Origin of the sequence: Paraburkholderia sp. SIMBA_054 (assembly GCF_046534875.1) — a bacterium.
In the GTDB taxonomy this organism is placed as follows: Bacteria; Pseudomonadota; Gammaproteobacteria; order Burkholderiales; family Burkholderiaceae; genus Paraburkholderia; species Paraburkholderia hospita.
In genome coordinates this window covers 1-55149 of sequence record NZ_JAWRXV010000033.1, presented here as the reverse complement: position 1 = coordinate 55149, position 55149 = coordinate 1, and the positions used below count along the sequence as shown (strand labels likewise).

The 55149-nt window shown below is 63.3% G+C and carries 61 protein-coding genes (1 of these 61 only partly in view); 31 read left to right on the top strand and 30 right to left on the bottom strand.

All coding sequences use genetic code 11. From position 1 onward, the window contains the following. The 3 genes from SB822_RS33080 to SB822_RS33070 all read right to left on the bottom strand — a co-directional run. On the bottom strand, window positions 1–840 hold the 5' portion of the coding sequence (locus tag SB822_RS33080; RefSeq protein WP_410856521.1) for a S1C family serine protease. The gene continues 186 nt to the left of window position 1, outside the view; the window shows 840 of its 1026 coding nt (coding positions 1–840); it begins with the start codon at window positions 838–840; the stop codon falls past the left edge of the window. A gap of 106 nt (window positions 841–946) precedes the next feature. Further along, the gene (locus tag SB822_RS33075; RefSeq protein ID WP_007586026.1) at window positions 947–1138 is read right to left on the bottom strand and encodes a hypothetical protein; all 192 of its coding nucleotides are present in this window, start codon (window positions 1136–1138) and stop codon (window positions 947–949) included. Window positions 1139–1455: 317 nt separating this feature from the next. Continuing rightward, a complete protein-coding gene (locus SB822_RS33070; protein WP_007586027.1) occupies window positions 1456–1653 on the bottom strand; it encodes a hypothetical protein in 198 nt (65 codons plus the stop codon). Between the two features lie 343 nt (window positions 1654–1996). Here SB822_RS33070 and SB822_RS33065 point away from each other — a divergent pair, with 343 nt between their 5' ends. Then, the gene (locus tag SB822_RS33065; protein WP_007744782.1) at window positions 1997–2281 is read left to right on the top strand and encodes a hypothetical protein; all 285 of its coding nucleotides are present in this window, start codon (window positions 1997–1999) and stop codon (window positions 2279–2281) included. Window positions 2282–2371: 90 nt separating this feature from the next. After that, complete coding sequence (locus SB822_RS33060) at window positions 2372–2515, top strand: hypothetical protein (protein ID WP_007744780.1); 144 nt, start codon at window positions 2372–2374, stop codon at window positions 2513–2515. A gap of 131 nt (window positions 2516–2646) precedes the next feature. Here SB822_RS33060 and SB822_RS33055 read toward each other — a convergent pair whose 3' ends face one another. The 3 genes from SB822_RS33055 to SB822_RS33045 all read right to left on the bottom strand — a co-directional run bounded on the left by SB822_RS33055 (window position 2647) and on the right by SB822_RS33045 (window position 5837). Then, window positions 2647–4209, bottom strand: coding sequence for a SulP family inorganic anion transporter (locus tag SB822_RS33055; protein WP_410856520.1), 1563 nt, complete (start codon window positions 4207–4209; stop codon window positions 2647–2649). A 115-nt stretch (window positions 4210–4324) separates the two neighbouring features. Further along, entirely contained in the window at window positions 4325–4990 is a 666-nt protein-coding gene (locus tag SB822_RS33050) for a carbonic anhydrase (RefSeq protein ID WP_410856519.1), read from the bottom strand. A gap of 469 nt (window positions 4991–5459) precedes the next feature. Next, entirely contained in the window at window positions 5460–5837 is a 378-nt protein-coding gene (locus SB822_RS33045) for a DUF427 domain-containing protein (protein ID WP_007586033.1), read from the bottom strand. Window positions 5838–6352: 515 nt separating this feature from the next. Between SB822_RS33045 and SB822_RS33040 the strand changes: the two genes are divergently transcribed. From SB822_RS33040 to SB822_RS33030, 3 genes are all read left to right on the top strand, one after another. After that, the gene (locus tag SB822_RS33040) at window positions 6353–6934 is read left to right on the top strand and encodes a DUF3331 domain-containing protein (RefSeq protein WP_410856518.1); all 582 of its coding nucleotides are present in this window, start codon (window positions 6353–6355) and stop codon (window positions 6932–6934) included. A 104-nt stretch (window positions 6935–7038) separates the two neighbouring features. Then, entirely contained in the window at window positions 7039–8055 is a 1017-nt protein-coding gene (locus SB822_RS33035; protein ID WP_114221745.1) for a LysR family transcriptional regulator, read from the top strand. 85 nt (window positions 8056–8140) lie between these two features. Next, window positions 8141–8695: a YbaK/EbsC family protein gene (locus SB822_RS33030; RefSeq protein WP_410856517.1), complete on the top strand. Its 555-nt coding sequence runs from the start codon at window positions 8141–8143 to the stop codon at window positions 8693–8695. A 78-nt stretch (window positions 8696–8773) separates the two neighbouring features. Here SB822_RS33030 and wrbA read toward each other — a convergent pair whose 3' ends face one another. Continuing rightward, window positions 8774–9373, bottom strand: a complete 600-nt coding sequence (wrbA, locus tag SB822_RS33025; protein WP_007586040.1) for an NAD(P)H:quinone oxidoreductase — start codon at window positions 9371–9373, stop codon at window positions 8774–8776. Window positions 9374–9610: 237 nt separating this feature from the next. Here wrbA and SB822_RS33020 point away from each other — a divergent pair, with 237 nt between their 5' ends. Next, on the top strand, window positions 9611–10174 hold the full coding sequence (locus SB822_RS33020) for a DUF4142 domain-containing protein (RefSeq protein ID WP_007586042.1): 564 nt from the start codon (window positions 9611–9613) through the stop codon (window positions 10172–10174). A 70-nt stretch (window positions 10175–10244) separates the two neighbouring features. Here the strand turns inward: SB822_RS33020 and SB822_RS33015 are convergent, their stop codons facing one another. After that, complete coding sequence (locus SB822_RS33015; RefSeq protein WP_007586044.1) at window positions 10245–10952, bottom strand: MgtC/SapB family protein; 708 nt, start codon at window positions 10950–10952, stop codon at window positions 10245–10247. Window positions 10953–11368: 416 nt separating this feature from the next. On the opposite strand from SB822_RS33015, the gene SB822_RS33010 reads away from it, so the two are divergent. The 3 genes from SB822_RS33010 (at window position 11369) to SB822_RS33000 (ending at window position 12657) form a co-directional block, all read left to right on the top strand. Next, window positions 11369–11725 carry a hypothetical protein gene (locus SB822_RS33010; protein WP_007586048.1) on the top strand — a complete coding sequence of 119 codons (357 nt, stop codon included), beginning with the start codon at window positions 11369–11371 and terminating at the stop codon, window positions 11723–11725. A 14-nt stretch (window positions 11726–11739) separates the two neighbouring features. After that, window positions 11740–12129 (top strand): hypothetical protein, encoded by a 390-nt coding sequence (locus SB822_RS33005; RefSeq protein ID WP_007586049.1) that lies wholly within the window; start codon window positions 11740–11742, stop codon window positions 12127–12129. Window positions 12130–12219: 90 nt separating this feature from the next. Continuing rightward, a complete protein-coding gene (locus SB822_RS33000; protein WP_236674246.1) occupies window positions 12220–12657 on the top strand; it encodes a lytic transglycosylase domain-containing protein in 438 nt (145 codons plus the stop codon). Between the two features lie 28 nt (window positions 12658–12685). Here SB822_RS33000 and SB822_RS32995 read toward each other — a convergent pair whose 3' ends face one another. Next, window positions 12686–13090 (bottom strand): helix-turn-helix domain-containing protein, encoded by a 405-nt coding sequence (locus tag SB822_RS32995; RefSeq protein ID WP_039901081.1) that lies wholly within the window; start codon window positions 13088–13090, stop codon window positions 12686–12688. A 626-nt stretch (window positions 13091–13716) separates the two neighbouring features. Here SB822_RS32995 and SB822_RS32990 point away from each other — a divergent pair. The 3 genes from SB822_RS32990 to SB822_RS32980 all read left to right on the top strand — a co-directional run bounded on the left by SB822_RS32990 (window position 13717) and on the right by SB822_RS32980 (window position 15120). Further along, window positions 13717–14109 (top strand): hypothetical protein, encoded by a 393-nt coding sequence (locus tag SB822_RS32990; protein ID WP_007586052.1) that lies wholly within the window; start codon window positions 13717–13719, stop codon window positions 14107–14109. Window positions 14110–14202: 93 nt separating this feature from the next. Continuing rightward, on the top strand, window positions 14203–14862 hold the full coding sequence (locus tag SB822_RS32985; protein WP_410856516.1) for a hypothetical protein: 660 nt from the start codon (window positions 14203–14205) through the stop codon (window positions 14860–14862). Between the two features lie 30 nt (window positions 14863–14892). Then, entirely contained in the window at window positions 14893–15120 is a 228-nt protein-coding gene (locus SB822_RS32980; RefSeq protein ID WP_007586054.1) for a DUF2964 family protein, read from the top strand. An 11-nt stretch (window positions 15121–15131) separates the two neighbouring features. Here the strand turns inward: SB822_RS32980 and SB822_RS32975 are convergent, their stop codons facing one another. From SB822_RS32975 to SB822_RS32960, 4 genes are all read right to left on the bottom strand, one after another. Next, window positions 15132–16259: a sensor domain-containing diguanylate cyclase gene (locus tag SB822_RS32975; protein WP_007586055.1), complete on the bottom strand. Its 1128-nt coding sequence runs from the start codon at window positions 16257–16259 to the stop codon at window positions 15132–15134. A gap of 121 nt (window positions 16260–16380) precedes the next feature. Further along, window positions 16381–16575 (bottom strand): YqaE/Pmp3 family membrane protein, encoded by a 195-nt coding sequence (locus SB822_RS32970; protein ID WP_007586056.1) that lies wholly within the window; start codon window positions 16573–16575, stop codon window positions 16381–16383. A 30-nt stretch (window positions 16576–16605) separates the two neighbouring features. Further along, window positions 16606–16941: a YbjQ family protein gene (locus tag SB822_RS32965; protein ID WP_007586057.1), complete on the bottom strand. Its 336-nt coding sequence runs from the start codon at window positions 16939–16941 to the stop codon at window positions 16606–16608. 31 nt (window positions 16942–16972) lie between these two features. Continuing rightward, window positions 16973–17695: a sulfite exporter TauE/SafE family protein gene (locus SB822_RS32960; RefSeq protein ID WP_007586059.1), complete on the bottom strand. Its 723-nt coding sequence runs from the start codon at window positions 17693–17695 to the stop codon at window positions 16973–16975. A 230-nt stretch (window positions 17696–17925) separates the two neighbouring features. Between SB822_RS32960 and SB822_RS32955 the strand changes: the two genes are divergently transcribed. From SB822_RS32955 to SB822_RS32920, 8 genes are all read left to right on the top strand, one after another. After that, a complete protein-coding gene (locus SB822_RS32955; protein ID WP_410856515.1) occupies window positions 17926–18807 on the top strand; it encodes a DUF4148 domain-containing protein in 882 nt (293 codons plus the stop codon). 259 nt (window positions 18808–19066) lie between these two features. Then, the gene (locus tag SB822_RS32950) at window positions 19067–19933 is read left to right on the top strand and encodes an IclR family transcriptional regulator (protein ID WP_079488108.1); all 867 of its coding nucleotides are present in this window, start codon (window positions 19067–19069) and stop codon (window positions 19931–19933) included. Between the two features lie 78 nt (window positions 19934–20011). Then, window positions 20012–21166: an acyl-CoA dehydrogenase family protein gene (locus SB822_RS32945; protein WP_079501094.1), complete on the top strand. Its 1155-nt coding sequence runs from the start codon at window positions 20012–20014 to the stop codon at window positions 21164–21166. A gap of 397 nt (window positions 21167–21563) precedes the next feature. Next, window positions 21564–23849 (top strand): DUF3141 domain-containing protein, encoded by a 2286-nt coding sequence (locus SB822_RS32940; RefSeq protein WP_410856514.1) that lies wholly within the window; start codon window positions 21564–21566, stop codon window positions 23847–23849. Window positions 23850–23937: 88 nt separating this feature from the next. Further along, window positions 23938–24879, top strand: coding sequence for a phosphate acetyltransferase (locus SB822_RS32935; RefSeq protein ID WP_007586067.1), 942 nt, complete (start codon window positions 23938–23940; stop codon window positions 24877–24879). 19 nt (window positions 24880–24898) lie between these two features. After that, window positions 24899–26080, top strand: coding sequence for an acetate/propionate family kinase (locus tag SB822_RS32930; RefSeq protein WP_007744752.1), 1182 nt, complete (start codon window positions 24899–24901; stop codon window positions 26078–26080). Window positions 26081–26082: 2 nt separating this feature from the next. Then, window positions 26083–26862 (top strand): enoyl-ACP reductase FabI, encoded by a 780-nt coding sequence (gene fabI / locus SB822_RS32925; RefSeq protein WP_079501092.1) that lies wholly within the window; start codon window positions 26083–26085, stop codon window positions 26860–26862. Window positions 26863–26875: 13 nt separating this feature from the next. Beyond that, on the top strand, window positions 26876–27181 hold the full coding sequence (locus SB822_RS32920) for an RNA-binding protein (protein ID WP_410856513.1): 306 nt from the start codon (window positions 26876–26878) through the stop codon (window positions 27179–27181). 16 nt (window positions 27182–27197) lie between these two features. Here the strand turns inward: SB822_RS32920 and SB822_RS32915 are convergent, their stop codons facing one another. The 3 genes from SB822_RS32915 to SB822_RS32905 are packed head-to-tail and all read right to left on the bottom strand — an operon-like array spanning window position 27198 to window position 29375. Then, entirely contained in the window at window positions 27198–27680 is a 483-nt protein-coding gene (locus SB822_RS32915) for a YybH family protein (protein ID WP_410856512.1), read from the bottom strand. A gap of 26 nt (window positions 27681–27706) precedes the next feature. Beyond that, complete coding sequence (locus SB822_RS32910) at window positions 27707–28693, bottom strand: zinc-binding dehydrogenase (protein WP_410856545.1); 987 nt, start codon at window positions 28691–28693, stop codon at window positions 27707–27709. A gap of 55 nt (window positions 28694–28748) precedes the next feature. Then, window positions 28749–29375, bottom strand: coding sequence for a nitroreductase family protein (locus SB822_RS32905; RefSeq protein WP_410856511.1), 627 nt, complete (start codon window positions 29373–29375; stop codon window positions 28749–28751). Between the two features lie 109 nt (window positions 29376–29484). Between SB822_RS32905 and SB822_RS32900 the strand changes: the two genes are divergently transcribed. The 3 genes from SB822_RS32900 (at window position 29485) to rpoD (ending at window position 33138) form a co-directional block, all read left to right on the top strand. Then, window positions 29485–30378, top strand: coding sequence for a LysR family transcriptional regulator (locus SB822_RS32900; protein WP_410856510.1), 894 nt, complete (start codon window positions 29485–29487; stop codon window positions 30376–30378). A 201-nt stretch (window positions 30379–30579) separates the two neighbouring features. Continuing rightward, window positions 30580–30840 (top strand): hypothetical protein, encoded by a 261-nt coding sequence (locus SB822_RS32895; protein WP_236674208.1) that lies wholly within the window; start codon window positions 30580–30582, stop codon window positions 30838–30840. Window positions 30841–31140: 300 nt separating this feature from the next. Then, on the top strand, window positions 31141–33138 hold the full coding sequence (gene rpoD / locus SB822_RS32890) for an RNA polymerase sigma factor RpoD (RefSeq protein ID WP_007586088.1): 1998 nt from the start codon (window positions 31141–31143) through the stop codon (window positions 33136–33138). Window positions 33139–33261: 123 nt separating this feature from the next. Here rpoD and SB822_RS32885 read toward each other — a convergent pair whose 3' ends face one another. From SB822_RS32885 to SB822_RS32850, 8 genes are all read right to left on the bottom strand, one after another. Further along, window positions 33262–33702, bottom strand: a complete 441-nt coding sequence (locus SB822_RS32885) for a PRC-barrel domain-containing protein (protein ID WP_007586089.1) — start codon at window positions 33700–33702, stop codon at window positions 33262–33264. Between the two features lie 172 nt (window positions 33703–33874). Then, on the bottom strand, window positions 33875–34675 hold the full coding sequence (locus SB822_RS32880) for a hypothetical protein (protein WP_410856509.1): 801 nt from the start codon (window positions 34673–34675) through the stop codon (window positions 33875–33877). A 212-nt stretch (window positions 34676–34887) separates the two neighbouring features. Then, window positions 34888–35058 carry a hypothetical protein gene (locus tag SB822_RS32875; RefSeq protein ID WP_161556737.1) on the bottom strand — a complete coding sequence of 57 codons (171 nt, stop codon included), beginning with the start codon at window positions 35056–35058 and terminating at the stop codon, window positions 34888–34890. 185 nt (window positions 35059–35243) lie between these two features. Then, window positions 35244–36437 (bottom strand): fumarylacetoacetate hydrolase family protein, encoded by a 1194-nt coding sequence (locus SB822_RS32870; RefSeq protein ID WP_007586092.1) that lies wholly within the window; start codon window positions 36435–36437, stop codon window positions 35244–35246. Between the two features lie 25 nt (window positions 36438–36462). After that, window positions 36463–38250 carry an IlvD/Edd family dehydratase gene (locus SB822_RS32865; RefSeq protein WP_007586093.1) on the bottom strand — a complete coding sequence of 596 codons (1788 nt, stop codon included), beginning with the start codon at window positions 38248–38250 and terminating at the stop codon, window positions 36463–36465. 151 nt (window positions 38251–38401) lie between these two features. Then, window positions 38402–39415, bottom strand: a complete 1014-nt coding sequence (locus SB822_RS32860) for a LacI family DNA-binding transcriptional regulator (RefSeq protein WP_410856544.1) — start codon at window positions 39413–39415, stop codon at window positions 38402–38404. 162 nt (window positions 39416–39577) lie between these two features. Further along, window positions 39578–40468 (bottom strand): SMP-30/gluconolactonase/LRE family protein, encoded by an 891-nt coding sequence (locus tag SB822_RS32855; RefSeq protein ID WP_410856508.1) that lies wholly within the window; start codon window positions 40466–40468, stop codon window positions 39578–39580. A gap of 112 nt (window positions 40469–40580) precedes the next feature. After that, window positions 40581–42164 (bottom strand): methyltransferase regulatory domain-containing protein, encoded by a 1584-nt coding sequence (locus tag SB822_RS32850; RefSeq protein WP_410856507.1) that lies wholly within the window; start codon window positions 42162–42164, stop codon window positions 40581–40583. Between the two features lie 880 nt (window positions 42165–43044). On the opposite strand from SB822_RS32850, the gene cobA reads away from it, so the two are divergent. Next, window positions 43045–43806 carry a uroporphyrinogen-III C-methyltransferase gene (gene cobA / locus SB822_RS32845; RefSeq protein ID WP_007586101.1) on the top strand — a complete coding sequence of 254 codons (762 nt, stop codon included), beginning with the start codon at window positions 43045–43047 and terminating at the stop codon, window positions 43804–43806. A gap of 19 nt (window positions 43807–43825) precedes the next feature. Here the strand turns inward: cobA and SB822_RS32840 are convergent, their stop codons facing one another. Continuing rightward, a complete protein-coding gene (locus SB822_RS32840; RefSeq protein ID WP_410856506.1) occupies window positions 43826–44428 on the bottom strand; it encodes an HPP family protein in 603 nt (200 codons plus the stop codon). Between the two features lie 172 nt (window positions 44429–44600). On the opposite strand from SB822_RS32840, the gene mnmH reads away from it, so the two are divergent. After that, complete coding sequence (gene mnmH, locus SB822_RS32835; RefSeq protein ID WP_410856505.1) at window positions 44601–45674, top strand: tRNA 2-selenouridine(34) synthase MnmH; 1074 nt, start codon at window positions 44601–44603, stop codon at window positions 45672–45674. 8 nt (window positions 45675–45682) lie between these two features. Here the strand turns inward: mnmH and SB822_RS32830 are convergent, their stop codons facing one another. From SB822_RS32830 to SB822_RS32820, 3 genes are all read right to left on the bottom strand, one after another. Continuing rightward, window positions 45683–48025 carry an EAL domain-containing protein gene (locus tag SB822_RS32830; RefSeq protein WP_024163252.1) on the bottom strand — a complete coding sequence of 781 codons (2343 nt, stop codon included), beginning with the start codon at window positions 48023–48025 and terminating at the stop codon, window positions 45683–45685. Window positions 48026–48248: 223 nt separating this feature from the next. After that, window positions 48249–48884 carry a glutathione transferase gene (gene yfcF / locus SB822_RS32825; protein ID WP_410856504.1) on the bottom strand — a complete coding sequence of 212 codons (636 nt, stop codon included), beginning with the start codon at window positions 48882–48884 and terminating at the stop codon, window positions 48249–48251. 54 nt (window positions 48885–48938) lie between these two features. Next, a complete protein-coding gene (locus tag SB822_RS32820) occupies window positions 48939–49448 on the bottom strand; it encodes a GNAT family N-acetyltransferase (protein ID WP_410856503.1) in 510 nt (169 codons plus the stop codon). A gap of 238 nt (window positions 49449–49686) precedes the next feature. Between SB822_RS32820 and SB822_RS32815 the strand changes: the two genes are divergently transcribed. The 4 genes from SB822_RS32815 to SB822_RS32800 all read left to right on the top strand — a co-directional run bounded on the left by SB822_RS32815 (window position 49687) and on the right by SB822_RS32800 (window position 51758). Then, entirely contained in the window at window positions 49687–49833 is a 147-nt protein-coding gene (locus tag SB822_RS32815; RefSeq protein ID WP_410856502.1) for a hypothetical protein, read from the top strand. Further along, window positions 49824–50441, top strand: coding sequence for a lysozyme inhibitor LprI family protein (locus SB822_RS32810; protein WP_236674210.1), 618 nt, complete (start codon window positions 49824–49826; stop codon window positions 50439–50441). The genes SB822_RS32815 and SB822_RS32810 overlap by 10 nt, the downstream gene beginning before the upstream one ends. Before the next feature lie 329 nt (window positions 50442–50770). Continuing rightward, complete coding sequence (locus SB822_RS32805) at window positions 50771–51118, top strand: gamma-glutamylcyclotransferase family protein (RefSeq protein WP_007745193.1); 348 nt, start codon at window positions 50771–50773, stop codon at window positions 51116–51118. Window positions 51119–51227: 109 nt separating this feature from the next. After that, complete coding sequence (locus tag SB822_RS32800) at window positions 51228–51758, top strand: hypothetical protein (RefSeq protein ID WP_410856501.1); 531 nt, start codon at window positions 51228–51230, stop codon at window positions 51756–51758. A gap of 32 nt (window positions 51759–51790) precedes the next feature. Here the strand turns inward: SB822_RS32800 and SB822_RS32795 are convergent, their stop codons facing one another. Further along, entirely contained in the window at window positions 51791–52192 is a 402-nt protein-coding gene (locus SB822_RS32795; RefSeq protein ID WP_039900347.1) for a hypothetical protein, read from the bottom strand. Between the two features lie 274 nt (window positions 52193–52466). Then, a complete protein-coding gene (locus SB822_RS32790) occupies window positions 52467–53888 on the bottom strand; it encodes an aldehyde dehydrogenase family protein (protein ID WP_410856500.1) in 1422 nt (473 codons plus the stop codon). Window positions 53889–53990: 102 nt separating this feature from the next. On the opposite strand from SB822_RS32790, the gene SB822_RS32785 reads away from it, so the two are divergent. Next, window positions 53991–54896, top strand: coding sequence for a LysR family transcriptional regulator (locus SB822_RS32785; protein WP_079488086.1), 906 nt, complete (start codon window positions 53991–53993; stop codon window positions 54894–54896). 4 nt (window positions 54897–54900) lie between these two features. Beyond that, on the top strand, window positions 54901–55149 hold a 249-nt coding region (locus SB822_RS32780; RefSeq protein WP_410856499.1), incomplete at its 3' end, for a hypothetical protein.

Here is a 55149-nt window from a genome sequence, read left to right as displayed (position 1 = left end):
AGGACTCCCCTTAACGATCTCCATCACCCGCACACCACTTTCCGACTCAAGCGCGAAATACCGCTGCACACGCCGCGGCAGCGCGAAAGTCGTACCCGCCACGCCGATATAAGCCCGCCGCACGCGCCCGTGCGCAAAAATCTGCATGATGACCCACTTCGCAGTATCGATCGCCGTCGCAAAGCTGATCGACTGCGCGCCCGGAATGATCGCCGTATTCACACCGATCACCTGGCCCGCGGAGTTGATCAACGGCCCGCCCGAATTGCCAGGATTGAGCGCGGCATCCGTCTGGATCACGTCATAGATCATGCGTCCCGAGTTCGACCTCAGCGAGCGGCCGAGCGCGGAAACCACGCCCGCCGTCACCGTCTGCTCGAGCCCAAGCGGATTGCCAACCGCGATCGCGATCTGCCCGACGCGCAGCTTGCCCGATTCGCCGAGCGCAACATGCGGCAGCGGCTCCGGCGAGCCGACACGCAACACAGCCAGGTCGCTGTGCGGATCGTCGCCGACCAGATCGGCGTCGAACTTCGTGCCGTCGGCGAGCTGCACGCGGATATGCGTGGCGCCGTGCACGACATGGCTGTTGGTCAGAAGATAACCATCGGGTGTGAAAATAAAGCCCGAGCCGGTGCCCGCACGCGCATGGCGCTCCGGCGCACCCGGCACGCGGCGCTCGACAGTGATGAAGACGACGGCCGCCCGCACCCGTTCGAGCGCATCGATGACGGTGCGCGAATAGGCGTCGAGGAGTGCGTCGTCTTCGGACGACCCGGCGGCAGCGGCGCCTGGCAGCGCACCCGACAGATCGTCGACAAAACGGGGACGGCTTCCCATGACAAGGCTCCGTATAAACGAGAGCCGCACATGCAGGGCAAGCAAGCCGTTTTCAAGCGCGGCGGCCGGCGAGGGAAAAACGACGAGGCCAGCCCGGGGAGAAAAGTCAGATAAGCCTGAGGTTACGGATGCGGCCGATGCGCGGAGAACGTTCGAGTATCAGCTTCTCGATTGCTTCGGGCAGCAGCGCCTTGGGAATGTTCGACGGTACATCCGTCACCAGTTGCGACGGCACATTCACGATGAAGTCGTCGGGAGCGGTGACGAGGCTGTGCTCGTAGGTAACGCGGTAGTCCATGCTGGGTGCGAAAACGTAGATGATGTTGCGAAATCGTGGCGTCGGAAGGCGCGCCGCTATCGCGCGGGCGCATTCTTTCCGAGATCGTACCGCAGACCCGCAGCGCGCGCGGCACAGCATGCGCCGGCAATGTGCGCCGCCTAACGCCTAACGCCTAACGCCGAACACCAGCCACCGGGCTGCCCTCGTGCCGCGCCACGCAAAAGCCGGACGGACGCTCACGCATCCACATCCGGCTTCTTTGGGTCTCGATCATGTAATCGTTCTGGATGATTCGCCGCCGTGCGGCCTGAGTTCACCCTGCCGCGGCCACGCGCTTACCGATGCCACCCGCCACGGCCCCAGCAACAGCTATAGCCGATGCCGACGTTCACAGACGGCCCCGCGTAATACCCCGGCCCGTAGCCATACCCGTAGGCCGGCGCGTACCCATAACCATACGGCGGCGCGACGACGCAGCCTCCCAAACCGATCGTCGCCACAGCGACGGCTGCTAGCGTCAGAAGCTTTTTCATGGTCGTTCTCCCTTCTCTTCTGTCATTTGAGCAGACGCTACAGAAGACGTGCGTGACCACTTGTGACGGTGCATTACGGCTCAATACGAACGCACAGCCGCCGCGCCTCACACCCGACCCGCGCAAGAAAGGCGCCCGCGCAACCCAGGGCCTCTACGTGCAGACCGCGCAATAACAGTTGCTTACCATTCGCCGGGACGTGGACAGGAAGCGGGCAGTCTGGTCGTTCGCAGGCACATTTCGATGACGGCGGTATGAATCCGAAATCGGCCTCTGTTCGACCGATTGAGCGCAGGCCTCACAGCGCACACTGCAGTCATGCCAGTGCACTGAGGAGCCTGAAATGTCTTCCCGTCATGACAGCAGCAACCCGTTTGAGCCCGACGCGCTCAACGCGCCGGAACGGAACAACCCGCGGGAATGCCCGGAGTCCGAGCTGATGCGCGGCTTGCAGCTCGCGTCCGACACGGTGCTGCGCCTCGCCACCCAGACACACGCCGCCGTCGCACGTGGCGATGCGGTGAGCGCGGAACTGGCGCGCGTGTCGCTGGAGAAGCAGCTTGCACTGACCACGCAGCTGATCGACGAGCTTCTGTTCGACGGCGAGACGCAGCACACCACGCATTGACCGGCCGCCCCGCGCGACCGTGAGAACTGAACTTGACGGTAGCAACCCGGCAACAACCGCAGCGCCGACCGACTGAGACTGGAACTGGAAATGAACGTCTTGACCGTACTTCTTTGCATCTGGGCCATGGTGGCGTTGTGTGCAGTGTTGTTCATCCGCGGCGCGAGCCCGCGTGTCGAGCGTCCCAGCAAGGCGAAGCAGACGCGGTCGTCGCGCTTTTCGATCGCCGAGTAATTCTTCCGCCGATATGGCGAGGATGCGCTGGCCATCAGCGCCCTCGCCTTCCGGCCAGCACTTTCCGAAACTGCTGTACCAATAGACCGATAACGCGCGCCGCCGCGCGCTATCGCGCCCTTTTTTAAGGGTCAGCCCGCCGTCGCCCCTAGCGACGGCAGCGCCGCCCGCCCTTCCTGGGCCGCCGGCTCCGGCCAGCGCAAACGCTCGACAGTGATCTGCCGCTGCGCCGCGCCGCCTACGAACGCATCGAGCGTGTCGCGGATATCCCGGTCGATAAAATCAGCACGCTCCGCGTCGATCAGCACCGTCGCGCGGTCCGGAATCTGCGCGAGACAGCGCGTGAGCATCGGCTTCGACAGGAACGTCGCGTCCTTGCGCAACACCAGCAGATAGTGATCGTCGTGACATGTCAGCGTGAACGTGCGCGACAGGTTCGCGCGCAGCGCGAGCACCGCGCTCGTCGCAATGCCGATGCCAATGCCGATCAGCAGATCCGTCGCGAGCACGCCGGCAATCGTCGCCGCGAACGGCACGAAGCGGTCGACGCCTTCGCGCGCCATCGCCGTGAACAGCGCTGGCTTCGCAAGCTTGTAGCCCGTGTGAATCAGGATCGCCGCGAGACACGCGAGCGGAATCAGGTTCAGCACGGCCGTCAGCGCGAACACGCTCGCCAGCAGCAGCACGCCGTGAATCACGGCCGACATGCGCGTCTGCGCGCCCGCATTCACGTTCGCCGAGCTGCGCACGATCACGGCCGTCAGCGGCAGACCGCCAAGCACGGCCGCCACCATATTGCCCACGCCCTGCGCCTTCAACTCACGGTCCGGCGACGCGCGGCGGCGCTTCGGATCGATCTGTTCGACGGCCTCGAGGCTCAGCAGCGTTTCCAGACTTGCGACGATAGCGAGCGTCAAGCCGACGCGCCAGACGTGGCCGTCCACGAGCTGCCTGAAGTCGGGCATCGAAATCGCGCCCGTCAACGCGGCGAACGAATCCAGCGACACCAGCGACACCCGATGCTCAGCCGGCACCGCAAGCGCGGGCGCGAGCACATCGAGCGCGAGCGTCACGCCGATGCCGAGCGCGACGACCGCGAGCGGCCCCGGCAGCATGCGCACGAGCGCGTAGCGCTTCGCGCGCGGCGTCTCCCATGCGAACAGCATCGCCACCGAGATGAGCGCGAGCGCAGTCGTCACCATCGACAGGTCGCCGAACGGCGTCGCCAGCATGGCCGCGTGCGCGACGTTGGCATCCGCGCCGCTCACGAGCCCCACGCTGAGCGGAATCTGCTTGATGATCAGGATGATGCCGATCGAAGCCAGCATGCCCTTGATGACGGCGACGGGCACGAAGCTGGCGAGCTGTCCCGCGCGCAGCAGGCCGAAGCCGATCTGTAACGCGCCCGCGATCAGGACGGCGGCGAGAAACGCGGAGAAACTGCCGAGCGACGCGATCGCCGATACGACGATCACGACGAGGCCCGCCGCCGGCCCGCTCACGCTCAGATGCGAGCCGCTCAACAGCGCGACGACCAGTCCGCCGACGATGCCGGACACCAGCCCGGCAAACGGATCGACGCCGGACGCAGTGGCGATGCCGAGACACAGCGGCAGCGCGACGAGAAACACGACGATCCCCGCGAAGACATCGCTGCGCAGGTTCGATAAACGGGAAACAGGTGGAGTGTGCATGGTATCCGCAAGGTCGAGTTGAGCCACGCCGCCCGGCGACGCGCGCCGGCGGCTCGATGAACATGAACGTGAAAAGGCGTGAGTAAGTCTGAAAAGGGGCGTTGCCCGAACGTCGCTACGCGGCGTCGCGCACGGCAACGGACGGGTGCGCGTCGGCGTGCATGCCGGCGTGCATGCCGGCAATGTCGCGGGCCTGGTCCATATCGGTGAGTTGCGTGATAAGCCCTGCGCGCAGCCCGAAAATCCAGCCGTGCACCTGCGGCGGACGCGGCGCGCGGCGCACGATGGGCGACTCGCGCAACAACCGCACCTGCTCGATCACGTTCAACTCCGCAAAGCGGTCTACGCGCTCGTCGAAATCCCCGATCGCATGCAGTTCGTCGCGATGACGTCCGGCGAGCTCGCGCAAACCGGCAATGCGCCGGTTCACGATGGGCAGCGCATCCGAAGGCGGCGACAGCGCGGCGCGCACGCCGCCGCAATGATGATGTCCGCAGATGATCACGTGCTCGACCTTCAGCGCATGCACCGCGTACTCGATCACGCTCGATGTGTTGCCGTCGTCGGAGGTGTAGAGGTTCGCGATGTTGCGATGGACGAACAGCTCGCCCGGCTGCGCGTTGGTGATGCGCTCGGCGGGCACGCGGCTATCGGAGCAACCGATCCACAGGAAGCGCGGCTGCTGGCCGCGCGCGAGGTCCGTGAAGAACTCGGGCTCGCGCGCCGAGACCTCTTGCGACCACGCCAGATTGGAAAGCAATAAGCGTTTTGGATGATTCATCGATCGGGCTCCTGCCGGGTTCTGTATTGAACGGAGTCAGTCCATCACGGACAAACGTGATGGTGTTTACGAAAAGCTTACGGCAAGAAGGTTCCGAAAAAAAATCAACAAAAATCATTTGATGCCGCCTGCATCGGATGCCCTGAAAGCGTGCATACATGCGGCTTTCGGGCTTTTCCCCGGTTTTGATCGGGCGGTTGTACTGTGAGCTAGCGGAGCATTTCGGATCGGAATTTTTTCGTCATTGATTTCCATCAAGCGTGCGACGTCAGATCGCGTTTTCACACGTTCTGGTCACTTTTGACAGCGGTGTCAACGACGGAAATACGACGGAGAACCGGCGACGACGCGTCGCGATTCGATGGAAGAAGTGAAAGTTTTGAAGCCCTCGAACGAGGGCTTCGATGTCACCGCAACGGGCCAGAAACCAGCCGCCCGCTTGCGTCCTCATTACGTCCTCATTGCGTACTTATTGTGCGCTGACCTCGATGGCGTCCACGCGGTCGCGATAGAACGCGACATGTTCCCGGATCGACTCGACCGCTTCGTACGGGCTTTCATAGCTCCACACCGCATTGACGGAACGCTCGCCGCCAGCGGGAATGCTGTAGTAGCTGCACTCGCCCTTGTACGGGCAATACGTCGAATGACCGGTGCGTTCGAGCAGCGACATGTCGACGTCCTTGCGCGGAATGTAGAGCACTTCCGGGTACGAGGCTTCATGGAAGGACAGCGCGTCGGTGCTGTCGGCGATCTTGTGTCCTGCCACGGACACGACCACGCGCGATCCGCTTTTTGCAATCGTGATGGGATGATCGGGTCCGGGAATCTTCACTGTCTTGTGCATGTCGACGTGTCCTTCCGATGGGAACAGGTTGTGGCCGGGCGGCGAAGTACCGTCCGAGTATGGTCGCCCGTCTTGCGATGTCAAGACAAGACCTTGCGCCGCGTGGCGGCTATCGGGCGTTTCCGCGCACGATCGGTGTGCATATGCATCGCCGGACAGCCTGATGCGGCAAGCGATTGGCGTCGTTTGCCGTATCCGTGCCGTCCCATTGTTTGAATTAGATAAATTGAGTGTTCATTTAGCTGGCATTTATCTGCCAATGGCAAGCCGTTAGGATGCACGCCATGCGACCGGTCATCCGTGCCGGCCGCGAAAGCTGATTGAAACGCTGTGATGCAGCGTGAAGCCGCTCCCATCGTTCGCCGTCAGGGCGCGGCGACGTGCGGCGCATGCGTTTTCGCCCGCGCGCAAGTGGCCGCAAGTGCGGCTGCCGGGTGGCCATCAAAAGCAGAACGTAAGGTTCTGCGTGATCGAATGAGCCGGCTCGAAGGGGCACGCTTTAACGAGGAGTCGACGTGAGCAGGATTGGAACTGCAACAGGCACTACGCCTGAACCCAGGCCTCGCGCCCACGCAAACCGGCGCGCGAACGGTGAGCCGGAACTGCGTCGCAAGGAAACGCTGTACGCCGACCTTCGGTCCGAGTCTGCAGGAGGCGGTGTTACGCCCGCCGCGCCCGCGCTGCACGACCCATGGACCGCGACGATTTCGCGGCTCGGCAAGTCGCCCGCGCAGGACAGCAAGCTCGCATCATCCGACAAATGCGACAAGGGCGCTTGCGCCGCGCGTCCCGCGCGCCGCAGCCCCACGGCCGAACGCGTGCAAGCGGCTGCGAGCCAGCATAGCGACGCGGTGATCACGTTCGTCGAACGCTTCGGCGCGAAGTCGATTTCGATTACGTGGCGCGATTCGACGGCCGGCCGCTATACCGAGCAGTTGTGGGTGCGCCGCATTGCGCGCTCGCGCGGCGTGTGCGCGCTGACGGGCGCCAGCATCGTGCGCGGCGATGCCGTCTATGGACCGTTCAGCCGTCCGTCGAGCCGCCCGCGCAACATGTCGCAGATGATCCTCGCGGAACAGCTCGACGACCTCGAATGATCGACACGGCGCGTACGCGCTACACTTCGGACGCGCACGGCTAGCGTGCGACGCGCCGCCCGCGCTGACACGCCGGGCGGCGCTTTCAGTTCCGGAGACCTGCCATGGCTACACAAGCCGATGTGGCGCGCACGGCGCCCGTCAAGCTGCACTCCTCCGCGTCGTCGGCGACGATCGACGGCACGACGAGTACGGGCGCAATGGACCGCTTCGGCTCGCTCAACATCTTCGTGCGCGCAGCCGAAACCCGCAGTTTCACGGAAGCAGGCCGCCAGCTCGGGATCTCGGCTTCCGCAGTCGGCAAGGCCATTTCACGGCTGGAAACACGGCTCGGCGCGCGGCTCTTTCATCGCAGCACACGCAGCATCACGCTCACGCCCGAAGGCGCGCTGTTTCTCACGCGCTGCCAACGCATCTTCGAGGAGATCGAGGCCGCGGAGAGCGAACTCGCGCTCGCGCATGCAGCGCCGCGCGGCAAGCTGCGCGTGAGCATGCCGATGGTCACGAAGCTGCTGATGCCCGTGATCGGCGAGTTCATGAAGGCGTATCCCGAGATCATGCTGGACATCGACTTCAGCGACCGCATGGTCGACGTGATCGAAGAAGGTTTCGACGTCGTGATGCGCACGGGCGACGTCAACGACTCGCAACTGATCACGCGAACCATGGGCACGTATGTGCATCTGATCGTCGCGTCACCCGCGTACCTGGCGAAGCATCCGCCCCTCACGACGCCCGAGGCGCTCGTCCATCATGCGTGTCTTCAGCATCGTTTTCCGACGACGGGGAAGCTGCGCCGCTGGCCGCTCGAACGCGATGGCGAGTCGATCGATATCGAGTTGCCCACGACCGCCGTCGCAACGGCCGTCGAGCCGCTGATCGCGATGGCCGAGCAGGATCTCGGCCTTGCATGCGTGCCGGATTTCACGGTGCGCGCGCAGGTGGAGAGCGGCACGCTCGTCCCGGTTCTGCGCGAATACTCCGGCGCGCTCAGCGTGTTTCGCGCGCTGTGGCCTTCGGGTGGGCAATTGACGCCGAAAATGCGGGCCTTCGTCGACTTCATGAGCGTGCATCTTTTTCCCGTGGAAGCCACTACCAAAGCACACTCGCGCAGCGACTGACTCCATACCCGCGATGCCGTAAACAGGCCGCAAATCGTACAATGTGTGCGCATTGTTTTCGTCCGCCCACTGCTCACAGGTCACCATGCTTTCGCACGAACCGCTTCAGAAGCTCGACATCATCGCGCCCGACAGCATCGGCGCGCATCTTCCCTCGCATGTCGCCGCGTCCATCGAAGGCCGCGACATCGTCGTGTTCTCCGTCACCGACGACGCATCGGACACCGCCGACTTCAGCGCACGCTACGGTTTTCCGATGGAAGACTGCGCGAACACGATCGTCGTCAAGTACAAGAAGGATGGCGGCGAGCATCTGGCCGCGATCGTGACGCTCGGCTCGCTGCGACTCGATGTCAACGGCGCAGTGAAAGCCGCGCTGGGCGCAAAGCGCATTTCGTTCGCGCAGCGTGAGCTCGCAACGGAACAGAGCGCGATGGAGTTCGGCGGCATCACGGCGTTCGGCTTGCCCACGAACTGGCGCGTTCTCGTCGATGCCGGCGTGATGGAACGCGGGCAGGTGGTGATGGGCGCAGGCATTCGCAAGGCGAAGCTGTTGCTCGCACCGTCCGTGCTCGAACAGCTCGACAACGTCGAAGTCGCGCAACTGACGTTGCCGCCCGACGCGCCGGCAGCGGCCTGAACGACGACGCACTGAATCGCGCGCGAGTTCTTGTGCATTCAATCGCCCCGCCGCCGACGTCAACAAGCAAAAAACCTCTCAGCCAAACAGCTTCGCCGCCGTCTTCGCAACCAGTTCGCCCTGATGCCGCGCGCCTTCCAGATCGATTGCGCTCGGCTGACGCGAACCGTCGGCCGCTGCGATCGTCGTGGCGCCATAAGGCGCGCCGCCGACGATCTCCGTCATGTTCATCATTCCCTGATGGCTATACGGCAAGCCCACGATGATCATCCCCAGATGCATCAGGTTCGTGATGATCGAGAACAGTGTGGTCTCCTGCCCGCCATGCTGCGTACCCGTCGATGCGAACGCCGCGCCGACCTTGCCGTTCAGCGCGCCGCGCATCCATAGTCCGCCCGTCTGATCGAGAAACGCGGCCATCTGCGACGACATGCGCCCATAACGCGTGCCCGTGCCAACCACGAATGCATCGTATTGCTCGAGATCGGCGACCGTCGCAACGGGCGCCTGCTGATCGAGCTTGAAGTTCGACTTCTTCGCGATCTCTTCGGGCACGGTCTCCGGCACGCGCTTGATATCGACCTGCGCGCCCGCGGCACGCGCGCCTTCCGCGATGGCCTCCGCCATCTTTTCGATATGCCCATACGACGAGTAATAGAGAACGAGAACCTTGGCCATTGCGATCTCCTGACGAGTGTGCGAAGCCGGCACCGTTTGCCGTGGCACACACGATACTCCAGACGCGCGGCACATGTCTTCGCAGACGTTCGCAGCGCGCGAACGTATTGCATCGCAGCGCGCTGCGCGCCACAAGCTTTACGCCCCGTTACACAAGCGACATCGTCGTTTCACCTGCACGCGGGACCGGCCCCTAGAATGCCTTCGGCTGATTCATACATCACTGAAGGAGAACACATGATCCGTTTGCCCATCGCTTCCATCGTCTGTGCATCCACGACCAGTCTGTTGCTGTTCGCATCGGCGGTGAACGCGCAAACCACGCAACCGGCACAGGCCGCGTCCGCGGATTCCGTGCGGCTGCATGCAGCCGACCAGACCTTCGTCAACGACGGCACGCAAGCCGTCGCCACGCAGCGCGATGCCGCGCGCATCGCAACGTCGCGTTCGACGGACCGCGACGTGAAGGCATTCGCCGAAAAAGTCGCCGCCGACAACCTCACGATCGCCAATGCGCTGCGCGCAGCAAGCCCGCGGGGCGTCGACGTGCCGCACAACAATCCGGATACCGCGACGCTCGACAGCATCAAGAATCTGCGCGGCGCGGAATTCGACAAGGCGTATATCGAGCAGGTCGCATTGAGCGGCGAGCAGAAGACGCTGTCGGCGTTCCAGGCAGAGATCGCATCGGGACGTGACGCGCAGTTGAAGGAAGCCGCGCAGAAGGCGCTGCCCACCATCCAGGCGCAGTACGCGGCCGCGCAGGAACTCGCGAAGCGCAAGCATCTCGCGACGCAGTAAGCCCACGGCTCAAATAGAAGTAGACGTTCAGCAAAGCGCATCGCGGCATCGCCACGCGATGCGCTTTTTTTCATTCAGGCGTCGGCTCCACTTCCTTCGCGGACCAACTGACGCTCGACACGCTCTTCTCCATGCTGATCCGGCTCGCCATCAATTCGAGCTTCGCCTGATCCTTCGGGTGCATGCGCAACGTCGCCGTCACCTGGATACGCGACGGATCGCCTTCGACATCCTCGCTCGTCAGACTCTGAAACGACAGCGGTTGCGAATACATCGAGTTCGACAGCACCGTGCGAATGTGGATCTCGTCTTGTTCGCGGCACACGACCGTCAACACATATTCCCGCACGAGGTCCGCACTCGACACCGGCGTCGCGTTGATCGCGCGGCTCACTTCGCGCAGCACCGTGTTGGTCACGAGCACGACGACCGTACCCGCGAGCGCCGGTCCGTAATGCCCCGCGCCGCACAGCACGCCGACGGCCGCCGAACACCAGAGCGTCGCCGCCGTATTGATGCCCTGGATCGAGCCCTTGTCGCGCATGATCACGCCGCCGCCCAGGAAGCCCACGCCCGACACCACATACGCGGCGATCTGCGTGACGCCCGCGACGCCATTGCCCGTCAGCATGCCGAGCGTGACGAACAGACAAGCGCCGCTCGCGACGAGCGTGATCGTGCGCAGTCCCGCCGTGCGCTGCCGCATCTGACGTTCGAGACCGATTGCGACGCCGCACGCGAACGCGGCAAGCAGCCTCCAGATGAAATCCGCTGACATATCGTTTGACTAGTTGATGCAGGACCGATGTGGGATGAAGCCCGGCGTTCGAGCCAGGCATGGGGACGATATCCTGAGGCCGCTGTGTATCAGGTCTGTGTTACGCGATCATGTTGATCGCCAAATTAGTGCGACTGCCGCGACGTTCCTGGTGATCGACAAGCGGAAATGCCATTGGCATAAAACCAGTTGCGCGCTCAAACACGCCCCGTTGCGCCGCCAACCCCTGAGGCAACCTCACCGCTTTCCCAATCCTCCACGGTCAGAGTTTCCGAACGACCACCATTCTTGAGTCAAGTTTCCCGATTTCGCAAACGTTTGCGGTTTGCATATCAAGTTCGACGCGATTCTGCCGACAAATACGAAATAGCGTCAACGACTTCTGGGAGCAGCTCGTGAAGCAGCTTGCGTTTTGTATGGTTTTCGCCGCACTGGCCGGTTGCGCGCAATTGCCGGCCAATACGGCGCCGCAGGCGGACAAGCCGCCCGTGTCGAACGATGTCATCAGCTTTACGATTCCGCCCGACGCGCTCGGCGCACGCGATCCGCAACTGTCGGCCGTGCTCGCCAAGGCGGGCGCGCTGGCCGCTGCGCAGAAGCAGCCAACCACGATTCTCGTCACCGCCCTCGGCCAGGATCTGCCGTACCTGAACCAGGCGATCTGGCGTGGCGTGCCGTCGCAGCATCCGGCGAAGCTCAGCCTCGAGAACCTGACGGCGGGCGCGAATCAACCGTATAGCGTGTCGGTCCGGCCGACAGCCGCGACGCCATGAGGGAAAGCCACGTCATGTTCCGCACCGTCATCTGCGCGGCGAGCCTCGTTGCGCTCACCACGTTCATGAGCGAAGCCGCGCAAGCGGGTCAGCCGGCCGTCGCAGGCACGCTGTCGGCGAACGGCGCCGCCACGGCAAATAGCACCAATGGCGCGGCCGCCGCAGCAGCCGCAACAGCCGCCGCCGACAAGGTCTATCCGCCGCTGCCGACGCTCGCGATGCTGCCGCCTACGACCGACGACGACGAGCCGCTCGCCCCAAAACCCGCCGCGAAAAAGCGCAAGGTGCGCGCCGCCGTCGACGTGCGGCCCACCGCGCCCACCGCGCGCCTCGTCGTGTCGGACGCTTCGCGCACCTATCTGCGCTCGGTCGACAAGCAGCTCGACCTCGCGCTGGCGAAATAACCGCTGATTCGCACACTCGACGGAGCGTCACACGTGCTCAACCATCGACTCCGCGCCGCGCCCCGCTCGCTGCGCCCGCTCAGACGCGCACTGGGCGCGCTCGCACTTTCGCTTGCCTCGTTGACGTGCGGCACGGCCCACGCCGACGATTGCTTCGAGCAGGCTGCTGTCTATCAGGGCGTCAATCCGCTGATCCTGCGCGCCGTCGCGTGGCATGAATCGAAAGGCGACCCCGCTGCCGTCAACCGCAACGCGAATGGTTCGATCGACGTCGGCCAGTTGCAGATCAACTCCGTGCACTTCAGCGATCTGAAGCGCCTCGGCATTCCGCATCGCGCGCTCACCGATGCTTGCGTGAACATCTATGTCGCCGCGTGGCTCATGAAGCAGAAGATGGTGAAGTACGGCAACACATGGCGCGCGATCGGCGCATATCACTCGGAGTCGCCGAAAGAGCGCGACGCTTACGCGCGCAGCATCCAGAAGATTCTCGTCGCCTGGGGTGAACTGCTGCCTGCGTCGCACTGAGGACAACGGCGCGCGCTTATTTGTGCGCTCACTTGCGGGATTTGGTAAGCCGGTGCCCTAGGCCGAGATTGGTGGCGATCTGCCATGTGTAGACACGCGAGTAGCTGACACCGAACTGCGCGCGTATCAGCTCGCGCAGACGGTTGCTGGTCCATGCATCGGACGGAAAGCCGTGTATACCCGCGGGCCCGCTCAGCGCAGCCGCGATCCACTGCATCGCGGCCTCGTCGAGCACCGACGAACGGCCACCCACACTCATCTGCCGCAACGACTCCAGCCCGCCCTCGTTCACGAGCGCGCGATATTTGCGCACGGTGTTTTCGGAGATATGCAGCTGCGCGGCGATGTCGCTAACGGACGCACCTTCCATCAGCATCTTGCCCGCCGCGAGCCTGCGCATGACAGTCGGCAATGCTTCGTTTCGTGAAGGCATGAGCGGTCTCGCTGACGGTCGGACGACGAAAGCCCAAGGTGCCGCATAACGGGCCTGCGTGGCAGATGACATGACATAAAAAACCAATATATGTTCCAAGCCCTGTTGTGTCGGCTATCCGTAAAATTTCATGAATATCGAAAAATCATTTGCGGATTTTATTGCGTTTCATTTAACGGCAATAAACAGTCAAACCATTTCGATCAACAGTACAAAGTCCTCGTATTTTTTTCAAGAGCATTACATTGCGCCTTGAACTTACCGAAATCGTTTGCTAGCATGCTGTAACCGCTACTCGCATCGAGTGCACTCCAGCCTGACAATCCGCACTTTGGTCCGTGCGCCTGCTACGTTTTCAAGGGAACGTTGTATGGCAAGATCTGGCTACAAAATCGAACACCTCGATTGCATCGCCAATAGTATTTACTCATGCTTTGTTTGCCGCTCTAAAAAGCGGCGTGTATGTGCATGCTCAAAAAAAAATGCTTTTGCATAATTGAGTTAAATCAATATTCCAGCGACGCGAAACAATTTCATCTATAAACGGCATAGCCAATTAATCGCAATAGCCTGTCGCGCAGCATGCGTATTGCTCGCGCGACGGCGCATCACGCGAGGAGGTCAAGATGGAAGCCGAACGGGTCGAGCGCATCGTGCTGGCATTGCGACGCGCCGCGGAACATGAGCGTCTCCTCAGTTATCAGCGCTTTCACGCCATGTTCGGCGCGGGCGATCCGCTCACCGTCCGCTACGACGCACTCGAGCGCGCCATCGCGTCGCTCGGCGAAGTGTCGGCCATCGACTATGGCGTGCTGCTCGCGCTGAGCAACGGCTTGCCCGGCCCCGACTTTTTCCGCCGCTACCAGAAGCATCGCTATGCCGACTACGTCGCGGTAATGGGACCGCCCATTCATCGCCAGTCGGTCAAGCGCAAGCGCCTGCTGGTCGAGGCGGAACGACGCCGCGTCTATGAAGATGCAAGAAGAAAAGCGGCCAACCACGTTGCTGAACCCGCCTGAACCTGCCTGACCCCAGACGCCGGCTTCGCGCCCAGCTTCGTCGCGACCAATCGGCCCCACGGACCGCAGGCCCATTCTACCGAGGAGTCTCCTATGCAACTTGCAGCTCGCCGTCCGGTTCGCATCCTGGCCATCGCAGCCGCATGTGCTGCGCTCGCCGCGCCCGCCATCGATGCTCGCGCGCAGGACAATCCGGCGTCCTCGCCCACCCCGAATGCCATCGGTACGGCCGCCGTTGCTGACGTCACGGCGCACATCGTCAAGATCGACGCCGACAACAACGAAGTGACGATACGCGGGCCGCGCGGCGAGACGACGATCGTCGACGTCGATCCCGATGTCGGCGACGTGAAGAAGCTGAAAGTCGGCGACGAGGTGCATATCTCGTACAAGGGCGCGCTGCTGCTAATGGCGGACAAGGTCGACGCGAAGGGCGTGCGTTCGCGCGTCGAATCGCAAACGACCACACCCGTGCAAGGCGGCGCGTCGACGCAGACGCGCCACGTCGAGGTGGTCGCGACCGTGCAGAAGATCGACCGCAAGAAGCGCGAGGTCACGCTGCGCGGCCCTCAGCACACCGTGGTCCTGCAAGTCTCGCAGGACGTGCCACTTAAGAAAATCAAGGTTGGCGACAGCATTCGTGCGACCTACGTGTCCGCGACAGCCGTGCAGATTACCCGCAACGGTACGCCGATCAAGCAAGCGCGCGTTTGCACGACTCCGTCTCGCCATGCTGGCGAGACGGAGTCGTAGATCATCTCGCAGTCCCGCACAATCAACCCGATGCCTATTGAACCCTGGAATTCCCCGAAGCGCCGCGCGCGCCGCAAAATGATCTGGAGCAAGGCGCACGTCGTGCTGGCTGCGATCGGCACCTTGTCGGCCGTCGCCGGTATTGCCGTCGCGATCAACGGCGGGCTCGAATTCAACCGCACGAAAGTCTTCGTCGGCGTCGGCATCATCGTCGTGTCGACGATCCTCTACGTGTCGATGCTGTTCGTCGACGACTAGCGCAGCCGCGCTTACACGACGAGCGTCGCCACGCGATTGCGTCCGCCGCTCTTCGCCTTGTACATCGCGCGGTCGGCTTCGTCGACGAGCGTACGTCCGAGGCCGTCGAGATCGGCGCCTTGCTGCATCGCATGCGCGGATACGCCGATCGACACCGTCAACGGAATACGCGCGCCATCGTCCGCTCCATCGTTGTCACGCAGGTCGAGTTGCGCGACGGCTGCGCGCATGCGTTCGGCCACGACCAGCGAATCCTTCAGGTCGCCTTGCAGCAGCACGGCAAATTCTTCGCCGCCGTAGCGCGCGATCGTATCGCCGAGGCGCGTCTGCTTGCGCAGGCAGGCGCCGACCATCGCCAGCGCGCGGTCGCCGACGGCGTGACCGTGCGCGTCGTTGATCGGCTTGAAGCCGTCGATATCGATGAACAGGCAGCCAAGCGGCAGCCGGTAGCGCGACGCGCGCGTCGTTTCTTCGCGCAGGCGTTCGTCGAAATAGCGGCGGTTGGGCAGACCCGTGAGCGCGTCGGTTGCGCCAAGGCGTTCGAGCTGCTCGCGATGCGCGACGTTATCGAGGCTCGCCGCGACGATCACGGCGAAACGCTCCAGCATGTCGGTCGCCATGCCGGGCGCAAAGCGGCTTTCGTTGTCGCTCGCAAGGCATAGATAGCCGCTCGGCTGTCCGTTCGTCGCGAGCGGCAACAGCGCGATACTGGCAGGCCGCGGGTCGCTGCCGAAGCACGCATTGATCGCCGCGTCGTCCATCGCGGCGGGCGTGCCGAGCCACGGACGGCCCTGAGAACAGAGCCGCGCGGCGGCATCGCCCATCTCGCGCGAGGTCTTCAGCGACGACGCGGCGGCCATCCCATTGTTCTCGTTGCTTCGCCGGTTCGCGTTGCTCGCGTGCCGCAACGCCAGTTCGTGCAGCAGCGGCAGCGTGTCGTTGAGCCACAGCGTCACGCGCTCCAGTCCGAATTCGCGTGGCAGATAGTCGAGCAGCACACGACAAAGCGACGGGAAATCCTGCGCGCGGATCAACTGAAGCTCGACATCCTGGAAGCGGCGCAACGTGCGTTCGTTGCGCTGCACCGTATCGACGAGTGCGCGAAGGCGAATGGACTGGGGCGTGTGTGTTGTGCTCATCTGGGCCGTGGCATTGGGGCCCGATACAGAGGCCCAACGTCTGGTTATCGGCCTCGAAGCGCATTTGCTTGAGGCCGATGCATGCAACCAGCCTGTTCAGATGTGTTTGCAACGAATGCGCTTACGAGCGCCGGCCGAGCGCTTCGTCGATTTTGCGGTCAGTGTTGTACTGGCTGAGCGCATACACGGACCAGATCGCCGCCGGCAGCCAGCCGATGATCGTGAGTTGCAGCACCAGGCAGATGATCCCGGCGAACGGCCGGCCAATCGTGAAGAACTGGAACCACGGCAAAAGCAGAGCAAGCAACAGACGCATTGACATTTCCTTCTGGTTGAAAAACTTCGGTTACACGTTGCGGCGCACGTGTACGGCTGTTCCATAGCACAGCACTTCCGTCACGCCCGCGCCGATCTCCGTCGCATCGTAACGCATGCCGATTACGGCATTCGCGCCGAGCGTCACCGCTTCGGCCAGCATGCGCTCGTAGGCGTCCTGCCGCGCGCGTTCGCACAGCGACGTGTACAACGAGATATTGCCGCCAAAGATGGTCTGCAACCCCGCGCCGATCGCGCCCACCACCGAGCGCGAACGCACGATGATGCCGCGTGCGATGCCCAGCGACGTATCGACGGTATAGCCGGGCAAATCGAAGGCCGTGGAGACCATGTTTCGTTCGATCATGTCGTTCCCTTCCCTGTTGTAGCTGTTTCGATCAGCGTCCCGCCGCCCACAGCAGCGACAGACCGGACGACAGCATCAGCCCGTCGACGACCAGCCTGAACGTGCCGGGACTCATGCGCACGACGATGCGCCGCGCGAAGAACGCCCCCGCCATCAGCGCGGAACCCGTGATCAGGCCATCCAGCACGACGTGCAGCGGCAGCGCGCCAAAGTGGTTGAAGGTCGCAACCTTCGCGGCATAGACGGCGAGCGAGCCGGCCGCTTCCGTCGCGAGAAACGCGCCTTTCACGAGGCCATAGCCCATGAACACAGGCACCGTGATCGGCCCCGTCGAGACCACGATGCCCGTCAGAAAGCCGACGGGCGCGCCGATCGCCGCCAGGTGCCACGGCGAGAAGCGCACCGAACGACGCGCAAGCCAGCGGCGCACCGGCACCATCGCGACGAAGAAGAGGCCGAGCGCGATCTCGACGGCATGCGGCGGCAGCGCGAGCAGCGTGCGCACGCCGAGCGCCGCGCCCGGCACGGCGGTCGAGCAATACGCGCCGCAGGCGCGCCAGTCGATCTCACGCCACCACGCGAGCACCTTGCCGAAATTGCCCATGATCGCCGCGATCGCCATGATGGGCACCGCCTGCTGCGGACCGAACAGCATCACGAGCACGGGCATCAGCATCATCGACGAGCCCGTGCCGATCACGCCGCTCAGCGTGCCCGCCGCGAGGCCGACGGCGAGAACCAACAGATAACCCATGCGCATCCCCGAAAATCGTGTTGGCGCCATGCTACTGGAAAATGGCGGCACATCAGCCAAACCTATGACGAATCCTGCTCGCCAGATTTTTATTTGGCCGCGTTGCTGCATCCAATTGCTGCTACAACTCGTATTGCATACGAGCGCAGCTCGCGCTTTTTTTGTCTGCGGAATGCGCGTGTAGCGATGCGCGTATCGACGTGTGCGGTATCGACCCGAAGGGAAGCGCGATGTTGAGTGAATCCAACAGAATGTTCGTTGCGGGCGGCCTGCTGATCGGCGCGCTGGCGCTTGCGACGCTGGGGCTTCGGTTCGGCAATCGCGAGTCGGCTGCGAAGGATACGGACGGCCGCGTCGATAGCGCCATGTCGTCCGCCGCGCGCCCCGTGACGCCCGACGCGCCTGTCGACGATCCGCGCAACGCGGGCATCGCGCGCGTGTTGCAGGCGGTACACGACAGCCTGCAACGCGGCGACCTCGCGTCCGCGCACGTGCTGCTCAACGCGGTGCTGACGATGCGCAGTGACGAGCCGCAAGCGCTGCTGCTGCAAAAGGAACTGGCCGTGCGCGAAGCGCAGGCGCGCGAAATGCCGTCGGCAACGTTGAATGAGCAAAGCGCTGCGCAGCCGCTTGTGCGCGCTCATGCTTCCGCGAAGACGACGCATGCGCGGTCGGCAACGTCACGTCATGGGACGGACACTTCGGACCCTGACCAACCCGCAATTGAAGCAGCGCCGCTCGTCGATATCCGCTCCGACAGCGTGAAGGACAATGCAACCGTAAGCGATCACGCGGCCAACACGGCTCCGCTTCAACCTGAGGCGCGGCCGGAACCGGTGATCGCATCCGCGGTGCAAACTGCCGCGACGGTCGCCGAACCCGTCGAGCAGCCGCCGGCAGCTGCTCTGCCATCGATGGCGCAAACGCACGAGCCCACTGCTCCGCCGCCCGCCGCCGCACCCAGCGACGCACCAAAGACACGCGCCCAGGTGCGTGACGAACTCAGTCGCGCGCGCAAGAACGGAACGATGTCGCGCTTCGGCAATCCCGATCCCTATGGTCCAGGCGGTTCGCCGAGAGACAACACGCAGCCTTCGATCCGGACCTGGTAGCCTTCCACAGTCCGGTCCGCATTGCGAATCACCAACATAGGCTAACTGGCCCGCGTGCGCGCTTTTTCTCCCGCTGGTGCCTCACACAATCTTTAGTGGTTAACCCCGTAATTACCCCTTCACAATCCATCTCACAATAGATACGAACCCCGCGCCAGATCGCCTGCCAGAGCCAACTGGCGAATCCGTCAAGCTCGCTATACAATGGTCCGCTATGCGAACCATCACCCCAAAACCGATTGACTTGGAGTTGAGCGACATGACAGCATTCGCCCCAAGCACCAAAACGGGAGACAAGCGCGACATGCGTCCCAACCAGCCGCCCGAGCATCGCGACATCGCGCGTTTCGACGACGAACCGTACGAAACCGATCGCCAGTTCGTCACAGCGCTGGCGCGCGGCCTCGAACTGCTGCGCTGTTTCGGCCTGAAGGAACGGCATCTCGGCCTGACCGAACTGGCGCGCAGAACGGGCTTACCGAAAGGCACCGTCGCGCGGCTCGCCGGCACGCTCGCGAAGCTCGGCTACTTGCGCTACGACGAACCGCTCGGCAAGTACAGCCTCGGCACGGGCGTGCTGTCGCTCGGCTACGCGATGTTGTCGAACCTCGACATTCGCGACCTCGCGCGGCCACTGATGCAGGAGCTTGCCGAATACGCGGGATGCTCGGTGGCGATCGGCGTGCGCGACCGGTTGTCGATGATGTACGTCGAGTGGGTGCGCAGCAGCGCGCCGATCACCGTGATGCGCAGCATCGGCACGCGTCTGCCGATTGCAACGACATCGATGGGCCGCGCGTATCTCGCCGCCGCCACCGATGCCGAACGCAACGCGGTGCTCGACCAGGTGCGCGCGCAGGACGAACCTGCCTGGCCGCGCATTGAAAGCGGCATGGGCGAAGCAATAAAGGATTACGCCACACGCGGCTTCTGCCTGTCGTATGGCGACTGGGATGCGGACATCGCGAGCGTCGGCGTGCCGTTCATGGCACCCGATGGCACGCAGATGGCCTTCAATTGCGGCGGGCCCGCCTTCGTGCTGAGCCGCGACAAGCTGGAGAACGACATCGGCCCGCGCCTCGTGGCCCTTGTCAAACGCGTGGAGGCCGCCATCGGGCGGCGATGAAGAAGACCCGGCGCGGCGCGCTTCACGCGTTCATGCGAGCGCGATAGGCAAACCGCGTCATAGCACACAGGTAAAACGATGATCCGCGATCAGGAAACACTGTCCATTCTTCTCGACTCGCTGTCGCGCTTCGTGCGCGAGCGTCTCGTGCCCGCCGAAAACGAAGTCGCCGAAACGGATGAGATCCCCGCCGGCATCGTCGGCGAGATGCGTGAACTCGGTCTCTTTGGGCTGTCGATTCCCGAGGAATACGGCGGTCTCGGACTCACAATGGAAGAGGAAGTGCTCGCCGCGTTCGAGATCGCGAGGACCTCGCCTGCGTTCCGCTCGCTGATCGGCACGAACAACGGCATCGGCTCGCAGGGACTCATCATCGACGGCACCGATGAGCAGAAGCACTACTATCTGCCGAAGCTCGCGTCGGGTGAACTGATTGCGTCGTTCGCATTGACGGAGCCGGGCTCGGGTTCGGATGCCGCATCGCTGCGCACGACCGCTGTCCGCGACGGTGACCACTACGTGATCAACGGTACCAAGCGCTTCATTACCAACGCGCCCGAAGCGGGCATCTACACCGTGATGGCGCGCACCAACCCTGAAATCAAAGGCGCGAGCGGCATCTCGGCGTTCATCGTCGAGAAAGGCACGCCCGGATTGTCGCTCGGCAAGATCGACAAGAAGATGGGCCAGAAAGGCGCGCATACCTGCGACGTGATCTTCGAGAACTGCCGCGTGCCTGCGGCGAACATCATCGGCGGCAAGGAAGGCGTCGGCTTCAAGACGGCGATGAAAGTGCTCGACAAAGGGCGCCTGCATATCTCGGCGATCTGCGTCGGCGCCGCCGAGCGCATGCTCGACGATGCGCTGCGTTATGCGATGGAGCGCAAGCAGTTCGGCCAGCCGATCGCCGAGTTCCAGCTCGTGCAGGCCATGCTCGCCGACAGCCGCGCGGAAATCTACGCCGCGCGCTCGATGGTGCTCGATGCCGCGCGCCGCCGCGACGACAAACAGGACGTATCGACAGAAGCATCGTGCTGCAAACTGTTCGCGTCGGAGATGTGCGGCCGCGTCGCGGATCGCGCGGTGCAGATTCATGGCGGCGCGGGTTATGTGTCCGAGTATGCCGTCGAGCGCTTCTATCGCGACGTGCGCCTGTTCCGCATCTACGAAGGCACGACGCAGATCCAGCAACTGGTGATCGCGCGCAACATGATTCGCGACGCGAGCCACTAGCCTGGATAGAACATTCGATCAAGGCGGGCAATGCAATCCCCTTGATCGAAGTCAACGCTTCACTTCCACACATCCTCGCTGGCATATTTCAGATTGCCAGAAAAATCATCCCGTCCTACACTGGGTTGTTGACGCAACGCAACAAGCACCGGATCACGCAACGTGCGTGTCCGATGTTCGCATTCATCAATGCGTCACACTTCTGCCATTTTTATCGCTGATCTTGATCGAAGCCGCGCCTCGTCGAGGCGCGTTGATGTCTCGCCCTGGTTTCAGGCCGTGCGACTCATTGCGACGATGCTCGCGCGTCGGGTAAGCGCTTCATGCGCGCATCGCGTGTGCATGTGAGCCTCGCGTGAGACCGCGGCGGCGACCCATTGAGGGAGCAGATGCGACCATGAATCAGTCTCAACCGACCGCCGCTACACCTGACACATTCGCGCCTTCGATGCCCTTCGCATCGATACCGGGCAATCTGTTCGCGCAAGGCTACGCCTACGCCGTCGACACATGGCAGCGCAGCGTGCTGTTCGCCGACGTGATGCGCGAACGCGGCAATCAGTATCAGGCGCACATGCAGGAGCGCGTACCCAACGTGCTCGACTTCGGCACCGAACTCATCGTCGATGGGCGTACGCTGCCGCGCCCCGTCAATTACGGGCTCGTGCGCATCGTCGCGCCGGATGATCTGAAGCCCGACCGCGACCTTGCGGAAGGACATGATCCCGGCCGCCTGCGTCCGTTCGTGGTCGTCGATCCACGCGCGGGACACGGGCCCGGCATCGGCGGCTTCAAGCGCGACAGCGAAATCGGCGCTGCGTTGCGCGCGGGTCATCCCTGCTATTTCATCGGCTTCCTGCCCGACCCCGTGCCAGGACAAACCGTCGAAGACGTGATGCACGCGGAAGCCGCGTTCCTCGAAAAAGTCATCGAACTGCACCCAAACAGCCCCGGCAAACCCGCCGTGATCGGCAATTGCCAGGCAGGCTGGCAAGTGCTGATGACGGCCTCGATGCGCCCCGACCTGTTCGGCCCGATCGTCGTCGCGGGCGCACCCGTGTCGTACTGGGCCGGCTGGCGCGGCAAAAACCCGATGCGCTATTCAGGCGGCATGCTTGGCGGCTCGTGGCTGACGGCGCTCACCGGCGATCTCGGCGATGGCCGCTTCGACGGCGCGTGGCTTGTGCAGAACTTCGAGAACCTGAACCCGGCGAACACGCTGTGGACCAAGCAGTACAACCTGTACACGAGCATCGACACGGAAGGTCCGCGCTATCTCGGCTTCGAAAAGTATTGGGGCGGCCACGTGTTTTTGAACGCGGGCGAAATGCAGTACATCGTCGATAACCTGTTTGTCGGCAACCGCTTCGTCAGCGGCGAGATCGTGACATCGGAAGGCGTGCGGCTCGATCTGCGCAATATCCGCTCGCCCATCGTCGTGTTCTGCTCATATGGCGACAACATCACGCCGCCGCCGCAAGCGCTCGGCTGGATCACCGATCTCTATCGCGACGACGCCGATCTGCTCGGCCACGACCAGACCATCGTCTACGCGACGCACGAAAGCATCGGCCATCTCGGCATCTTCGTGTCGAGCAGCACAGGGAAGAAAGAACATCGCGAGTTCGTCAGCAATATCGATCTGATCGACCTGCTGCCGTCGGGCCTGTACGAAGCGCACATGGGCGCGAAGACGGACGCGACGCCTTACGCGGAACTCACGCAAGGCCAGTATGTGCTGTCCATTTCTCCACGCACCATCGCCGACGTGCGCGAGATCGTGCAACCCGACCCCGAAAGCGACCGGCGCTTCGCCACGGCTGCGTATCTGTCGCGCGTCAATCTCGGCCTGTATCGCAGCTTCATGCAGCCGTGGGTGCGCGCATGCACGACGCCGTGGACAACGGATCTTTCGAGCAAGCTGCATCCGCTGCGCGTCACGTACGAACTGTGGTCCGATCGCAATCCGTTTGCGTCGTCCGTCGCGCAGGCGGCCGAAAGCGTGAAGGAAGCGCGCGCGCCCGTCGCAGCCGACAACCCGTTCCTGCAGATGCAGACGGCCATGTCGAATGCCGTCATCGCGTCGTTCGATCTCTATCGCGACATGCGCGACGCCGCCGTCGAGCAGATTTTCGAAACCGTCTATGGCGCGCCCTGGCTGCAAGCCTTCGCGGGCCTTCCGCCGCGTAGCGACAGCGAAGCAAACGCCGCGTTGACGGAACCCGGCGACACCGAAGAGCGCGAAGCGTCGATCGTCGCGGAACATGAACGTCTGCGCCACGACATGACGGAAGGCGGTCTGCTCGAAGCGAGCGTGCGCGCGCTACTGTATGTGAAGCGCACGCATGGCGAAGCGGACGAGCGCCGCTTCAACCTCGCGCGCGAAATGCTGAGCAAGCTGTCGGATCAGGGCATTCTGGCGTTCAAGCATGTCGTGCGGGAACAGGCCGCGCTGCTGCGCCTCGATAGCGAGGCGGCGATCGACGCCTTGCCGGGCCTGCTCGCGAGCGCGCCGCCCGACAACATCCGCACCGCCGCGCGCGACATCGACAAGCTCAGCACGGTGCTCACGCTCGACGACCACGAGCGCGCCGATCTTGCACGCGTACTGACGATTTTCGAATCAGCGTCGAAGAAGAAAGCGTCGCGGCGCGCGGAGCCCGCGCGCCAGCAGGTCGAATGACAGATGGCATCCGCGTGCGCGAGTGGACGGTTACAGTCCGCCGCGCACGACAGGCACTCCGATCGCCTCACCTACGAGGGCACTGAAGATGGAACACAAGCGCGAGAAATACGAGCGTCTGGTCGCCTTTGCCGCCACGCTTCCGCCGACGCCTACGGCCGTCGCGCATCCTTGCGATCACGATTCGCTGTCGGCCGTCATCGAAGCCGCGCGGCTGAAACTGATCGCGCCGATACTGGTCGGCCCGCGCGCGAAAATCGAAGCGGCCGCGAAGGAAGGCAATCTCGATCTCGGCGATCTGCCCATCGTCGATGCGGCGCATAGCCATGCCGCTGCCGAATGCGCGGTGCAGCTCGTGCATGAAGGCCGTGCGCAGGCACTGATGAAAGGCTCGCTGCACACGGACGAGTTGATGGGCGCCGTGGTCGCGCGCGCCACCGGCCTGCGTACCGAGCGGCGCGTGAGCCACTGCTTCATCATGGACGTGCCGGGTCGGGCTGAAGCGCTCATCATCACCGACGCCGCCGTCAACATCACGCCCACGCTCGATGAAAAACGCGACATCGTGCAGAACGCAATCGACCTCGCGCATGCGCTGCGTTTTCCCGTTGTGCGCGTCGCGATCCTGTCGGCGATGGAAACCGTCAACTCCAAGGTCCCATCGACACTCGAAGCCGCCGCGCTGTGCAAGATGGCCGACCGCGGCCAGATCACGGGCGGCATACTCGACGGCCCGCTTGCGCTCGACAACGCGATCAACGAAGAAGCCGCGAAGATCAAGGGCATCGACTCGCCTGTCGCGGGTCATGCGAACGTGCTCGTCGTGCCCGATCTCGAGGCAGGCAACATGCTCGCGAAGAGCCTGACGTTTCTCGCGGGCGCGGATGCCGCCGGCATCGTGCTCGGCGCGAAAGTGCCCATCATTCTCACGAGCCGCGCGGATTCCGTCATCACGCGGCTTGCTTCGTGCGCCGTTGCGTCGATGGTCGCGCTCGCGCGGCGCGAGCAACCCTCTTCCGCCATCGTTTGACACGTCTTGAGGGAGTGGCATGGACGTCATCCTCGTCATCAACGCGGGTTCGTCGAGCATCAAGTTTCATGCGTTCGAAGCGCAAGGCGCGCAGCTCGAACCCATTGCAGGCGGCAAGATCGAAGAGATCTACACGAACCCGCGCTTCACCGCGAAGCGGCAAAACGGCGAAGTCATCGAAGACAAACGCTGGCCCGAAGGCGAGCGGCTCGGGCACGACAACGCGACCGCATTTCTGCTCGACTGGCTGCGCAGCCATGGCGAAGGGCGCGCGACGCTGCTCGCGGTTGGCCATCGGGTCGTGCATGGCGGCGACAAGTATTCGAAGCCCGTGCGCGTCGATGCGCAGGTGATGCAGGATCTCGAAGCGCTCGTGCCGCTCGCGCCGCTGCATCAGCCGCACAATCTCGCCGTCATCCGTTCGATCATGGCGCGCAATGCGCAGGTGCCGCAGATCGCGTGCTTCGATACGGCGTTTCATCACACGCAGCCAGCTGTCGCAACGCGCTTCGCACTGCCGCCTGACATTACAGAACGTGGCGTGCGGCGCTATGGTTTTCACGGGCTGTCGTACGAATACATCGCGAGCGTCCTGCCGCAAATCGACGAGCGCGCCGCGAAGGGCAAAACCGTCGTGTTGCATCTGGGCAACGGCGCGAGCATGACGGCCTTCGACCAGTGCAAAAGCATCGCGAGCACGATGGGCTTCACCGCCGTCGAAGGACTCGTGATGGGCACACGCTCGGGCAGCCTCGATCCCGGCGTCGTGTTGTGGATGCTCGAAGAAGCGAACATGGATGCGCGCGCGATCGAATCGCTGCTCTACAAGCGCTCCGGCCTGCTCGGCGTGTCCGGCATTTCCAGCGACATGCGCACGCTGCTCGCCAGCGACGATCCGAAAGCCGCCGAAGCCGTCGAGCTGTTCTGCTATCGCATTTCGCGCGAACTCGGCTCGCTCGCGGCGGCGCTCGGCGGACTCGACGCGATCGTGTTCACTGCGGGCATCGGCGAACGCGCGGACCCGGTGCGCAAGCGCGTGGGCGAGCTGGCGGCGTGGCTCGGCGTCTCGCTCGATGAAGCGGCGAACCAGCGACACGGTCCGCGCATCAGCAGTCCGACCAGCGCCGTCGACGTGTGGGTGATTCCGACCAACGAAGAACTGATGATCGCCCGGCACGCGCTTGGCCGGCTGGAGGGGTAAGCATGGACACGCCAACGAGCCAGGTGATGGCGCAACACAAGGTGCTGGTCGTCGGCATCGCGAACGAACATTCGATCGCGTACGGCTGCGCGCGCGCGTTCCGCGAGCTTGGCGCCGAACTCGCGATCACCTATCTGAATGAGAAGGCAAAGGCTTTCGTCGAGCCGCTCGCGCAGGAACTCGGCGCGTCACTGCTGCTGCCGCTCGACGTGTCGAAGCCCGGCGAACTCGAAGCGGTGTTCGATGAAATCCGCGCGACGTGGGGTCGGCTCGACGTCGCCGTGCATTCGATCGCGTTCGCGCCGAAGGCCGATCTGCAGGGCGGCCTGCTGAACAGTTCGGCGGAAGGCTTTTCGGTGGCGATGGACATTTCGTGCCATTCGTTCATCCGCATGGCGCGCCTCGCCGCGCCGCTGATGGACGAAGGCGGATCGCTGTTCGCAATGAGCTACCTGGGCGCGACGCGCGTCGTGCCGAACTACGATCTGATGGGGCCCGTGAAGGCCGCGCTCGAAGCGTCGTGCCGCTACCTGGCTCACGAACTCGGGCCGAAGCGCATCCGCGTGCATCCCATTTCGCCGGGGCCGCTGAAGACGCGCGCCGCGTCGGGACTGAAGGACTTCGATCTGCTGCTCGCCGAAGCGGCCGAGCGCGCGCCCATCGGCGAACTGGTCGACATCATGGACGTCGGCTACACCTGCGCGTTCCTTGCGACGCCCTACGCGCGCCGCATGACGGGCAACACGGTGTTCGTCGACGGCGGCGTGAGCATCATCGGCTGAACGGTACAAAAGCATGAAACTGTTGATCAGCGGTCTGCCGCAAAAAGCCTCGCTCGATGAAGTGAAAGCGCTGGTGTTCCGCTATTCGCACGCGGACTGCCGCGATATCGAACTGGTCGGCGAAGCTGACGAGCACCCCGCCGCACTCATCGCCATCAAGGGCGCCAACTGGACGACGCTGAACTATATACGGCGCCGCCTGCATGGCATGTACTGGCATCGCTGCCGGTTGTCGGTGCAGGTGCTGTCGTTCTGGGACGTCAGCGAAGCGGCCGAGACGCGCCGCCAGACACGGACCGCGTTGCCGGGGCCCGTCTAGATTCTAGATAGCGGATTCAGACCGCGGGCGGATTGGTCGTCGAAAAGCTATAACGCGCGACACGCCAGATGCCGTCCGGCCCGCGATGCAGGATGAACAACTCCTGGTTGGCTTCGGGCTGCGTCGAGTGCTTACCCGTCAGCGTTTCGATCGTACCTGTCGAATGCGTGCGTGCGAACGCCCAGTCGCGCGACATCGGCTTGATCTCATCGATCGAAAAGCGCACGTTCAGCCTGACCGCGCTGAAGGCGTGCGTGTACGCGTTGCGCACGCCTTCACGCCCTACTGCCGGCGGCGCGTTCTGTGCCATGACAACGGGTGCGTCGTCGTAGAGTCTCATGATCGCGTCGGTGTCCGACGCGTTCAACCCCTGCTCGTAGCGATGCAGTTGTTGCGTGATGGCGCGGTCCGTGTCGCTCAAGGGCGCGGCAAACGTAACGTCCGGTAGCGCAACGCTAGCCGCAAACAGCACGGGAACGAACAATGTCCTGAATAGCATGGTGACTGTCCTCTCGCGTGCCGCATTCATAGCCGCACCACGATCTTGCCGAGCGCGCGGTTGCTCTCGATCAGACGATGCGCGTCCTGCAGTTCGTCGAATGCAAAAGCCTGTACGAGGTGAGACGGGATACGCCGGTTTTCCACATCGAGTGCGAGCGACTTCAGCGGCGTGCTGGTGAGCGGCAAAGCCTCCGTGCCGAACAGCTGGCTCGGAAAGAAGCTCAGTCGCGCGGCAGGCGGCAGATCGGCTATCAGATTGAACTGATCGAGCACGGGCGGGCCGCCGAGCATGCCGATCACCGTGATCGCGCCGAACGGGCGCACCGTTTTCATGGTGTCGCGAAGCGTCGCGGCGCCGACGATTTCGAGCGCGGCGTCGATGCCGGCCGGTTGCGCGTCGAGAACCTGTTCTGCAATCGCCCCGTCGTCGATGATGACCGCGTCGGCGCCTGCGCGATACAGCCGCTCGACGTGCTCCGTGGAGCGGGTCGAAGCGAGCACGCGCGCGCCCGATGCCTTCGCATACGTAACGGCAGCAAGGCCGACCGACGATGTGGCGCCCCGCACCAACAGCGTTTGCCCCGCTTCGATCTTCAGGCTTTTGCGCAGTGCGCCCCAGGCGGTCAGATACGCTTGCGGCAGCGCGGCCAGTTCTTGCCACGGCAACGCGGTGCCCTGGAGCGACACGACGTTACGCGCGAGCACGGTGACTTCCTCCGCATAGCTGCCCGCCCGCGTGAACTGCAGCCCACCCATCGCGGTTGCAACCCGCTCGCCGACACGAAACGCGCCGGACGGATCTTCGAGTATTTCGCCGACTGCTTCGATGCCGGGCACACGCGGCGCGTCGATCGGTCCGAGTTTGCCGGCGCGCAGATACGCTTCAGCGCGGTTGATACCGAAGGCGCGCACGCGAATGCGCACTTCGTCGAACTTCGGCGCGACAGACGGCACGTCGCGCAGCTCGAGCACTTCCGGGCCACCGGCCCGTTCGATCACATAGGCCTTCATCATGGACTCCTTATTAATTGGGTAATTGTTCTGCTTTCATCTGAACGCGCCGGTATCAGGCGAACAGCAATACGTCGGCAACGGGCCTGCGTGGCTTTTGCGGCCAGTTGCCCGGTGCGGGATAGCCAACGGTAACGAGCATCGCGGGCAAGTCGGTCGACGCGAGTCCGAACTCGCGCGCGACACCGGCCGGATCGAAGCCGATCATCGGGCCGGACGCGAGTCCCTTCCCCTGCGCCGCGAGCATCAACGTCATCGCGGCAAGCGACGCCGAGCGGATCGCCTCGTCGCGCTGGAGCGCCGGGTTGTCCTGATACATCGAGCGCGCGGCGCCGACCCAACCGTCGCGGGTCGCGTCATCGATCAGCCCGGCGCTCACAGACGGCTGAAGCGCAACCGACAGCGTCCGGTGCGGTTCGAGCGTGCCGCAAACGATGAACGTGACCGCCGCGTCGACGACCTTCTGTTGGCAATACGCGTGCGGCAACAGACGCGCCTTCGCGTCGGCAGTGCGAACCGCGACAAATTTCCAGTTCTGCAGGTTGAACGCCGAAGGCGCCTTCGTCGCGAGGCGAATCAGGTCTTCGATTTCGTGGTCGGCCAGAAGGCGCGCGGCATCGAAATGGTTTGCAGAGATGCGTGATTCGATGTGGCTTTCAACCGGGTTCTCAACGGTAGACATCTTGTTCTCCTTGTTGATTGGGACGATGTGATGCTACTTTGGCCTATCGGAATGAAAACCGGAACCCGCAAAACTGATATGCCTCCTCTCAAATATGGAAGGACGAACGATGGATCTGAACGCGGTCGAAATGTTCGTCAACGTCGTGCAGACGGGGAGTCTGTCGGCGGCGGCGCAGCGGCTCGGCATTCCGCTGCCCACACTCAGCCGCAAGATGCGCGAACTGGAGCAGCAACTGTCCGTGCAACTGCTGGAACGCACGACGCGCGGCACGCAGCTGACGGACGCCGGCACGCGGCTGTACGAGCACGCAAGCCGTGGCATCGAGTCGCTCGTCGACGCGCGGGAGGCCGTGCTCAGTTCGCAAGCGCAATTGAAGGGTTATCTGCGGCTGTCGCTGCCGCCGTCGTTCGAACCGTGGTGGACGGTGCTCGACGCGTTCCAGCAGCGCTATCCGGGCATTCGCGTGTTCGTCTACTCGACCGAGCGCCGCGTCGATCTGACAGCTGACGGAATCGATGTCGCGCTGCGCGTCGGCGCGATCGACCACGAGTTGATGGTCGCGCGCAAGATACTCGCGTACCGGCACGTGCTGGTCGCAAGCCGGGCGCTCGTCGAGCGGCTCGGTCCGCCCGTCACACCGGACGACCTCGATCGCTATCCTTGCGCGGCGTGGATGCAGAACAGCTACGCGCGGCCGCTATGGCGGCTCGGCAACGCGACATTCCAGCCGAAGCCGCTCATATCGACGAATGACTACGCGCATTTGCGGTTTCGCGTGCTGGGCGGCGAAGCCGCGACGGAACTGCCGCCGTACCTGATCGCCGACGATGTGAAAGCAGGCCATGTCGTCGCGCTGCTGCCCGATTACCCGTTGCCCTTGCAGGAGATCAATCTGCTGTATCCGTCGCACCGGCATCCGTCGTCGATCGTTCGCGCGTATCTCGATTTCTGTCAGGAACGCCTGGGCGGCGACGACGCGGGCGATGGCTCGTTCCCTTGACGTTGTACTTCTGCACACCGCGCGCGTTGCCCGCTGACGCCGTTGCCGTTATGTCATAACATGATGGATCTCGCAGCGCGGCTGCCGGCCACGGCCTACGCCCATCCTGTCCAGTTACCGGTTCGAAAGAAACACGTTGTCGAAATGAACGATGCGTCGCATAAGATAGGTTCTATCTCTTCGTCGTCTAAAGCTTCCGCCGTGACCACACCGTCTACCCTTCCCGAGCCGGAACGCGCGCAGGACACCACCTGCGTCGCGAAGGATGCCGCGAAGCACGGCGGCACGCCGTGGGCGATGTTCGCGCTGTCGGCCGTCGGGCTGCTGGTCGGCGCGTTCGCGGTGATCGGGCCCGAGCATGTGTCCGTGGCCGTCGCCAAGACGCTACTGACGGTCGGCTGCCTGCTGGTCGCGGCGCTCGCGGGCATTGTCGCGTCCGATCTGTCGCGCAATCGGCGGTGATGGGCATGCACCAGCACGGGGCATCAGCAGTTGCATAAAACTGGTGCACCGCACCACCTTTTCTGCTACACTTGCAGATTCACTTTTCAGCACGCGTCGAATTGCGTCCTAACTGGAAGGCACTGCGCCGGAGTCGGGTGAACGTGCTGGCATGCCAGCACATCGCCAGTGACTTCGAGCACACCGTTCCGCGTCAATCGATTCGTGCAACACCCCGCCCACACCTCACGATCCGACAGGTTGCCCGCCTGCCGCGCGTGTTTGCGCGGGGATGCGAAACAGCCTGCCGAGGAGAACGTATTGGCAAAGCTTGACCGGGACAATTCCCAGTTCGAAACCACCGCACCGAAGGCGCCCAAGCGCGCAGCAAAAGCGAAGGCGCAACCCGCCGCCGCGCCGCTAGATGCGGCCTTGCTGGAATCCCTCGTTGAAGAACGTCAACGTCAGATGCGCGCGCTGATCGCGCTGGGCCGCGAACGCGGCTATTTGACGCACGCCGACATCAACGACCACTTGCCCGACAATTTCACCGAAACAGCCGCGATGGAAACCATCGTCAGCACGTTCGGCGAAATGGGCGTGTCCGTGTACGAAACGGCGCCCGACGCGGAAACGCTGCTTCTGAACGACGGCCCGTCGGCTGCCGCATCGGACGATCAGGCCGATGAGGAAGCGGAAGTCGCGCTGTCCACGGTTGACTCCGAATTCGGCCGCACGACCGACCCGGTCCGCATGTATATGCGTGAAATGGGTGCGAGCGAGCTGCTCACGCGCGCCGGCGAAATCGAAATCGCCAAGCGCATCGAAGGCGGCCTGCAGGACATGGTGCAAGCCATCGCAATGTGCCCGTCGATCATCTCGACGATTCTCGCGGACGTGGACCGCGTCGTCGCGGGTGAAATCCGCATCGACGAACTGGTCGACGGCATCAGCGACACGAGCGAAGCCGCCGAACTCGACGAGGAAGCAGCGGACGCCGCTGCGGAAGAAGAGCTGGAAGCGAGCGCCTCGGACGAAGATTCGGACGAAGACGACGGCGACCTGTCGGATGACGGCGGCGAAAAAGCCAACGCCGCGCGCCTCGAGCAACTGACGGTCGACAGCCTCGCGATCTTCGGGCGCGTGCGCGACCTCTTCGCCAGCGTGCCCGACATGCCCGTCACGGACAAGCGCCGCGCGACGGCCATCGCGAACCTGCGCGAGTCGATCCAGCAGGAACTCACGCCGATCCGCTTCACGGCCAAGACCATCGACCGCCTGTGCGCGGAAGTGCAGGCGCAGGTCGCGCAGGTTCGCGCGATCGAACGCCACATCCTGCAGATCGCCGTGGACCGCTGCGACATGCCGCGCGAAGCGTTCGTCGAATCGTTCCCGGGCAACGAAACCGATCTCGACTGGACGATGCGCATCGCCGCGAAGTCGAAGTCGTACGGTCCGGCGCTCGAGCGTCACCTGCCTGCCATCCAGTCGGAACAGCAGAAGCTGGTTGACATCGAAGCGTCGATCGCGCTGCCGCTGCAACAGCTCAAGCAGATCAACAAGCAGCTTGGCTCGGCGGAAGGCAAGATGCGCCAGGCCAAGCGCGAGATGATCGAAGCGAACCTGCGTCTCGTCATTTCGATCGCGAAGAAGTACGTCAACCGTGGCATGCACTTCCTCGACCTGATCCAGGAAGGCAACATCGGCCTGATGAAGGCAGTGGACAAGTTCGAATACCGTCGCGGCTGGAAGTTCTCGACGTACGCAACGTGGTGGGTCCGTCAGGCCATCACGCGCGCGATCGCCGATCAGGCACGCACCATTCGTGTGCCCGTTCACATGATCGAATCGATCAACAAGCTGAACCGCATCCAGCGCGAGATCGTCCAGCAGACGGGTCAGGAGCCGCATCCGTCGGTGCTCGCCGAGCGCATGGACATGCCCGAAGCGAAGATCCGCAGCATCCTGAAGATCGCGAAGAATCCGGCCTCGCTGGATTCGCCTGTGGGTGAAGATGCCGACACGACGCTCGGCGACATGATCGAAGACACGTCCGCGACGTCGCCCGCCGACGCCGCCGTGCACGCGAACATGCGCCGCGCGATCGACGAAGCGCTCGACGCCCTCACGCCGCGTGAAGCGAAGGTGCTGCGCATGCGCTACGGCATCGACACGGCCTCGGAACTGACGCTTGAAGAAGTGGGTCGCCAGTTCGACGTGACGCGCGAGCGTATCCGCCAGATCGAAGGCAAGGCGATCCGCAAGCTCAATCACCCGAGCCGCGCGGACAAGCTGCGCCCGTTCCTCGAACGCAGCTGATCGCTATCGCCGCCGCCTGATAAGGGCGCGGCAGAGCCTCAAACGAAACGCGGCAGCCCAAAGGCTGCCGCGTTTTTTTATGCTTGCGGTTCGCTCGAACTCGATACGAACCGCATGACACGCTTAGTGATGCTCGCTGTATTCCTTGCGAGCGATCGGCGTTGCGCGAACCTTCGTGTACTGGAACGCCGGAATGGCCTTCACAGCGTCCTTGGTCGCGCCTGCCCACACCAGCTTGCCGCCCGTAAAGTCGATCTGCGAGAACGGCACGGCGACGTCATGCTGCGACACACCGAGGAACTGATGCGCGGCGACGATCGCGAACGAAGCAGCGTTGTCCGGCGCAATGATGATGTCGTGCAGCACGCCGACCTTCTGGCCCTGCTCGTTGTAGATCGGCTTGCCAAGCAGGCTCTTCTTCGCGCTCCAGCCGTTGACGATGATCGATTCCTGCTCGACGCTCACGCCAATGGTCTGCGAGCCTGCCACTTGCGCGCTTGCCTGGCCTGCCATCAAGCCGAACGTCGATGCCGCGATCAGAACCGCTGCCCACTTTGCCTTCATAGCTTATTCTCCGTTGTGAAATGTTGCGAGGGACTGCCGCTGCTGTAAGAGGAAGCGTAATACCTTACCGCATCAGAAAGAAAAAGTCGCAGAAGGGTACGTAGGTTTTTTCCGAGAATGCGTGCGCCCTTTCCGACATGCACGGCGACGCGCATCGCGTCGATATGCGCCGCTACTTCCCAAGCCGCAGTCCTTTACCGATCACCGTGCCGTCTTTCTGGTTCACCAGCCAGACGGCCTGAACGTTCGCGTGCAGCGTCGAGGTGCGGCGCGTGATGTCGGTGGGTTCTTCGTCGGTGGGATCGCTGTGCTCTCGCGTCTCCGTCAGATACGGCGGTTCGAGCGTGCAGACGAGCACGATCGCGAAGCTGTCGTCGGTCTGCTCGAAGGTTGCTTGCGGGACGGTCAGACGCCCGCGCGCCGCCGTCTTCGCCTTGCCTTCCGTGGCCAGTTCGATCGAATCGATTTTCTGAATAAAGCCCTTGGCCTTCGCATCGGGCGCGATCACGAGGCCGCGCCCGCTCGGGCCATCGATGCTCTGGTAGAGCTGGATCGCGTCGGGATGCTCGTCGCTCGCAAGCGGCACATTCACACTTAGCACATGCGTATTCGACCGATACAGAATGCCGTGCGGCGCCGGAATCATGAACAGGAAAGTGCGCTGCCCGCTTTCGGCCGCCTCGGCATGACCGCGCACGATGCGGTCGTAGGGTTCGCGCGCGAACTTGCGGATGCGAGTGGTCAGCGAATCCGTCGCGGCCGGGGGCATCTGGCTCGCGAGCATGTCGCGCACCTTGACGGGGTCGTCGGCGGTGAAGCGGTCGGGCGTTGCCGGGGCGCTTGCCTCATGAGCCACGTTGCCCTTGGGCGCGGCCGGCGTGGCGTTCGCCGTGCCGGCGCACAACGCCAGCGCGACACACAGCATTGGCAGCACGCGATTGCCCGAAGCAACCGTGCGATTCAGAAATTGCACAACATCCTCTCCGTTGAAAACGGCGCTATCGGTGCGCCTCGCTGCGTTGAACGCAATCCATTTCACCACGCATTCTAAGCGTATTCGATCAACGGGATATGGCATGCACGCATTTGCCCGAATGCGTTGGCGCAAGAAAACCAGGTGCGCAAACACCTGGCGTACATCGACATCGAACTGCACGGCGCGCGAAGCGCCTTCGTTCTTCCTGGTTATCTCATTGCGAGCACGCTGCTCACCAGTTGGCTCCACCAGGCGGGCAGGTTCTTGTACGGATTCGGCAAGCCCGTCGATGTGACGAACACGCTGCCCGCGCCATGCATCGCCGCGTACGGCACGATGCCCGGCATCTGCGCCTCCGTCGCGCCGTACAGCATGCGCACGAAACGCTTCGCGACGCCCAGTTGCCCGCCTTCAGGCTTTATTGTGGAACTTCAAATAGGGAGAGAATGCAGAGATATTTTCGATGAATTTTGTGATCCTGATTATTTGAACGTTTGTGAATGGCGATAACACGATTCGCAAACGTTGCCTTTTCCATATTCACGACACTGCGGCCGCGGAAAAATTATTGCGCGCTCGAACCGAGCAGCCCGCGCGCCGCGAGATTTGCGTAGAGCGCGCGCACGCCGAACGTCCACGGCGTGATCTCCGTGCACAGTTGTACCGTGTTGCGCAACGCGCCGAGTTGCGGCGTCGAGATCGTCACGATATCGCCCAGGTGATGCGTGAAGCCGCCGCCTTTCGCGTCGCGGTCCTTGATCGGCGAAAACATCGTGCCGAGGAACAGCATGAAGCCATCCGGATACTGATGATGCTTGCCGCAAGTCTGCGCGACGAGATCGGCGGGATCGCGGCTGATCTCCGACATATGGCTGACGCCTTCGAGCAGAAAGCCATCGTCGACGCCTTCGACGCGCAGCGACACGCTCGTGCGCCGTACGGTATCCAGCGTGAAGTCGCCGTCGAAGAGTCGCACGAACGGTCCGATCGAACACGAGCCGTTGTTGTCCTTGCACTTGCCGAGCAGCAACGCCGAGCGTCCTTCGATATCGCGCAAGTTCACATCGTTGCCGAGCGTCGCGCCGACGATCACGGCCTTGCTGTTGACGGCCAGCACGATCTCCGGCTCGGGGTTGTTCCATGTCGATGCCGCGAGCAGGCCGACATCCGCGCCGAAGCCCACGGACGACATCGGCTGCGACTTCGAAAACACTTCCGCGTCGGGGCCGATGCCGACTTCCATGTATTGCGACCACGCGCCGCGCCGCTCGAGTTCCGCCTTCAGACGCGCCGCCGCTTCCGAACCCGGCTTGATTTTCGACAGGTCGGTGCCGATCACCGTTGCAATCGTCTGCCGCACTTCTTCTGCCTTCGCGGGATCGCCGCCCGCCTGCTCTTCGATCACGCGCTCGATCAGGCTCACGGCGAATGTCACGCCGCATGCCTTGATCGGCTGCACGTCGCAGGGCGCGAGCAGTTGCAGGTTCGCCGACGCGTCGTTCGCGAGACTTGCGGCGATCAGTTCGGCTGCGCTGCCGAGCCGTTCGCCGGGCGCATTGCGTGCGATCTCGACGGCATCGTCGCGTTCGAACAGATCGGCCGTGGTCGGCGCGCTCGATGTAATGTCGAACACGTCGCCATTGCGCACGGCCACGACGCTCGGCCCTTCATGACGGTCTGTCTTGCGCCACACGCGGCCAATTAGCAGCGCGCGGTCGAGATCGTCAGGAAGATAGTTCGTTTCGTTCGATGCAGTCATGAAGCGAGTCTCCAATCATTGTTGGTCAATGCGAATGCCGCGGATTCCCGCGCTCGGCGATCACTTTCAGATAGAGCGTCGCGGGCTCGAGACAGCCGCCCGTCGAAAGCTGCCCGACCGTCTGACGATACAACTCCTGCCACGGCGTTTGCGCAGGCGGGATGTCGAACGTCATGCTTGCGCGGCGGCGCGCCAGTTCTTCCTCATCGACGAGCAATTGCACGCTGCGCGCGTTGAGATCGACGCGAATGCGATCGTTCGTGCACAACAGCGCAAGGCCGCCGCCGACAGCCGCTTCCGGCGACATGTTGAGAATGGACGGGCTCGCCGACGTGCCGCTCTGCCGTCCGTCGCCCATGCAAGGCAAGGACGTGATGCCCTGCCGCACGAGTTCCGCGGGCGGCGCCATGTTGACCACTTCCGCGCTGCCCGGATAACCGACCGTGCCCGCGCCGCGAATGACGAGCATGCAGTGCTCATCGATGTCGAGCGACGGATCGTTGATGCGCGCGTGATAGTCCTCGGGACCGTCGAACACGATCGCGCGCGTTTCGAACGTATTCTCGTGGCCCGGCTCGCTCAGATAAGTTTGCCGGAACGCCTCGCCGACCACGGACATCTTCATGATCGCGCTATCGAAGAAGTTGCCCGACAGCACGATGAAACCCGCGCCATGTTTGAGCGGCTCGGCTGTCGTGCGAATCACATCGCGATCGCCGGTCACCGAACGCGCGGCGATATCACCGATGCTGCGGCCCGATACCGTCATACACGATTCGTGTACTAGGCCCGCTTCGCACAGTTCATGCATGACGGCAGGCACGCCGCCCGCGCGATGAAAACTCTCGCCGAGATATTCGCCCGCAGGCATGCAATTGACGAGCAACGGCACCTGTTCGCCGACACGTTGCCAGTCCGCGAGACTCAATTCGATGCCCATATGCCGCGCTATCGCGATCAGATGCGGCGGACAATTGCTCGATGCGCCCAGCGCGGACGCCACGACGATTGCATTCTCGAACGCCTCTTTCGTCATGATGCGCGAGGGCTTCAGATCTTCGCGGACCATCTCGACGATACGCTTGCCTGTTGCATACGCCATCTGCCCGCGCTCGCGGTACGCAGCGGGAATGCTCGCGCAGGCGGGCAGCGACATGCCGAGCGCTTCCGCGAGGCTGTTCATCGACAGCGCTGTGCCCATCGTGTTGCAGTGTCCGATGGAAGGCGACGAGGCGGTCGTCAGTTCCATGAAGCCTTCATAGTCGATCTCGCCCGTCGCGAGCAGATTACGCGCGTGCCAGATCACGGTGCCGGAGCCGACGCGCTTGCCTTGATGCCAGCCGTCGAGCATCGGGCCACCCGACAGCACGATTGCGGGCATGTCGACGGTCGCGGCCGCCATCAGACAGGCGGGCGTGGTCTTGTCGCAGCCGGTGGTCAGCACCACGCCGTCGAGCGGAAAGCCATGCAGGATTTCTACGAGACCGAGATACGCGAGATTGCGGTCGAGCGCGGCCGTCGGGCGGCGGCTCTGTTCGGCAAGCGGATGCACGGGAAATTCCATCGGAATGCCGCCCGCGTCGCGGATGCCCGCCTTCGTGCGCGCGGCCAGTTCGATGTGATGCCGATTGCAGGGCGCGAGATCGCTACCCGTCTGCGCGATGCCGATGATCGGCCGGCCCGACTGCAACTCTTCGCGCGTGAGGCCGTAGTTCATGAAGCGCTCGACATAGAGCGCGGTCATATCCGCGTGCGAAGGATCGTCGAACCACTCCTGGCTGCGCAGACGGCGTGCTTGCGTGTTCTCCGTCATCTCGTGTCTCCATGTTTGCTTGTGCCGTCGTTGCTTCGGCTGCATCGCTTGCATCGCGCGTCAAAGGCGCATCACATACGGCACGTTATCGGTAACATCGGACCATGGTAGCACGGCATTCGCGCGACACGAAAGGCCGCAACGACAAGCGTCAGGCGCTTTCGCGCGCGATCACCGTGTAGTCGATTTTCACGCTTTTGCGCGTCGATGTGCGCGCCGATGCATGACGCGCTGCACCGTCGCTTTCGGCAAGCGCGGCCAGCAGCATTTCGCCCGTGCGCGTGCCGATGCCGTAAGCGTCGACGGATACTGTCGTGATGGTGGGCGTGCAGCACGCGGCCATTTCGAAGTTTCCAAAACCCGCAATGGCGATATCGCCGGGCACCGACAGGCCGCGCCGATGGCACTGCATGATCGCGCCGAACGCGGACATATCGCTCACGCACATCACGGCATCCGTGTCGGGCCATTGCTGCAACAGCGCTTCGAGCGCGGGCGCGCCGTGGCTCATCGTGATGGGCGATTCGCCCAACCGTACGACGCGCGGCTCGCCCATATCCTGCGCCTTCACTTCCTGCAGATAGCCCTTCAGGCGCTCCATGCCGCGTCTGTCAAGCTCGCTCGCGCCCCCCAGAAAGCCGATCCGCCGATAACCGCGCCCGGTCAGATAGCGCACCATCTCGCGCGCCGCTTTGGCGTTGGAGAAACCTACGGCCGCGTCGATCGGTGTCGCCGGCAAATCCCACATCTCGACGACGGGCACGCCCGAGCGCACCAGCAGTTCGCGTGTCGCGGGCGTGTGCTGCGCGCCCGTCAACGCAATGCAGCGAGGCTGATGACGCAGCATCGAACGCACGAGCCGTTCTTCGCGTTCGAGGTCGTAGTCGGTGTCGCCGATCAGCAGTTGCAGGCCGTGCGGTTCGAGCGCGGACGTGAGTCCGCGCACGGTGTCGGAAAAGTTGGAACTGGCCAGCGACGGCACGAACACTGCCGCGAACGCCGAGCGCCCGGAGGACAGCGCGCCTGCCGCAGCGTCCGCGACGTAGCCGAGTTCGTCGATCGCCAGCTGCACGCGCTCGCGTGTCGCGGGCGCGACGCCGCGGCCAGCCAGCACGCGCGACACGGTCATCTTCGATACGCCCGCCAGCGCCGCAACGTCGGACATGCGCGGCGGTCCCGCGAGCGTGTTGCGTGTTGCGGAGACGCGCCTGGTGATGCGTGGAGTGCTCGACATGCTGATGGGTTCGGTCGCGTTCGTGGACAGGTGCCTATGATAACGGCAGCGCCGTATGCCCCATCCATCCGCAACGGATGCAACGGCGCGCGCTTACTCCGTCAGGCGCAACGCACTGCGCTTTTCGATGAGCCCCGGCACCGACACGCGCATCGCGAATACGCCACCCGATTGCGGAAATTTTTCGATCTCTTCCGCGGGACGCCCGCCACGCGCCGTCGTCACGTAGAGCGTACGCAGATCGTCGCCGCCGAACGTGCACATCGTCGGACAGCGCGCGGGCAACGGATGTTCTTCGACGACCTTGCCTTCTGGCGAAATACGCACGACGCGCCCGCCCTCATACAACGCCGACCAGTAGTAGCCTTCGCTATCCACCGACGCGCCATCGGGACGCCCGCGATCCGTCGGCGTCGGCTGGAACTTCACCCAGTCTTCGCGCGGCCCGACCTCGCCGCTGTCGATGTCGTACGGATGACGGTAGATCGTGAAGCGCGGCGTATCCGAGTGATAACACCAGCGATAGTCAGGGCTGAACCCCATGCCATTCGACGTGAGCAGGCCCGTGTCGATCTTCGTCAAGGCACCGTTCGCGTAGCGATACAGCGCTGCCGCATCGCCCGCCTTCGGCTCGTCGAGCGTGCCGAGCCAGAAGCGTCCGCGCGCGTCGCAACGGCCATCGTTGAAGCGGCTCGTCGCGGGGTTCTCGGCGTTCGCGCACAGCTTGCGCACGACCTGCCCTTTCGCATCGAGTAGAAAGATGCCCGTGCGCATGCCCGCGATGAACCCATCGTCCTCGGTCAACGAGAAGCAACCAATGTTCTCGGGCATCGGAATCGCGGTGTTCTCGCCCGTCTTCGGATCGAAGCAATTCAGCGCGGGCGCGTTGATATCGACCCACCACAGCTTCGCGCGGCGCTCGTCCCAGCGCGGACATTCGCCGAGTGCGGCGGCGGCGGGCAACACACATTCCAATGTCTGCATGATGACGATCCTCTGCGATGAACGATGAGCCGCGCGCTGGACACGACGCGTTGACGAATCAGTCAACAGTAGCAGACATTCCCGCGTGTTTCGAGTCCGACGATGCCGACGCTCACGCGCACAGCAGTTTCAGCGCGCGCTCCAGTTCGCGCGCCAGCACGATACGTTCGGCCGCTTCACCGCTTTCACCCGCCGGACGCGAAACGGTCAACGCGCCCTCCTTGACCGCTTTCGACAGTATTCCAAGCAGATCAGCCTCATTGCGGCTGCCATCGATATGGGGTAACAGCAACTGCGTGACCGCATCCATCTGGACGGGTTGATGCCAGGGATTGAACGTGTGCGCCAATTGCCCTCGCGGAAGCCCTGCGGGATAGTGGCGCACAGCGGCATGCAGACGCGCATTGCCTGAGCTTCGCGTCAACGGATGAAGCCGGAAACGGCCCAGCCCTCTGACCACCATTGCGTTGAAGAACACGTCGAGCCGCGCTTCGATGTCGGTATCGGGCAGCGCCGCATCGTTGCCCAGACGCGCCCGCACATTGCGTTTCAACTCGTCGAAGCTCATGGTGAATGGCCACATCCGTTCAAGCTCGATCGCGGCCGCCTTGTCGATGGCATGGTTCAATATGATCGAACTGCCGTTCTCCGCGTCGAAACGCTGCGGAGAATCGTCCATGCGGACATCACCGTCCGCGCACTTCAACGACGCCGCGAGATGCAATTTGCGCAGACGCTCATGTTCGACGCGATAGTGGATGCCGCCGGTGCGTTCCTTATGCACGATCAGCGAAGTCCGGAACGCCCGGTCGCTCACGAAGTCCAGATACTGTTCGGTCAGCACCTGGCTGTGACCGCATTCCGCCAGCAGCAGCCGCCCAATCTCATCGCCGTAATTGGACGCGAACATCGAAGGCAGGTTCGCATCGGCGAGATATGCAAGCCCGTGTTCATCGATCCGTTTTGTGAAGTCCTGGAAATAGCACGGCGCGTTCGACAATGCCAGATAATCGTGATTCACATAGGCGGAGAAGCCCGCGTCGTTGTTGTTGATCATCTCGTGATCCTGCTCGACCGCGCGCGCCAGCACGCTGTCCTTCCTTGCATGCTCACGCAGAAAATCGAGCATGCCGCGTCCATGCGCGAGACGTTCGCCAGCGCCTTTCAGTTCGCCGGCGCGCAACAGCATCGCGTCGCGCACGATCTCGCGCGACTTCCATCCCGGATACGTCTTGTAGCCGAGGTAAGCAATGCCGTCCGCCGACAGGTTCTCGCTACAGACGCGCAAGATAGCCTGCTGCACGGCTTGCGGCACCCAGCTATACACACCGTGACAGATGATGTAGTCGAACTTCCCGTCCACCTCGCCCAGCGTCGTGAGATCCTGCTGTCGCAACTCGACGTTCTTCAGCTTCAACCGTTTGATGTTTTGGCGCCCTTCCTGCACCTGCGCGCCGGAGAGATCGACGCCGATCGCGCGCGCACCGGGATTGCGCACGGCGAACGGAATGAGATTCCTGCCTGCTGCGCAACCCAGTTCGAGCACGCGCGCCTTGCTCACATCGGGCGCGGACAGTCCGAACACATGCGCGACGGCGGCAAGGTGTTCCGGCGCAGACTGCTCATAGGAGAATGAGTAGTAAGGGTTATCGTCGTAGTTCTGCTCGATCTCGTTCGTGTGTTGTGTGGTGTCCATTGTGTGTCATCCGAAGGTGTTCGGGATTGCAAAAAAACACAATGTAGTCACAGCGCAAATTCGAAATGTCGATTTGTGTCAACGTCCATTCCGGATCGAGAAATGAGTCCCAGCGACTACGGGTCTAGCATCCGCGACTTGCCGTCGCTGCCTGCCTGTGCGTCATGGCGCGGGGCATCCGTGCACGCGATCCGCGACGCCCTCTGAGCCGTTCGGGACGAATGCATGCACCCTGCCGATGACGCTCTTCTTCATCCGTCGCGAGCGAAACCATCGACGCCCTTTCTCCCGCGAAGAATTCGATCAACGTCAAGATGCGCTGCTTCATTTCGTCTCCAGATGCCTTAGGCAATGCAACGCGACAAACGCGTGCGAGTAAACGCAAACGGCGTCCCAACCGTCCGGTGCGAAAACCGGATAGAAGGGACGCCGTTGTCCAATTCGAAGCCTGAAAAGTTTGATGCGACGCGGGTCGTCGTCGACGCCGCGGCAGTTTGATAATGCAAGCTGTGTGCCATGCGCGCGAACATGGGCGGACGCAATGCGTGGCAAGCGTCAGAGGATGTTTGCCACGTTCAGCGGAGCGACGAGAAGCGATTCATCGTGATGCCTCACAGCACGTTCGTGGTGCGTCGCAGCACTGCGCGGGTGCGCGCCCGCTCTCGCCAGCGCAGCCTCCTATGCCTCATATCCGTATGGAAGCTGGAAATCCGAACACTGGCCTCGTTCTTGCAATAATTGCTTCGCCGGCAAAGGCGCCGGCATCGATTGCTTAACAGCAGGATCACACAGGACAGCGGCGTCCCCTTCGTGCATGCACGGACGGGACGCCGTTTTGCATTGGCGGCCAGAGATCGACGATCACGCGATGGAGAACAGAATGAACACGGGCAAAGTCACACTCGTCAGCGCAGGACCCGGCGACCTCGATCTGCTGACCTTCAAGGCGGCCAAGGCGATCGCAGCCGCCGACGTGCTGTTGATCGACGACCTCGTGAACGAAGAGATCGCGACGCTGAAAGCGCCGCATGCCCGCGTCGTCAAGGTCGGCAAACGCGGCGGCTGCAAGTCCACGCCGCAAGCGTTCATCCAGCGCCTGATGCGCCGCTACGCGCTGCAAGGCAAGCACGTCGTGCGCATCAAGGGTGGCGACGCGCTGCTGTTCGGCCGCGCCGGCGAAGAGATCGCGGACCTGCGGCACGCGGGGATCGACGTCGAGATCGTCAACGGCATCTCGTCGGGCTTCGCGGCGGCGGCCTCGCTTGGCGTGTCGCTCACGCATCGCGATCATTGCCAGGGCGTGATCTTCGTGACCGCGCACCTGCGCGACGGCACCGAGCCCGACTGGGCGAAGCTCGCGGCGACGGGCATGACGCTCGCGATCTACATGGGCGCGAGCCGTATCGACAGCATCAGCGAAGCATTGGGCGAGACGCTAGCACCCGATACGCCCGCTGCCGTCGTGCAGTGGGCAGGCACGTCGCGCGAGAAGCGGGTTTGCGCGCCGCTCGGCGACATCGCGGCGCGCGCGGCGGCGCAACAGATTGCCAGCCCGGCCGTGATCCTGATTGGTGGCGCGGTCGGCGAAGCGATCGTGGAACTGGCTGCGCGTGGCGAACCGCTGCGCCGGCTGAGCGCGTGACGTCGAATAGACGGCGCGCTTATAAGCCGCCCGGATGGCCGTACATGATCTTCATGATATCGGCCTGAGTCAGCATGCCGACGACGCGCCCATCCTCATTCGCTACAGGCAGATGATGATGGCCGTTCTTCGTGAAGAGCGGGATGACTTCCGTGAGCGGCGCCGCCGCGTCGACGTACTGCGCGTGGCTCGCCATCACCGTCGTGACGGGCCATTCGCGCCTTTCGCTCTCGGGCGCGACGGTGTCGGTAGCGAGCTTGAGAAAAGGCAGCACTTCGTCCAGCGGTTGCAGATCGACATGCGTGACGACGCCTTTGAGGCGCCCTTCGGCATCGACCACGGGCAGCAGCTTGATGTGGTGCGCGTCCAGCGTTGCCAGCGCGCCGCCGATGGTTTCACTGACAGACACCGTGACGGGCGGTTTGCGCATCACATCCGCGCACGTGAGCCGCAACAGATCGCGCAGGTACGCCTGCCGACGCAGTTCGTCGAGCAGCACTCGCTGTTCCTCCTGCCGCTCCGGCGAACGCCGCTCGTCGCCCGATTCACCGTTGCCGTGGTCGAGTCCCATATGATGCCGCTGGGTTCCGAAACACCATTGCAATACCGACGAAATCGACATGTTGCGCCTCCACACCTTCAGCTTACATCGCTTTCCGTTACTTTACATCATAACGTGAGATATTTGCACGCGAGCGCCGCTTGCGGGTGCGGACGGGTGCGGACGGGAAAAACAGCCTGACATGCGATAATCCGTCGATACGCCGCGCCGCGGCGGCCTTTGGCTTCAGCCCTTGAACTCGCTTCTCGTCCCGCTCGACCAGATCGCGGACTTCGATGAAATCGTCGACGTCCGCACGCCGCTCGAATTCGCCGAGGATCACATTCCCGGCGCGATCAACGCGCCCGTGTTGTCCAACGAGGAGCGCGTGATCATCGGCACGATGTACGCGCAGGTGTCGTCGTTCGAGGCGACGCGGCAAGGTGCCGCGATGGTGTCGCGCAACATCGCCACGCATCTGGAGACGACCTTCGCGGACCGCCCGCGCAACTGGCGTCCGCTGATTTACTGCTGGCGCGGCGGCAAGCGTTCCGCGTCGATGGCGACATGGTTCAATCTGATTGGCTGGCGCGCGCGGCAACTGGACGGCGGCTACAAGACCTACCGCCGCAACGTCGTCGCACTGCTCGACACGCTGCCGCGACAGTTCCGCTATATCGTGCTTGCGGGCCACACGGGCAGCGGCAAGACGCGTCTGCTGAACGCGCTTGCAGGGGCCGATGCGCAGACCCTCGATCTCGAAGCGCTCGCCGCGCATCGCGGATCGATTCTCGGCATGCTGCCCAACGAGCCGCAACCCTCGCAGAAAGCGTTCGATACCGCGCTCGTCGGCACCTTGCGCAGGTTCGAAGCGAAACAGCCCGTGTTCGTCGAAGCGGAAAGCCGGCGCATCGGGTCGATTGCGTTGCCCGCTTCGTTGACGGAACAGATCCGTCGCGGCTCGTGCGTCGCCGTGGTCACGGAGCGCGACGAGCGCATCCGCCTGTTGCTGCAGGACTATGCGCACCTGTTCGACGACCGTGCCCTCTTCAAGTCGCAACTCGCGCGGCTCGTCGAATTGCATGGGCGTGCGCGAATCGGCGAATGGCACAACATGATCGACGAAGACCGCCGTGTCGAGCTATTCGAGCAGTTGATCGATCTGCATTACGACCCAGCGTATGCGCGCAGCACGGGTAAGCAGTTTGCGCGGCTGCCCGAATCGACCCGTTTCGCGCTTCGCCCCACGGCATCCGACCTCCACGAACAGGCGTGCGCGCTGCTCGCGCAACTGCATTCATCGAGCGACGAACCGGCCTTCCGATAACTCTTGCATCACCAATGCTCGGCCGTCGGCCAAGGCAGACGCTGCAGCGACCAATCCAGCTCCGCCCCGACCACGCAGCGTCCCACGGCCGACTGCAACGCGACCGTCACCGCGATACACGGCCTGCCGCTCGCCAGCGACAGATACGGGCTGCTCGTGATGGGCACGCCCGGCCGCAGCACGGCATTGCGGAAATACGGCCGGTGGTCCCAGCGCGCATCGCGCGGATTCGCGACGGGATGCAGCGAACCGCCATCGATGACGGACGCCTTGCCCGGCACTTCATGGCCGATTTGCCGGCCCGTATCGTCGAGTACGAAGCAGCTGATGCACAGCTCCATTTGCGCGAGATCGTAGAACGCGTCGTTGAGCGGCACGCCTTTGAGCCACGCATCGACACCCGTGTCGAGCGCCTGCCGGTACGGCCGTACTTCCGATTCGAACAACGCATGCTGATGCGCGCGCCCTTCGGCGATCACGTCGAACGCGTGATCGATGCGCCGGTGCACGGCATCGGGCGGCGTCACGGACGGCGCCGGACGGCCGAGCAGATAACCCTGCGCGAAATCGACATTCGATTCGACGGCGAGAATCAGTTGCTCCGTGGTCTCGACGCCTTCGACGACGACGAGCATGCCCGCCTGATGCAGCAGCGACACGAGCTTCGGCAGGATCGGCTGATCTGCGCCGGGGCTCTTCGCGCGGATCAGTTCGCCATCGAGCTTCACGAGATCGGGCCGGATGCGTAGCAGCCGGTCGAGGTTCGAATGGCCCGCGCCGAAATCGTCGACGGCGATCAGGAAGCCGTGATCGCGATATTGGCCCGCCGCGCGCGACATATCGTCCACGCTGCCGCCGTGCGACTCCAGCAGTTCGAGCACCACGCGCTCGGACGGAATGCCCGCTGAGCGCGCGATCTCCGCGAGCTGGTCGGGATAGCCGTCGGCGACAAAGGTAGCGGGCAGAATGTTGAGGAAGACCCACGCGTCGTCCGGTATCAGGCGGCGTGCATTGCTCAGATGCAGCGCGTGGCTGGTGCGGTCCAGCTCGCCCTGATCGGTGAATGGCTTGGGGGAAAACAGCTCGACGGGTGGCACCTGCGCGCCATCCTCGCGCTCGCCGCGCAACAGCGCCTCGAAGCCGACCTGCTTCTGATGCGACAGGCTGTAGAGCGGCTGGAAATGCGAGGTCAGCCAGAAGTCGTCCCATTGCTGGCGGATCGGCTGCGCCGTGTCGTCGCCCGCGCGGTCGTGCGTCCATGTCAGGCGCACCGGGTCGACGAGGGTCGCGCGTTCCGCGCACACACGGTTGCGCCCCGAATACTTTGCGCGCAGCAGCGCCTCGTCCGCGCGGTCGAGCAGCGCCATCACGCTTTCGCCCGGCCGGTATTCCGCGACACCGAAGCTCGCGCTCAACAGCCCATCGGGACGCGCGATGCGCCCGATCGCCGCGCGCAGCGTTTCGGCCAGCTGTGCCGCGGGGCGCAACGCTGCGTCGTGCAACAGCGCGAACTCTTCGCCGCCGATGCGGCTCACGATATCGGCCGCCGCCGTCAGCTCCTTCAGCACGCGCGCCACGTCCGACAGCGCCTGATCGCCGACAGCATGGCCAAACTGGTCATTGAGCGACTTGAAGTAGTCGATGTCGAGAAAGATCGCGCTGACCTTCGCGCCGCTATCCAGCTTCGACAGACGCAGCGCCGCCTGCTCCAGAAACGCGCGGCGGTTTTGCAAGCCTGTCAGCGGATCGGTGGCGGCGAGGCGCGCGAGCCGGTCTTCCAGCAAAAAGTGATTGCGCCGGAACCAGTAGAAGCCGAGGTGAAACACGGCCGAGGTCGGCACCGCGATCAGGATCCACATCCAGCACACGACGCTGACGTCGCCGTGCGGGTCCGGCAGGCTCAGCAGCAGCGGCGTGCCCGCCGCGTAGAACAGCGCGGTGCCGATGCAGAAGTGCGCGGGCGTGAGCCACAGCGGCGCCGCGCAGACGGAGATCACCACGATCGCCGGCAGCGCCCATAACAGCGGCTCTTCGAGCCCGACCACATTCAACGCGAGCCCCGCCAGCAGGACAAGCGTGTACGCGACGCCGATGCCGCCGAATACCCGGGTGCTCCTGGTCCGCGGAATCGCGGCGACCAGCAGCGCGAGCACGATCGCGCACGCGAGCCGCCATACGAGCGGCACAGCCGGTCCCGCGTCGAGGCTGCGCGCGAAAGCGAAGACGATGTACGCGACGACGGTAAACGCCATCGTCACGGTCGAAAGGGGTCGCTGATGTTCCAGCGAACGTCGGTGAAACCGGCTTCTAAATCCGGCGTCGGACGTCTGTTCCGTCGAGGAGAAAAGCATTATTCACTCAGGCCAGTTCGGTCACTCTGCCGATGTATAACGGCAGCAAACGCCTGAGGTTAATACTTCACATCAATTCGCACAGTCAGGCAGTCAATGCCAGCCGGCCCGTTTTGTTTCACATTTGACGTTTGCGGTGCGGGCAGCTTGCATTCAATGCAATTTATGTTGCGAACGCAACCGCTTATTCCCTTTATGTGGGAAAGAAATCGCAACCCGTGCGTTAAAGTGGCGGCCGCTGCAACTGGACCCAGCGTTGCACGGACGGCCTTTGCCATTGATGCCGCGCGTAATCGGCGAGATGTTTCGGCACGTCGTCGCCGTTCAGCACGAGGCGGTTGAGCATCAACGCGAGGTCGACATCGGCAATGCACCATTCATCGAACAGATACTGTGCGCCTGGCGCGAGCCATGCATCGCAAGCCAGGAAGAGCTTGTCGGCCGCCTTGCGCGCGATGGTGGAGAGCGCCCCGCCTTGCGCGCCGTAGAACACGACTTCTGTCGGGCGCTCGCTGCGAATCGGCATCAGGTCGCTGCGCAGCCACGCCTGAATCTGGCGCGCCCGCGCGCGCTGTTTTCTATCCGCCGGATAAAGCGACGTGCCTTCGAAAGCGTCGTCGATGTACTCGGTGATCGCCGACGACTCGGACACCGCAAACCCATCGTGAACCAGCGTCGGCACACGCTGCGTGACGGAAGTCGCGGCGTAATCCGGCTCGTTGTTCGCATGACGGCCCAGATCGACGGTGCGCATGTCGAATGTCAGATGCTTTTCGTGAAGCGCGACGAAAACCGACATCGCATACGGACTCGCGAATTGCGCGTCCACATAAAGAAGCAGTGAGTTGGCCGACGACATAGGCTCCTTGCAAGCGTGCGTAATGAACGTTCGTGGCGCGCGCCCTCTTGCGCCTCAGAGCACGAGTTCGAGAAAGCGCGTACCGGGAACGGGATTCGCATAGTACGGAGACGTTTCGGTAAAACCCAAACGCTCGTAGAGCACTTGCGCGAAAGCCGTTTGAGGTACGGAATCTAACACGAGCTTTGCGTAGCCCAGCGACTTTGCCTTGTCGATCAACGAATGCATGAGCGTCTCCCCAAGCGCAAGCCCACGGTATGCCGACCGCACGTAAAGCCGCTTCACTTCGGCGACCTCATCCGAATGGCGCAGCAGCCCCACGCAGCCCGCTATCTCGGCCGTGGTTTCCGCAATCAGGAACATGCCTGAAGGCAACGTATACGTTTGCTCGAACGACCGCATCTCTTCTTCGAAGCCGCGATACGACAGGTCCATATCGAGCCATCTCACGTATTCACGAACGATCTCGACGAGCGGCGCGGTATCGCCCGGATAAACCGCTTCGCGAATCTGAGGAAGCACCTGAGGCCTGGTTAACGTGGTTGCAGTGGTGGAAGTCGTCATGTCGCCCTCGCCCTGGATACCCGGATCTACCGTATGGAATCCAGCGTATCGCGCACGGCGGCACGCGGTCTTGAACGTTTGTGCACGCTTCGCGCTCGCTCACCGCGCCATGTCTTCCACATCCTGACGCGTGCGCAACTTCTCGTAAGCAATCGGCTTTATCGCCCGTTGCTCGCCTAAATGCGTGCGCGCACGGCACCTATGCTTGCGGATCGAGACTATCTGCATCGAGGGGCCAATGCGCTTTACCACTGCTTCCATCCTGCTCGCGGCCATCCTGTGTCTGCAAGGATGCGCGACGTCGCTTCAGACCTTCGTGCTCGGCGGCCTGGTCGGCGCGGCGGCAGGCATCAGCGCCGTCACATGCGTTGTCGTGTGTCACTAGCCATCTACATTCCGATGAAGCTCAACCGATTCACCGTAGCCGCGCTCGGCCTGCTTGCGATGACCAGCGCGCATGCCACCAGCTTCAATTGCGCGAAGGCGCATTCGCCGGCGGAGACGCTGATCTGTCACGACGAGGGTCTGTCCAGAGCCGACGACGAACTCGGCAAGCTGTTCAAGCTCGCACAGCGACAAGCCGCCGACCGTCGCGCGTACAGAAAAGAGAGCGACAGCAAATGGGCATGGCGCGAAGAAAATTGCAGGGATGTCGCGTGCCTGACCGACTGGTACTCGACGCGTATCGAAGAGATCCGCGAGCAGTTGCACACGCCATCGCCGGACGAACCGCGCGCGCCGCGGCCTGTCGACACGGATCTGGCCGCCGTGAGCAAGCCCGCGGACAAACCCAAGGCATTCGATTCGCAGGCATTCAGCCGCGACGTCCAGCAATGCACGGCCACGACGCAAGACCTCGTGCCGCCAGTCCAATGCGATAACGTGCTGGGCAAACGCGCGCAATGGCAAGCGCGTGAGCCTGCGTCCGATGGCTGGTTCTGCGGCGTCGCGATGATTGCAGCGCCTTCCGCCGACGGCAGCGCGTCGCAATAGGCAGCGCGTCGAAAACAGCGACAACAACGAAACGAAGCGTTAAAACAAAAAAGCTCGAACGCCATAACGTTCGAGCTTTTTTGTTGCATCTACAGCGTTGGGCCCGACAGCGCGTAGTAGAAAAGCACATGCCCACGTCCAGCTTTTCGCTGAACACACCCTCCGACCGATAGCCAACCGATACGGCGTATCCGTCGGGCGCATGATAGTCGACGACGATTTTTCGCTTCTTGAATTTTCCGAAGGGTCGCGGCGACGGTCGCAGGCGCGTGTCAAGCCGCGACGGTAGACTTTCCCTTTTCGAATCGAATCGAATCGAGGAGCGCCACTTGAACACGCCTGACATCGTTTATCTCTTCTCGTACGGCACGCTGCAGGATCGCAACGTGCAGATCTCCAGCTTCGGCCGCGAACTCGCGGGCCGGCCCGATGCGTTGCCCGGCTATGCGCAGACGCTGCTTGCCATTGGCGATCCGAAGGTCGTGGAAATCAGCGGCAAGACTCACCATCCCGTGGTGCGCCCGAGCGCCAATCCCGCCGACGAAGTGGCGGGCACGGTCTTCGAAATCACCCAGCAGGAGCTGCTCGCCGCCGACGAATACGAGGTGTCGGACTACAAGCGCGTGCTCGTCACGCTGAAGTCCGGTATCGATGCGTGGGTGTATATCGCGGCATGACGCGCGTGCCCGGTTTGCTTACCGGGCCTTACGAGGTCTCAAGTTGCACGCGCAACTGGACGTTAGCGCCATCAGTGCAACTGGAATTCGCGACTGAAGGAGGCGTGCAATGGTAAGCAGTGTCGGATATGGGACGGCGACGACGCCGTCGACGAATCTCGCTTCCGTGTCCGGCGAAGCATCGGCGCAAGCCGCGCAGTCCGCGGCGAACAACGTGATTGGCGCTGCGCAAAACGAAGGGAAGCAGGACGCTGCGACGAAACCCGCGCAGCCGGGCGTCACGGTCAACATTTCGCCCGAAGGCGCGGCGGCGGCTTCGCGTGCACAGACTACGGATCAGGCGAATGTGCAGACGGCGACGGCATCGACTGACGCAGGCACGGATACAGAAACGGACACCGACACGCCGGACTCCGCCGCTACCGACAGCGGCATCGACGATCCGACCGCAACGGACGATGCTACGGGCAGCACAGAAGCAAGCCCTGCCAACGTCTCGCCGGTGAAGGCATTCGCCTATGGCGCATTGGGACTGGAGCGGCCGGACCAGCCGCAGGACGAGCGCAACAGCTTCTACACCGCAGGCAAGTGGCTCGCGGCGGGGCTGACGATCGGAGGATTGATCTCGCTGCTCGCGTGATGCGGGCAGCGTGCAGCGAGCACGGACAGGCGTCAGCGCTTCGGCCGCAGCGCAGCTTGCTTGTCGAGCGTGTCGATATCTTCGTCGAGGCTCTTCCGGATCGTGTCGATCGCCTGATCGACGTTGGCGGGCTTCAACTGGTTGCGCGCCAGCGCGACATACACGTAGTGACGCAGCGCCGGATCGTGCGTCTTCGACAGCACGTCGTGATAGACCGCGTTCATGTCGGCATCGCGTCCGCTCATGTCGTAGAGACGCTGCAGATGCTCGAGATCGTTGATGGCCGCGAAGCCCGGACCATGCGGCGGCGGACCGTCATGCGCGGAGCCGTCGTGCGACGGCGGGAAATCGGACGAAGGCGGCACTTGCGCGTGGGCGGCGGACGTCAGCGCGACGAGCGCGGCGAGAAGAGAGATGCGTTTGAGCGAGATCATGGCGATCGGCAGAACGGCGGCTGCCGTTGCAGTAATGAAGATGCCGAAACGATAACAACGCGCCCCACGCGATGGGAGGCTCGACACAAAGGGCTCGCTTACGCGGGCTTTCACGTATCACATGCGTGCTGGCTCGATTGTGCGCGCCAACGGGCGGCGTGCTCCGTCCGGGCTCAGCGCATGGCGACCGTCCTTCGCTAACACGAGCCAGAAAAAGAAAGGCGGTGAAAGACACCCTGTCCTTCACCGCCGCGCTCAATGCGTCACGACGCGCTCACAGCACGCCGAGCAACGCCTTCGGCTCGAGAAACGCTTCGATGCCGTATGTGCCGTACTCGCGTCCAATGCCCGACTGCTTGAATCCGCCGAACGGCGCAGCCGGCTCATGCGCCAGCGTGTTGACGAGCACGCGTCCCGCCTCGATGCGCGACGCCACTTCGTGTGTGCGCGTCTTGTCCTGCCCGAACACGTACGCCTGCAAGCCGTAGTTGGTATCGTTGGCGATCTTGATTGCTTCTTCGGTGTCGTTGTACGCGATGATCGACAGCACCGGCCCGAAGATTTCCTCACGCGCGATCGCCATGTCGTTGGTCACGTCGCTGAAGACGGTCGGCCGGACGAACCAGCCGGCATCGAGACCATCGGGACGCCCTTCGCCGCCCGCGATCAGCCGCGCGCCCTCGTCGATGCCGATGGCGATATACCGCTGCACGCGCTCCCACTGCTTCTGGCTGACCATCGGGCCGACGGTCGTGCGCGGATCGCGCGGATCACCCGATTGCGTCAACGCCACTTCGTCGCGCACGCGTGCCTCGAACTCCGCGAGACGCTGGCGTGGCACCAGAATACGCGTACCCGCGATGCACGCCTGCCCGCTGTTCATGAAGCCCGCATTGATCGCGAGCGGCACGACCCGCTCGAAGTCCGCGTCATCGAGCACGATGGTGGGCGACTTGCCGCCCAGTTCCAGCGTCACGCGCTTGAGCGTATCGGCGCCCGTGCGCAGGATCGTCTTGCCGACGGCCGTCGATCCCGTAAACGAAATCTTCGCGACATCCGGATGTGAGCTGATCTGCGCGCCGACGGAATCGCCGCGTCCCGTCACGATGTTGAACACGCCCGACGGCAAGTCCGCTTCGTGGAGCGCCTGCGTGACGATCTGCGTCTGCAGCGCGCTCATTTCGCTCGGCTTGATGACGGTCGTGCAGCCCGCCGCCAGCGCGGCCGCAAGCTTGCCGCAGATGAAGCCCGCATTGCTGTTCCACGGCGTGATCAGTCCCGCGACGCCGAGCGGCTGCATCACGACTTCTGCGGTGCCGGCGCGGCGCGTGAACTCGTACTTCTCCAGCACCTTCGCCGCTTCGATCAGCACGTTGCTCGCGTGCTGCGCCATCCAGCGGCCGCGCGACACGGGCGCGCCGTATTCCTCGACGATCGCTTCGTAAAGCTCGTCCTCTTTCGCGACGACGGCGGCATGCATGCGCTTGAGCATGTCGATGCGCGCGCGCTTGCTGGTGCGCGAAAACGCCGGAAACGCGCGCTTCGCCGCCGCGATTGCATCGCGCGCATCCTTTGCGTCGGCGAGACGCACGCGGCCGATCACGCGCTCGGTCGCGGGGTTGAAAAGGTCGAACCATTCGTCGCCGTGCGGCGTGACGAACGCGCCGTCGATATAGATCGTTTCAATTGTGTGCATCTGCGTATCCCGTGACTTGCCTTCAGTGCCATAAAGATAGCGGCGCCTGATTGACCCGACTAGCCGTACAATCGGACATGACCTATTGAGCAAAACAGGATAATGAAGACCACCGGCCTGAGCGAACTCGAAGCGGTGCTGGCTGTTGCGCGTCACCGGAGCTTCCGTGCCGCCGCCAACGAAATGGGCGTCTCGACCTCGGCGTTGAGTCATTCCGTGGCGGCGCTCGAAGCGCGCATCGGCGTGCGGCTCTTCAATCGCACGACGCGCAGCGTGTCGTTGTCGGAAGCGGGTGCGCAGTTTGTCGACAGCGTGGCGCCCGCGCTGTCGACGATTCGCGTGGCGCTGGAGCAGGCGGGCAGCTTTCGCGACACGCCGAGCGGCACGCTGCGCATCAACACGGCCGTGGGAGCGGCACATCAGGCGATGCCTGTTTTCATTGCGTTCCTCGCGCGCTATCCGGAGATGAAGCTCGATATCGTGACGGAGGGGCGGCTGATCGATATTGTGGTTGAAGGGTTCGATGCGGGTATCCGGCTTGCGGAGACAGTGCCGCAGGACATGATTGCTGTGCCGTTCGGGGATAAGCAGCGGTTTGCTGTGGTCGGCAGTCCGGCGTATTTTGCGCGGCATCGGCCGCCGCGTACGCCTGATGAGTTGAGTCAGCATCGTTGCATTCGTACTCGTATGCCGAGTGGCACGATCTATCAGTGGGAGTTCGAGCGGCATGGGGAGACGGTGCGGATCGATGGCAAGGGTGCGCTGACCCTCGATGAATCCGGGCTGATGCTTAGCGCTGCGCGGGCTGGTGTTGGGCTTACTTACTTGTCCGAGTGGACGGTGGCTGAGGATCTCCAGGCGGGGACGCTGGTTCGTGTGCTTGAGGATTGGACGCCGCCGCTGGATGGGTTGTGTCTTTATTATCCTGGGCGGAGGCATGTGCCCGCTGGCTTGCGGGCGCTTATCGCCATGATTCGGGAATCCGCGGATTTGCAGCGCGAGGGTTAGGGGTTTGTCTGCGACGCTGTTTGGTGTTTTGGCCTTTGCGCTGGCATTCGCGTTTGCGCCTTCGCGGCGCGGGCGTTTCGGTTTGTTGGCTCTTTCGCTGGCATCCGCGTTATGCCTTCGTGCTTCACACGTCGCCCCTGTGCCTTTGCCTTTTCACTGGCATCCGCGTTACGGTGTTTGGTGTTCACGCGTTGCCCCTGTGCGGGGCGGCACCTACTTTTCTTTGCCGCCGCAAAGAAAAGTAGGCAAAAGA

What these genes read in the sequence shown, in the direction of transcription:
- SB822_RS33075 (WP_007586026.1), bottom strand. Translation starts at nt 1,138, where the DNA reads ATGGACTACCGCGTTACCTACGAGCACAGCCTCGTCACCGCTCCCGAC.
- SB822_RS33070 (WP_007586027.1), bottom strand. Translation starts at nt 1,653, where the DNA reads ATGAAAAAGCTTCTGACGCTAGCAGCCGTCGCTGTGGCGACGATCGGT.
- SB822_RS33065 (WP_007744782.1), top strand. Translation starts at nt 1,997, where the DNA reads ATGTCTTCCCGTCATGACAGCAGCAACCCGTTTGAGCCCGACGCGCTC.
- SB822_RS33060 (WP_007744780.1), top strand. Translation starts at nt 2,372, where the DNA reads ATGAACGTCTTGACCGTACTTCTTTGCATCTGGGCCATGGTGGCGTTG.
- SB822_RS33055 (WP_410856520.1), bottom strand. Translation starts at nt 4,209, where the DNA reads ATGCACACTCCACCTGTTTCCCGTTTATCGAACCTGCGCAGCGATGTC.
- SB822_RS33050 (WP_410856519.1), bottom strand. Translation starts at nt 4,990, where the DNA reads ATGAATCATCCAAAACGCTTATTGCTTTCCAATCTGGCGTGGTCGCAA.
- SB822_RS33045 (WP_007586033.1), bottom strand. Translation starts at nt 5,837, where the DNA reads ATGCACAAGACAGTGAAGATTCCCGGACCCGATCATCCCATCACGATT.
- SB822_RS33035 (WP_114221745.1), top strand. Translation starts at nt 7,039, where the DNA reads ATGGCTACACAAGCCGATGTGGCGCGCACGGCGCCCGTCAAGCTGCAC.
- SB822_RS33030 (WP_410856517.1), top strand. Translation starts at nt 8,141, where the DNA reads ATGCTTTCGCACGAACCGCTTCAGAAGCTCGACATCATCGCGCCCGAC.
- wrbA (WP_007586040.1), bottom strand. Translation starts at nt 9,373, where the DNA reads ATGGCCAAGGTTCTCGTTCTCTATTACTCGTCGTATGGGCATATCGAA.
- SB822_RS33020 (WP_007586042.1), top strand. Translation starts at nt 9,611, where the DNA reads ATGATCCGTTTGCCCATCGCTTCCATCGTCTGTGCATCCACGACCAGT.
- SB822_RS33015 (WP_007586044.1), bottom strand. Translation starts at nt 10,952, where the DNA reads ATGTCAGCGGATTTCATCTGGAGGCTGCTTGCCGCGTTCGCGTGCGGC.
- SB822_RS33010 (WP_007586048.1), top strand. Translation starts at nt 11,369, where the DNA reads ATGGTTTTCGCCGCACTGGCCGGTTGCGCGCAATTGCCGGCCAATACG.
- SB822_RS33005 (WP_007586049.1), top strand. Translation starts at nt 11,740, where the DNA reads ATGTTCCGCACCGTCATCTGCGCGGCGAGCCTCGTTGCGCTCACCACG.
- SB822_RS32995 (WP_039901081.1), bottom strand. Translation starts at nt 13,090, where the DNA reads ATGCCTTCACGAAACGAAGCATTGCCGACTGTCATGCGCAGGCTCGCG.
- SB822_RS32990 (WP_007586052.1), top strand. Translation starts at nt 13,717, where the DNA reads ATGGAAGCCGAACGGGTCGAGCGCATCGTGCTGGCATTGCGACGCGCC.
- SB822_RS32985 (WP_410856516.1), top strand. Translation starts at nt 14,203, where the DNA reads ATGCAACTTGCAGCTCGCCGTCCGGTTCGCATCCTGGCCATCGCAGCC.
- SB822_RS32980 (WP_007586054.1), top strand. Translation starts at nt 14,893, where the DNA reads ATGCCTATTGAACCCTGGAATTCCCCGAAGCGCCGCGCGCGCCGCAAA.
- SB822_RS32975 (WP_007586055.1), bottom strand. Translation starts at nt 16,259, where the DNA reads ATGAGCACAACACACACGCCCCAGTCCATTCGCCTTCGCGCACTCGTC.
- SB822_RS32970 (WP_007586056.1), bottom strand. Translation starts at nt 16,575, where the DNA reads ATGCGTCTGTTGCTTGCTCTGCTTTTGCCGTGGTTCCAGTTCTTCACG.
- SB822_RS32965 (WP_007586057.1), bottom strand. Translation starts at nt 16,941, where the DNA reads ATGATCGAACGAAACATGGTCTCCACGGCCTTCGATTTGCCCGGCTAT.
- SB822_RS32960 (WP_007586059.1), bottom strand. Translation starts at nt 17,695, where the DNA reads ATGGGTTATCTGTTGGTTCTCGCCGTCGGCCTCGCGGCGGGCACGCTG.
- SB822_RS32955 (WP_410856515.1), top strand. Translation starts at nt 17,926, where the DNA reads ATGTTGAGTGAATCCAACAGAATGTTCGTTGCGGGCGGCCTGCTGATC.
- SB822_RS32950 (WP_079488108.1), top strand. Translation starts at nt 19,067, where the DNA reads ATGACAGCATTCGCCCCAAGCACCAAAACGGGAGACAAGCGCGACATG.
- SB822_RS32945 (WP_079501094.1), top strand. Translation starts at nt 20,012, where the DNA reads ATGATCCGCGATCAGGAAACACTGTCCATTCTTCTCGACTCGCTGTCG.
- SB822_RS32940 (WP_410856514.1), top strand. Translation starts at nt 21,564, where the DNA reads ATGAATCAGTCTCAACCGACCGCCGCTACACCTGACACATTCGCGCCT.
- SB822_RS32935 (WP_007586067.1), top strand. Translation starts at nt 23,938, where the DNA reads ATGGAACACAAGCGCGAGAAATACGAGCGTCTGGTCGCCTTTGCCGCC.
- SB822_RS32930 (WP_007744752.1), top strand. Translation starts at nt 24,899, where the DNA reads ATGGACGTCATCCTCGTCATCAACGCGGGTTCGTCGAGCATCAAGTTT.
- fabI (WP_079501092.1), top strand. Translation starts at nt 26,083, where the DNA reads ATGGACACGCCAACGAGCCAGGTGATGGCGCAACACAAGGTGCTGGTC.
- SB822_RS32920 (WP_410856513.1), top strand. Translation starts at nt 26,876, where the DNA reads ATGAAACTGTTGATCAGCGGTCTGCCGCAAAAAGCCTCGCTCGATGAA.
- SB822_RS32915 (WP_410856512.1), bottom strand. Translation starts at nt 27,680, where the DNA reads ATGCTATTCAGGACATTGTTCGTTCCCGTGCTGTTTGCGGCTAGCGTT.
- SB822_RS32910 (WP_410856545.1), bottom strand. Translation starts at nt 28,693, where the DNA reads ATGAAGGCCTATGTGATCGAACGGGCCGGTGGCCCGGAAGTGCTCGAG.
- SB822_RS32905 (WP_410856511.1), bottom strand. Translation starts at nt 29,375, where the DNA reads ATGTCTACCGTTGAGAACCCGGTTGAAAGCCACATCGAATCACGCATC.
- SB822_RS32900 (WP_410856510.1), top strand. Translation starts at nt 29,485, where the DNA reads ATGGATCTGAACGCGGTCGAAATGTTCGTCAACGTCGTGCAGACGGGG.
- SB822_RS32885 (WP_007586089.1), bottom strand. Translation starts at nt 33,702, where the DNA reads ATGAAGGCAAAGTGGGCAGCGGTTCTGATCGCGGCATCGACGTTCGGC.
- SB822_RS32870 (WP_007586092.1), bottom strand. Translation starts at nt 36,437, where the DNA reads ATGACTGCATCGAACGAAACGAACTATCTTCCTGACGATCTCGACCGC.
- SB822_RS32865 (WP_007586093.1), bottom strand. Translation starts at nt 38,250, where the DNA reads ATGACGGAGAACACGCAAGCACGCCGTCTGCGCAGCCAGGAGTGGTTC.
- SB822_RS32860 (WP_410856544.1), bottom strand. Translation starts at nt 39,415, where the DNA reads ATGTCCGACGTTGCGGCGCTGGCGGGCGTATCGAAGATGACCGTGTCG.
- SB822_RS32855 (WP_410856508.1), bottom strand. Translation starts at nt 40,468, where the DNA reads ATGCAGACATTGGAATGTGTGTTGCCCGCCGCCGCCGCACTCGGCGAA.
- SB822_RS32850 (WP_410856507.1), bottom strand. Translation starts at nt 42,164, where the DNA reads ATGGACACCACACAACACACGAACGAGATCGAGCAGAACTACGACGAT.
- cobA (WP_007586101.1), top strand. Translation starts at nt 43,045, where the DNA reads ATGAACACGGGCAAAGTCACACTCGTCAGCGCAGGACCCGGCGACCTC.
- SB822_RS32840 (WP_410856506.1), bottom strand. Translation starts at nt 44,428, where the DNA reads ATGTCGATTTCGTCGGTATTGCAATGGTGTTTCGGAACCCAGCGGCAT.
- SB822_RS32830 (WP_024163252.1), bottom strand. Translation starts at nt 48,025, where the DNA reads ATGCTTTTCTCCTCGACGGAACAGACGTCCGACGCCGGATTTAGAAGC.
- yfcF (WP_410856504.1), bottom strand. Translation starts at nt 48,884, where the DNA reads ATGTCGTCGGCCAACTCACTGCTTCTTTATGTGGACGCGCAATTCGCG.
- SB822_RS32820 (WP_410856503.1), bottom strand. Translation starts at nt 49,448, where the DNA reads ATGACGACTTCCACCACTGCAACCACGTTAACCAGGCCTCAGGTGCTT.
- SB822_RS32815 (WP_410856502.1), top strand. Translation starts at nt 49,687, where the DNA reads ATGCGCTTTACCACTGCTTCCATCCTGCTCGCGGCCATCCTGTGTCTG.
- SB822_RS32800 (WP_410856501.1), top strand. Translation starts at nt 51,228, where the DNA reads ATGGTAAGCAGTGTCGGATATGGGACGGCGACGACGCCGTCGACGAAT.
- SB822_RS32795 (WP_039900347.1), bottom strand. Translation starts at nt 52,192, where the DNA reads ATGATCTCGCTCAAACGCATCTCTCTTCTCGCCGCGCTCGTCGCGCTG.
- SB822_RS32790 (WP_410856500.1), bottom strand. Translation starts at nt 53,888, where the DNA reads ATGCACACAATTGAAACGATCTATATCGACGGCGCGTTCGTCACGCCG.
- SB822_RS32785 (WP_079488086.1), top strand. Translation starts at nt 53,991, where the DNA reads ATGAAGACCACCGGCCTGAGCGAACTCGAAGCGGTGCTGGCTGTTGCG.